Source organism: Methylobacterium sp. GXS13 (assembly GCF_001455965.1).
Taxonomy (GTDB): Bacteria; Pseudomonadota; Alphaproteobacteria; order Rhizobiales; family Beijerinckiaceae; genus Methylobacterium.
Window position 1 is genome coordinate 1 of record NZ_LKKO01000029.1, and the last position, 57365, is coordinate 57365.

At 70.3% G+C, this 57365-nt stretch carries 52 protein-coding genes and 1 pseudogene (1 of these 53 running past the window's edge); 19 read left to right on the forward strand and 34 right to left on the reverse strand.

All coding sequences use genetic code 11. The features are described 5' to 3' along the window. Window positions 1-454, forward strand: a pseudogene (locus tag AO398_RS27450) (hypothetical protein); the annotation flags it as partial. Between the two features lie 301 nt (window positions 455-755). On the opposite strand, the gene ada reads toward AO398_RS27450, so the two are convergent. Continuing rightward, window positions 756-1820 (reverse strand): bifunctional DNA-binding transcriptional regulator/O6-methylguanine-DNA methyltransferase Ada, encoded by a 1065-nt coding sequence (gene ada / locus AO398_RS10685; protein ID WP_058192103.1) that lies wholly within the window; start codon window positions 1818-1820, stop codon window positions 756-758. Between the two features lie 164 nt (window positions 1821-1984). Here ada and AO398_RS10690 point away from each other — a divergent pair, with 164 nt between their 5' ends. Then, window positions 1985-2974, forward strand: a complete 990-nt coding sequence (locus AO398_RS10690) for a hypothetical protein (RefSeq protein ID WP_058192039.1) — start codon at window positions 1985-1987, stop codon at window positions 2972-2974. Window positions 2975-2980: 6 nt separating this feature from the next. On the opposite strand, the gene AO398_RS10695 is transcribed toward AO398_RS10690, so the two are convergent. Then, complete coding sequence (locus tag AO398_RS10695; RefSeq protein ID WP_058192040.1) at window positions 2981-3727, reverse strand: YebC/PmpR family DNA-binding transcriptional regulator; 747 nt, start codon at window positions 3725-3727, stop codon at window positions 2981-2983. 199 nt (window positions 3728-3926) lie between these two features. Between AO398_RS10695 and AO398_RS10700 the strand changes: the two genes are divergently transcribed. Next, entirely contained in the window at window positions 3927-4997 is a 1071-nt protein-coding gene (locus tag AO398_RS10700) for an SDR family oxidoreductase (protein WP_058192041.1), read from the forward strand. Here AO398_RS10700 and AO398_RS10705 read toward each other — a convergent pair. From AO398_RS10705 to AO398_RS10730, 6 genes are all read right to left on the reverse strand, one after another. Next, window positions 4951-7002 (reverse strand): HAMP domain-containing methyl-accepting chemotaxis protein, encoded by a 2052-nt coding sequence (locus AO398_RS10705; protein WP_244498727.1) that lies wholly within the window; start codon window positions 7000-7002, stop codon window positions 4951-4953. The genes AO398_RS10700 and AO398_RS10705 overlap by 47 nt on opposite strands. Before the next feature lie 591 nt (window positions 7003-7593). Beyond that, window positions 7594-8343 carry an HAD-IA family hydrolase gene (locus AO398_RS10710; protein ID WP_058192043.1) on the reverse strand — a complete coding sequence of 250 codons (750 nt, stop codon included), beginning with the start codon at window positions 8341-8343 and terminating at the stop codon, window positions 7594-7596. Continuing rightward, window positions 8337-9023, reverse strand: coding sequence for a ribulose-phosphate 3-epimerase (gene rpe / locus AO398_RS10715; protein ID WP_058192044.1), 687 nt, complete (start codon window positions 9021-9023; stop codon window positions 8337-8339). The genes AO398_RS10710 and rpe overlap by 7 nt, the downstream gene beginning before the upstream one ends. A gap of 83 nt (window positions 9024-9106) precedes the next feature. Beyond that, window positions 9107-9514, reverse strand: coding sequence for an NUDIX domain-containing protein (locus tag AO398_RS10720; protein WP_058192045.1), 408 nt, complete (start codon window positions 9512-9514; stop codon window positions 9107-9109). Window positions 9515-9755: 241 nt separating this feature from the next. Further along, entirely contained in the window at window positions 9756-10616 is an 861-nt protein-coding gene (locus AO398_RS10725) for a phosphoribulokinase (protein WP_058192046.1), read from the reverse strand. 21 nt (window positions 10617-10637) lie between these two features. Further along, complete coding sequence (locus tag AO398_RS10730; RefSeq protein ID WP_058192047.1) at window positions 10638-11693, reverse strand: class 1 fructose-bisphosphatase; 1056 nt, start codon at window positions 11691-11693, stop codon at window positions 10638-10640. A 182-nt stretch (window positions 11694-11875) separates the two neighbouring features. On the opposite strand from AO398_RS10730, the gene AO398_RS10735 reads away from it, so the two are divergent. After that, window positions 11876-12817 carry a LysR family transcriptional regulator gene (locus AO398_RS10735; RefSeq protein WP_058192048.1) on the forward strand — a complete coding sequence of 314 codons (942 nt, stop codon included), beginning with the start codon at window positions 11876-11878 and terminating at the stop codon, window positions 12815-12817. Then, window positions 12814-14055 (forward strand): FAD-dependent oxidoreductase, encoded by a 1242-nt coding sequence (locus AO398_RS10740; protein WP_058192049.1) that lies wholly within the window; start codon window positions 12814-12816, stop codon window positions 14053-14055. Before AO398_RS10735 ends, AO398_RS10740 begins: the two co-directional genes overlap by 4 nt. A gap of 15 nt (window positions 14056-14070) precedes the next feature. On the opposite strand, the gene AO398_RS10745 is transcribed toward AO398_RS10740, so the two are convergent. From AO398_RS10745 to AO398_RS10755, 3 genes are all read right to left on the reverse strand, one after another. Further along, the gene (locus AO398_RS10745; RefSeq protein ID WP_201025743.1) at window positions 14071-15315 is read right to left on the reverse strand and encodes an MFS transporter; all 1245 of its coding nucleotides are present in this window, start codon (window positions 15313-15315) and stop codon (window positions 14071-14073) included. 77 nt (window positions 15316-15392) lie between these two features. Then, window positions 15393-16304 carry an amino acid ABC transporter substrate-binding protein gene (locus AO398_RS10750; protein ID WP_058192050.1) on the reverse strand — a complete coding sequence of 304 codons (912 nt, stop codon included), beginning with the start codon at window positions 16302-16304 and terminating at the stop codon, window positions 15393-15395. 162 nt (window positions 16305-16466) lie between these two features. Continuing rightward, entirely contained in the window at window positions 16467-17366 is a 900-nt protein-coding gene (locus AO398_RS10755; RefSeq protein WP_058192051.1) for a LysR family transcriptional regulator, read from the reverse strand. Window positions 17367-17463: 97 nt separating this feature from the next. Here AO398_RS10755 and AO398_RS10760 point away from each other — a divergent pair, with 97 nt between their 5' ends. Beyond that, the gene (locus AO398_RS10760; RefSeq protein WP_058192052.1) at window positions 17464-18090 is read left to right on the forward strand and encodes a glutathione S-transferase; all 627 of its coding nucleotides are present in this window, start codon (window positions 17464-17466) and stop codon (window positions 18088-18090) included. An 8-nt stretch (window positions 18091-18098) separates the two neighbouring features. Next, entirely contained in the window at window positions 18099-19022 is a 924-nt protein-coding gene (locus AO398_RS10765; protein WP_058192053.1) for a pyridoxamine 5'-phosphate oxidase family protein, read from the forward strand. A gap of 1 nt (window position 19023) precedes the next feature. On the opposite strand, the gene AO398_RS10770 is transcribed toward AO398_RS10765, so the two are convergent. Continuing rightward, window positions 19024-19674 carry a glutathione S-transferase family protein gene (locus AO398_RS10770; RefSeq protein WP_058192054.1) on the reverse strand — a complete coding sequence of 217 codons (651 nt, stop codon included), beginning with the start codon at window positions 19672-19674 and terminating at the stop codon, window positions 19024-19026. Window positions 19675-19914: 240 nt separating this feature from the next. On the opposite strand from AO398_RS10770, the gene AO398_RS10775 reads away from it, so the two are divergent. The 5 genes from AO398_RS10775 (at window position 19915) to AO398_RS10795 (ending at window position 25536) form a co-directional block, all read left to right on the forward strand. Then, window positions 19915-20295 (forward strand): response regulator, encoded by a 381-nt coding sequence (locus AO398_RS10775; RefSeq protein ID WP_058192055.1) that lies wholly within the window; start codon window positions 19915-19917, stop codon window positions 20293-20295. Between the two features lie 89 nt (window positions 20296-20384). Beyond that, a complete protein-coding gene (locus AO398_RS10780) occupies window positions 20385-22361 on the forward strand; it encodes an AI-2E family transporter (RefSeq protein WP_058192056.1) in 1977 nt (658 codons plus the stop codon). Window positions 22362-22503: 142 nt separating this feature from the next. Continuing rightward, complete coding sequence (locus tag AO398_RS10785; protein WP_058192057.1) at window positions 22504-24120, forward strand: hybrid sensor histidine kinase/response regulator; 1617 nt, start codon at window positions 22504-22506, stop codon at window positions 24118-24120. Window positions 24121-24137: 17 nt separating this feature from the next. Further along, window positions 24138-24437 carry a hypothetical protein gene (locus tag AO398_RS10790; protein ID WP_058192058.1) on the forward strand — a complete coding sequence of 100 codons (300 nt, stop codon included), beginning with the start codon at window positions 24138-24140 and terminating at the stop codon, window positions 24435-24437. Between the two features lie 133 nt (window positions 24438-24570). Beyond that, window positions 24571-25536 carry an alpha/beta hydrolase gene (locus AO398_RS10795; RefSeq protein ID WP_058192059.1) on the forward strand — a complete coding sequence of 322 codons (966 nt, stop codon included), beginning with the start codon at window positions 24571-24573 and terminating at the stop codon, window positions 25534-25536. A 74-nt stretch (window positions 25537-25610) separates the two neighbouring features. On the opposite strand, the gene AO398_RS10800 is transcribed toward AO398_RS10795, so the two are convergent. Next, a complete protein-coding gene (locus tag AO398_RS10800; protein ID WP_058192060.1) occupies window positions 25611-26507 on the reverse strand; it encodes a ketopantoate reductase family protein in 897 nt (298 codons plus the stop codon). Then, on the reverse strand, window positions 26504-29590 hold the full coding sequence (locus AO398_RS10805) for an FAD-binding and (Fe-S)-binding domain-containing protein (RefSeq protein ID WP_058192061.1): 3087 nt from the start codon (window positions 29588-29590) through the stop codon (window positions 26504-26506). Before AO398_RS10805 ends, AO398_RS10800 begins: the two co-directional genes overlap by 4 nt. Window positions 29591-29705: 115 nt before the next feature. Between AO398_RS10805 and AO398_RS10810 the strand changes: the two genes are divergently transcribed. The 6 genes from AO398_RS10810 to rpmG all read left to right on the forward strand — a co-directional run bounded on the left by AO398_RS10810 (window position 29706) and on the right by rpmG (window position 35158). Continuing rightward, window positions 29706-30044 carry a hypothetical protein gene (locus tag AO398_RS10810; protein ID WP_058192105.1) on the forward strand — a complete coding sequence of 113 codons (339 nt, stop codon included), beginning with the start codon at window positions 29706-29708 and terminating at the stop codon, window positions 30042-30044. Window positions 30045-30181: 137 nt separating this feature from the next. After that, the gene (gene rnr / locus AO398_RS10815; protein WP_058192062.1) at window positions 30182-32503 is read left to right on the forward strand and encodes a ribonuclease R; all 2322 of its coding nucleotides are present in this window, start codon (window positions 30182-30184) and stop codon (window positions 32501-32503) included. Window positions 32504-32526: 23 nt separating this feature from the next. Next, a complete protein-coding gene (locus AO398_RS10820) occupies window positions 32527-32997 on the forward strand; it encodes a DUF983 domain-containing protein (protein WP_058192063.1) in 471 nt (156 codons plus the stop codon). Beyond that, the gene (locus tag AO398_RS10825; RefSeq protein ID WP_201025744.1) at window positions 32948-33697 is read left to right on the forward strand and encodes an NUDIX domain-containing protein; all 750 of its coding nucleotides are present in this window, start codon (window positions 32948-32950) and stop codon (window positions 33695-33697) included. The genes AO398_RS10820 and AO398_RS10825 overlap by 50 nt, the downstream gene beginning before the upstream one ends. Next, on the forward strand, window positions 33694-34884 hold the full coding sequence (locus AO398_RS10830; protein WP_244498728.1) for an MFS transporter: 1191 nt from the start codon (window positions 33694-33696) through the stop codon (window positions 34882-34884). Before AO398_RS10825 ends, AO398_RS10830 begins: the two co-directional genes overlap by 4 nt. Window positions 34885-34990: 106 nt before the next feature. Next, window positions 34991-35158, forward strand: coding sequence for a 50S ribosomal protein L33 (gene rpmG / locus AO398_RS10835; RefSeq protein WP_058192064.1), 168 nt, complete (start codon window positions 34991-34993; stop codon window positions 35156-35158). A 366-nt stretch (window positions 35159-35524) separates the two neighbouring features. Here rpmG and AO398_RS10840 read toward each other — a convergent pair whose 3' ends face one another. The 19 genes from AO398_RS10840 to AO398_RS10940 form a co-directional block, all read right to left on the reverse strand. Next, the gene (locus AO398_RS10840; protein ID WP_058192065.1) at window positions 35525-36445 is read right to left on the reverse strand and encodes a LysR family transcriptional regulator; all 921 of its coding nucleotides are present in this window, start codon (window positions 36443-36445) and stop codon (window positions 35525-35527) included. Between the two features lie 91 nt (window positions 36446-36536). Then, a complete protein-coding gene (locus AO398_RS10845; RefSeq protein WP_058192066.1) occupies window positions 36537-38198 on the reverse strand; it encodes an OFA family MFS transporter in 1662 nt (553 codons plus the stop codon). 137 nt (window positions 38199-38335) lie between these two features. Further along, window positions 38336-38629 (reverse strand): formate dehydrogenase subunit delta, encoded by a 294-nt coding sequence (locus tag AO398_RS10850; RefSeq protein ID WP_058192067.1) that lies wholly within the window; start codon window positions 38627-38629, stop codon window positions 38336-38338. 4 nt (window positions 38630-38633) lie between these two features. Then, complete coding sequence (fdhF, locus tag AO398_RS10855; protein WP_058192068.1) at window positions 38634-41495, reverse strand: formate dehydrogenase subunit alpha; 2862 nt, start codon at window positions 41493-41495, stop codon at window positions 38634-38636. Between the two features lie 11 nt (window positions 41496-41506). Beyond that, a complete protein-coding gene (locus AO398_RS10860; RefSeq protein WP_058192069.1) occupies window positions 41507-43066 on the reverse strand; it encodes a formate dehydrogenase beta subunit in 1560 nt (519 codons plus the stop codon). Further along, window positions 43063-43548, reverse strand: coding sequence for a formate dehydrogenase subunit gamma (locus AO398_RS10865; RefSeq protein ID WP_058192070.1), 486 nt, complete (start codon window positions 43546-43548; stop codon window positions 43063-43065). Before AO398_RS10865 ends, AO398_RS10860 begins: the two co-directional genes overlap by 4 nt. Before the next feature lie 257 nt (window positions 43549-43805). After that, a complete protein-coding gene (locus AO398_RS10870) occupies window positions 43806-44462 on the reverse strand; it encodes a glutathione S-transferase family protein (protein WP_058192108.1) in 657 nt (218 codons plus the stop codon). A 97-nt stretch (window positions 44463-44559) separates the two neighbouring features. After that, the gene (locus tag AO398_RS10875) at window positions 44560-45018 is read right to left on the reverse strand and encodes a cytochrome c-type biogenesis protein (protein WP_058192071.1); all 459 of its coding nucleotides are present in this window, start codon (window positions 45016-45018) and stop codon (window positions 44560-44562) included. Window positions 45019-45227: 209 nt separating this feature from the next. Next, window positions 45228-47231, reverse strand: coding sequence for a heme lyase CcmF/NrfE family subunit (locus AO398_RS10880; protein ID WP_058192072.1), 2004 nt, complete (start codon window positions 47229-47231; stop codon window positions 45228-45230). A 10-nt stretch (window positions 47232-47241) separates the two neighbouring features. Further along, a complete protein-coding gene (ccmE, locus tag AO398_RS10885) occupies window positions 47242-47757 on the reverse strand; it encodes a cytochrome c maturation protein CcmE (RefSeq protein ID WP_058192073.1) in 516 nt (171 codons plus the stop codon). 148 nt (window positions 47758-47905) lie between these two features. After that, window positions 47906-49393 carry a c-type cytochrome biogenesis protein CcmI gene (ccmI, locus tag AO398_RS10890; protein ID WP_058192074.1) on the reverse strand — a complete coding sequence of 496 codons (1488 nt, stop codon included), beginning with the start codon at window positions 49391-49393 and terminating at the stop codon, window positions 47906-47908. Window positions 49394-49568: 175 nt separating this feature from the next. Next, on the reverse strand, window positions 49569-50987 hold the full coding sequence (locus tag AO398_RS10895) for a sensor histidine kinase (RefSeq protein WP_058192075.1): 1419 nt from the start codon (window positions 50985-50987) through the stop codon (window positions 49569-49571). 726 nt (window positions 50988-51713) lie between these two features. After that, window positions 51714-52877, reverse strand: coding sequence for a PrpF domain-containing protein (locus AO398_RS10910; protein ID WP_082643231.1), 1164 nt, complete (start codon window positions 52875-52877; stop codon window positions 51714-51716). After that, a complete protein-coding gene (locus tag AO398_RS10915) occupies window positions 52874-53551 on the reverse strand; it encodes a response regulator transcription factor (RefSeq protein ID WP_058192078.1) in 678 nt (225 codons plus the stop codon). The genes AO398_RS10910 and AO398_RS10915 overlap by 4 nt, the downstream gene beginning before the upstream one ends. 34 nt (window positions 53552-53585) lie before the next feature. Continuing rightward, window positions 53586-53957 carry a PepSY domain-containing protein gene (locus AO398_RS10920; protein WP_058192079.1) on the reverse strand — a complete coding sequence of 124 codons (372 nt, stop codon included), beginning with the start codon at window positions 53955-53957 and terminating at the stop codon, window positions 53586-53588. A gap of 208 nt (window positions 53958-54165) precedes the next feature. Then, the gene (locus AO398_RS10925; protein ID WP_058192080.1) at window positions 54166-54366 is read right to left on the reverse strand and encodes a hypothetical protein; all 201 of its coding nucleotides are present in this window, start codon (window positions 54364-54366) and stop codon (window positions 54166-54168) included. Continuing rightward, window positions 54363-54695 carry a hypothetical protein gene (locus AO398_RS10930; protein ID WP_058192081.1) on the reverse strand — a complete coding sequence of 111 codons (333 nt, stop codon included), beginning with the start codon at window positions 54693-54695 and terminating at the stop codon, window positions 54363-54365. Before AO398_RS10930 ends, AO398_RS10925 begins: the two co-directional genes overlap by 4 nt. A 366-nt stretch (window positions 54696-55061) precedes the next feature. Continuing rightward, window positions 55062-55565, reverse strand: coding sequence for a hypothetical protein (locus AO398_RS10935; protein WP_058192082.1), 504 nt, complete (start codon window positions 55563-55565; stop codon window positions 55062-55064). Between the two features lie 122 nt (window positions 55566-55687). After that, on the reverse strand, window positions 55688-56233 hold the full coding sequence (locus AO398_RS10940) for a phage tail tip lysozyme (protein WP_058192083.1): 546 nt from the start codon (window positions 56231-56233) through the stop codon (window positions 55688-55690). A 44-nt stretch (window positions 56234-56277) separates the two neighbouring features. Between AO398_RS10940 and AO398_RS10945 the strand changes: the two genes are divergently transcribed. Beyond that, entirely contained in the window at window positions 56278-56841 is a 564-nt protein-coding gene (locus tag AO398_RS10945) for a GDSL-type esterase/lipase family protein (protein WP_244498729.1), read from the forward strand. Window positions 56842-57159: 318 nt separating this feature from the next. Here AO398_RS10945 and AO398_RS10950 read toward each other — a convergent pair whose 3' ends face one another. Continuing rightward, a protein-coding gene (locus AO398_RS10950; RefSeq protein WP_058192084.1) for a DUF2793 domain-containing protein crosses the window boundary here: on the reverse strand, window positions 57160-57365 show its 3' portion. Its footprint extends 1051 nt past the window's final position; only the last 206 of its 1257 coding nucleotides appear in the window; its start codon lies off the right edge, out of view; its stop codon occupies window positions 57160-57162.

A 57365-nucleotide genomic window follows, 5' to 3' on the forward strand; every position in this document is an offset into this window, starting at 1 on the left:
CCCGGCCGCGCCCCCCCGGCCCGCGGGCCGGCCCTGGGGCCGCCTGCGGGCCTGGGCCCGGCCGCCCCGGGCCCGCCCCGGCCGGGCGCGCCCCCGTTCGGGGCCGGTGCGGGCCCGCCTCGCCCTGCAGAAGCTGCCCGACCTGCCGGACATGCCCGATCGCTCCGGCGCCGAGCCCGGCAACCGCCAGAGCCCCTTCGTCAGCCTCGGCGGCACCCACGGCCCGACGATCGACACCCGCCCCGGCGCGGGCGGCATTCCGGGTGCGGATGGCCCTGGCGGGTTCGGGGCCCCGCGCGGCGGTCCCTTCGGAGGCGCACCGGGCGCCCCCGGCCCCAGGCCCGGCGGCCCGGGCGGTGGTCTCGGAGGCTTGGGTGGCCCCGGGGGCTTCGGGGGGCCGGGCGACGGCCCGGGCGGTTTCGGGGGACCACCGGGCGGGGGCGGTCGGCGCTGAGAGCTTGCCGCCCGTGCGATCTCGCCCGGTTTCCCGGCTCAGAACCTCGCAATGACGGTACAGAACGCGCAGCCGTCGCCAGCAGATGACACAGGCCCCTGTCCCGGACGCCTGGAACGTCAGTGGAAGGTGATCCGGGACCCAGCACAGGAAGCGCCGCGCAGCGGCACGATCGTCAAACAACAATGCGGACGCTGCGCGTCATATCATGCTGGGTCCCGGGACGCATTCCGCTGGCGCTGCATGCACCCGGGAAAGGGACGGCGCGAAACCGGCGATGGGCCGCGACGGCACGTTCGATTCAGCCCCCCGCCTCCCGCGCCAGCAGATCCCGCTTGCGGGCGACACCCCAGCGGTAGCCCGACAGGGCGCCGTCCGACCGGACCACCCGGTGGCACGGGATCGCCACCGCCAGGTGGTTCGCCCCGCAGGCCTGGGCGACGGCCCGCATGGCGGTGGGCGCCCCGATCGGCCGGGCGATGTCCGCGTAGGTGGCGGTCGTGCCCACCGGGATCGCCCGGAGCGCCGCCCAGACACGCTGCTGGAACGCGGTCCCGCGGATGTCGAGGGGCAGGTCGAGGCCGATGCCCGGTGCCTCGACCAAGCCGATGACGCGGGCCATCCAGGCCTCGAAACCCGGATCGTCGCCCTCGATCTCCGCCCCTGGAAACCGGTCCTGCAGGTCGCGGACCAGGGGTTCGGGGTCGTCGCCGAGCAGGATTGCGCAGATCCCCGCCTCCGTGGCGGCCACCAGGATCGCGCCGAGTGAGCAGGCGCCGACGCCGAACCTCATGCGGATGCCGGTACCGCCCTTGCGGTAGGCGGCGGGCGCCATGCCGAGCCGTCCGGCGGCGTCCGCGTAGAACCGGCTCGCGGTCGAGTAGCCGGCCTCGTACAGCGCCTCCGTCACCGTGGCGGCCTTGGGCAGGCCGGCGGCGAGGGCCTCGGCCCGGCGAGCGGTCGCGTAGGCCTTCGGGGTGACCCCGGTGGCGGCTTTGAACACCCGGTGGAAATGGTAGGCGCTCAGGCCCGCGGCCTGGGCGAGGTCGGCCAGCGGCGGCATCGTCTCGGCCGATTCGATCAGCCGGCAGGCCCGGGCGACCGCCTCGGCCCGGCGCTCAGGCAGCCCGGGCTCGTTCGGCCGGCAGCGTCGGCAGGGGCGGAAACCTGCGGCTTCGGCCTCCGCGCAGGTCGCGTGGAAAGTGACGTTCTCGGGCCGGGCCGCCCGTGAGGGGCAGCTCGGGCGGCAATACACGCCGGTGGTGCGGACCGCGTAGACGAAACGGCCATCCGCCCGCCCGTCGCGGGCGGCGAGCGCCGCCCAGCGTTCGGTGTGTTCGGAGTTGGCGGTCGCGAGCGCGGTCATGGCCGCACTATGCGGCGCGGCCGGTGTGTTGAGGAGGGGCTTGGCGGAGACGGGCATGACGGGACCTGCCGGACGGGTATATCGAGCGTCCCTCTCCTGCCGGTCCGCGGCCGCGGCCGCATCCTGCCCCTTGCTGCCGAATTTCTATCGCCCCCGAGTACGTCATGGCGTCGAGCAACACCGATCACATTCATGTCGGGCGGGATGGTTGGCTGTTCCTGAAGACCGGGACCAACGACATCCTCGGGCAATTCGAGCGCCCGGAGGAGACCACCGACCTGATCTGGCGCTGGCGCAGCCTCGTGATGACCCGGGAGCGGCGGCTGCGGGCGCTGGGCATCCGCTACCGCCACGTGGTCGCGCCGGACAAGCTGTCGATCTACGACAATCACCTCGACGGTCTCGCCATCGCGCCGGAGGCCTCCCCGGCCTACCGGCTGCTCCACGCCGAGCCGCCGCTGGGCAACCCATGGCGGCGGGGCCTGACCGGCCTCTACGCGGATTGGCGGCGCCGGAAGCGCTGGCGGGAGACCTGCATCGACCTGATCACGCCGATGCGCGCCGCCCGGGACACGGCCGATCTTTATTGCCGGACCGACACCCATTGGAGTTTCGACGGCTGCTACCTGGCCTATGCCGAGATCTGCCGGGCCTTCGGGGCGGAGCCGCGGACGGACCTCCGCGACCGGCCCTTCACCCAGATCGACCATGACGGCGACCTCGGCAGCGCCTTCGACCCGCCCCGGCGGGCCCCGTCACGGGCCTATCGGATCCAGCGGGATGCGGTGCGGACCTATGCCAGCCCGATCGTCGAAGCGCGCGAGAAGGCGGGCCTGCTGCACACGCTCCATGTCGGCGCCAACGTCGTCTACGGCAACGCCGCAGCGAGCGACCCGCGCCGGCTGGCGCTATTCGGCGATTCGTTCTCGCACGTCATGCCGTACATGCTGACGATCCTGCTCGCGGAGACCTTCCGCGAGGTACATTTCATCTGGAACACGTCGCTCGACTGGTCCTACATCGACCGGGCGAAGCCGGACCTTGTCCTCACCGAGGTGGCCGAGCGGTTCATGGCCCAGCTGCCGGACGACGGGTTCTCGCTCGACGCCTACGTGCAGGAGCGGTTCGGCGCCGAGCTGGCAGCCCAGGCTTAGAGAGCGCTAGCCCTCCAGCTTGGCCATCAGCGCATCGGACAGGGCGAAGTTGACATAGACGTGCTGCACGTCGTCCTGGTCCTCGATCACCTCGACCAGGCGGATCAGCTTCTCGCCGGTCTCGTCGTCGACATCGATCGTGTTTTGCGCCTTCCAGACCAGGCCGGTGCGGGTCGGCTCGCCGAACCGGGCCTCCAGGGCCTTGGCGACCTCGCCGTAGGAATCCTGCGCGCAGACGACCTCGTGGCCCTCCTCGCTGGAGCTGACGTCGTCGGCCCCCGCCTCGATCGCCGCCTCCAGCATCGTGTCGGCATCGGCGACGCTCGCCGGGAAGCCGATCACGCCGACGCGGTCGAACATGAACGCCACGGCGCCGGTCTCGGCGAGGCTGCCGCCGGACTTGGTGAAGGCCGAGCGCACGTCGGAGGCGGTCCGGTTGCGGTTGTCGGTCTGCGCCTCGACGATCAGCGCGGCGCCGCCGGGGCCGTATCCCTCGTAGCGGATGTCCTCGTAGTTCTCGCCATCTGCCCCGGAGGCCTTCTTGATGGCGCGCTCGATATTGTCCTTGGGCATGTTCTCGGCGCGGGCCGCGATGATCGCCGCGCGCAGGCGCGGGTTCATGGCCGGGTCCGGCGTGCCGAGCTTGGCCGCCACGGTGATCTCGCGGGCGAGCTTGCCGAACACCTTCGAGCGGACCGCGTCCACCCGGCCCTTCCGGTGCATGATGTTCTTGAACTGCGAATGGCCTGCCATGGCGTGTGAGACTTTGTTCGTTGGCGAGGGCGGGAATCCGGGACCCCGCCGTCGCGGCTGTGAGGTCGCCGCGTTATAGGCCGCCGGCTTCCGACGAAGCAACGCGGGCCGGGGCGTCGCGCGGCCGTCGCATTCGCGTGAGGTGCGGAAAGATCTCCGGCGGCGAACGTTGGCCGGGACTGTTTCACGTGGAACCCCGATGTCGAACCGGACCGAACGCAGCAAGACAGTAATGGTGACGGGCGCCAGCGCGGCCGTCGGCCGGGCGGTGGCGCACGAATTCGCGCGGCACGGTTGGAACGTCGGGCTCATCGCCCGGGGTGAAGCCGGTCTTGCCGGCGCCATCCGCGACGTGGAGCAGGCCGGCGGCCGCGCCCGCGCCTTCGCGATCGATGTGGCCGACGCGAATGCCGTCTCGCGTGCCGCCGATTCGCTCGCGCGGGCCTTCGGCGGCATCGACGTCTGGGTGAACAACGCGATGGTGACGATCTACGCGCCCGTCCAGGAGACGAGCCCGGAGGAGTTCCGCCGCGCCACGGAGGTGACCTATCTCGGGCAGGTGCATGGGACGCTGGCGGCGCTCCGCCACATGGTGCCGCGCGACCGGGGCACGATCGTCCATATCGGCTCGGCGCTCGCCTACCGGTCGATCCCGCTCCAGGCGACCTATTGCGCGGCCAAGGCGGCGGTGCGCGGCTTCGTCGACTCTCTACGCAGCGAGTTGCGGCACGATGGCAGCCGGGTGCGGCTGACGATGGTTCAGCTCCCGGCGGTCAACACGCCGCAATTCGATTGGGCGCGCTCGCGGCTGCCCCGCAAGCTCGAGCCGGTGCCGCCGATCTACCAGCCCGAGGCCATCGCCCGGCACGTCTTTCGGGCCGCCCACGACGCGCCGCGGGAATTGTGGATCGGCGCTTCGGCCTGGAAGGCGATACTCGGGACGATGCTGATCCCGGGATGGATCGACGGCTACCTGGCCCGACACGGCTATCGCGGGGAGATGACCAGCGTGCAAGCTCAAAAAAATCGTCCGGACAACCTCTACGAGCCCGTCGATACCGATCCCGGTGCCCATGGGCGCTTCGACGCCCGGGCGACTGCGCACGTGGCCGCGGCCGACCCGCGCTGGCTCAAACTCGGGATCGCCGCGCTGCTCGGCGTGGCTGCCGGCTCGATGCTGTTCGCCACCGAGGCGCAGGGCCGGCGCATCGGGCGCTCCCGCCTCAGGCCGCCCGCACGGTCGCCAGGAAGCGCCCGACCTCGGCCGTGAGCTGTTCGGACTGGCGCGACAGGGCGGAGGCCGAGTCCAAGAGCTCACCCGCGGCGGCGCCGGTCTTCTCAGCGGCCCCGGCCACGCCCGTGATCGTGCGGGTCACCTCGCTGGTGCCGGAAGCCGCCTGCCCGACATTGCGGACGATCTCCTGAGTCGCGGCATCCTGCTCCTCGACGGCCGCCGCGATCGAGGCGGACACGGTGCTGATCTCCCGGATGCGACCGGCGATGGCCTCGATGGCCGATACGGCCTCGCCGGTCACGCTCTGAATCTGACCGATCTGCTGGCCGATCTCGCCCGTGGCCTTGGCGGTCTGGTCGGCGAGCACCTTGACCTCCGCGGCCACCACCGCGAAACCCTTGCCGGCCTCGCCGGCCCGGGCCGCCTCGATGGTGGCATTGAGGGCCAGCAGATTGGTCTGCGCCGCGATGCCGGAGATCATCCCGACCACCTCGCCGATCTTGGACACGCTGGTCTTCAGGGCCGTGACGAGGGCGGCGGTCTGGTCCGCCTGGCCCACAGCGGCCCGCGCCAGATCGGCCGAGCCCGAAACCTGCCGGCCGATCTCCTGCACCGAGGCGCCCAGCTCCTCGGCGGCAGCCGCCACGGTGCCGACATTGGACGCGGCCTGCTCGGAGGCGGCCGCGACCGTGATCGATCGCTCGGCACTGTCGGCTGCCGTCGTCGCCAGGGTCTGCGCCGTTGCCTGCAACGCGCCGGCCGAGGCCGAAACCGTGCCGACGATCCCACTCGTCGCCTGCTCGAACGCATCGGCCATCTGATGCATCGACGCCAGACGCTGTTCCTCGGCGAGCAGCCGGGACTCGCTGGCCTCCTGCTCCAGGGCCTTCGTCAGGATCAGGTTGTCCTTGAACACCTGCACAGCCGCAGCCATGTCGCCAATCTCGTCGTCGCGCTGGGTGCCGGGCACGAGCGTTTCGAGCTGCCCCTCGGCGAGCCGTCGCATCGCGCCGCCCAGGTGAAAGAGCCGCCGGACGACGTGGAACTGGACGATCAGCACCGCCACCACGGCAAGGCTGGCGGCGAACAGGATGGTCGCAACGGCGAGCAGGAAGTCCCCGTGGGCGTCGGCGGCTGCCGCACTCGCGCGAGCCTGGGCGGCCTCGAGGACCGCGATCGCGGCGTCGGCGAGCGTCTGCTGGCCGATGATCGCCTCATCCCAAGCCGCAATGGGGATCGAGATCTTGCGCCCCGCCGAGACGTCGGCAGCGACGGTGTTGCGCAGGTCGGCCAGCTTGCCGCTGAAGTAAGTGGCGTTCGCCCTGTCGTAAGCCGCTTTCACGGAGGGATCGAATCCAGCGGTGGCGATCACGCGCTGGGCAATCTGCCACGCGGTGAGGGCCCCGGTTTCCGCCCTGTTCAGCTGCGTCCAGTCGGCGGGCGTAGCGACGCGACCGGTGGTCATGAGTTCGCTCACCTGGGACGCGACCCTGCTGGTCGTCGTTCGGGTCAGCCACGTCGCCGCCCTCGCATCCAGGAAGCTGCCGAAACCGGGCTCGAGGGCCTGAATCTCGGCCTCCGCCGCGTCCGAGGCGGCCTCGAGCACGGTGAGGATCCGGACGCCTAAGTCGGCGAGCGTCTTGCGCACCGATGGATCGCGTGCCGCGATGGGCTGTTTGAAGGCGGCATCCACGGCGGGGCGCTGGCGTCTCCACTCGTCCACCAAGGATTGCAGTTCAACGCCCCGCGCTTTGAGGGCGGCATCGTGCAGACGCCGCAATTCAGCCAAGGCACCGTCGATCGCCGTGTCGAAGGCCTCACGGCCCTTCAGGGCGATCTGCCGGTGCAGGCGGCCGGAATCGTCATCGGCATTATCGGCGAGCGCGATCATGGACCAGCCGCGCTCGACCCGAAACTGGTTCAAGCTCCCGAAGAGGTTGCGGTCGATCGCCATGTATTCGGCGACTTGCGTGGTGATGTTGGATCGCGTCCTGCTTCGTGCGACTTCCAGCGCGGCGATACCGATCGCCGCAATGCTCACCAGAGCCACCATCGCAATGAGGACCAAACGAATCGAGATTCTCAGCACGATCACCCACCCGGACAGACGACCACAGCAAGATTGCTCCAAGATGCCTATCGGTATGGGGGATTTCAAGTTTTGATTTTATATAAGTACTTTCAAATATGATACTTTATCGATCTTACTCTACAGCATTATTCAATTTTTATTATATCTATAAGTCGAAATATTGAAAGCAACTTGTTGTAAGGCACCCTGCGAATCCGAAACAATACAGTTGGGTATGTGAGCCGGCACGGGCCATGGGGTCGATCGCCCGGTGGGCCACCTGCACGAACCGCAAGGCCACCGACCGCGCAGGCGCAGCCCCAAATCCCGTCGCGCGGACGAACACCTCGGCCTCGGAGCGCGGATCGTCATCGGTCGAAAACCGGAAGCCCATCTTTAGGGTGATCGACCCGGTCTCGGGCGATCGCCGTCGGACGGCCCAACGAGCGCCTGCATGCGCCGTGGGCGGCTCGGACGCCGCGAAGCGAACGGTAAGGGCCCGACTCGGCGGAGGGGGACGGCAGCCGTTCGTTCGGTCGCGCTCCGCGGTGCGGCCTCCGTCTACCGCAAACCCGCGTGCCAATCCCGCAGCGCGGCCAGCGTCACCACGCGGCCCGGCCATTCCAGGCCGGCGAGGTGCCGATGCGGATGGCCGGGCTCGCCGAGGTCCGAGACCGCCGAGAAAGCGCCGTCGAGACGGTGGCGGTCGGTGTAGCGGCTGCGTGTCGCCAGGACCGGCAGGCCGGCGGTACGGGCCGAGGCGATGCCGGCGGCGGAGTCCTCGAAGGCCACCGCCTCCGAGGCCGGCACCCCGAGCCGCTCCAGCGCCAGCAGGAAGACATCCGGAGCGGGCTTCTTGCGATCCGCTTCGTCGCCGGCCGCGATCACCGCGAAGGGCGCGTCGGAGGCCGGAAAATTGGCCGCCAGCAGCCGGTCGACATTGGGCCGGCTGGTGGTGGTGGCGATGGCCAAAAGGAGCCCGGCGCTCCGGGCCTCGGCGACGAGCCGGGCGATCCCCGGGCGCAGCGGCAGCCCATTCTGAGCGATAAGCTCGCCATAAGCGATCGTCTTGCGGGCGTGGATCTCGGGCGCCTGCGCGTGGAAGGAGGCGGCCGCGCCCGGGTGGGTTGTGTCGATGTAATGGGTCAGCCGCTCCTTGCCGCCCATCACGGTGAGCAGGTCGGCGTAGAGCGCGGGGTCCCAGCGCCAGGGCAGGCCCAGCGCCGCAAAGGCGCGGTTGAACGCCTGCCGGTGCAGGTCCTCGGTCTCGGCCAGCGTGCCGTCGACGTCGAAGATCAGCGCCCTCAGCACGAGAGATCGCGGCCGGAGGCGCCCTCCGCGCCGGCCCGGATCGCCGCGATGCGCTCCGCATAGGCGTCGGGACCGCCGCTGAACACCGCGTTGCCGGCCACGAACGTGTCGGCGCCGGCGCGGCTCGCCGCCTTCACGGTCTCGGCATCGATGCCGCCATCGACCTGGATGCGGATGTCGAGGCCGGCGGCCATGGCCCGGACCCGCGCCACGCTCTCCATGGTGCTCTTGAGAAATTTCTGGCCGCCGAAACCGGGATTGACGGTCATCACCAGCACGAGGTCGACCATGTCGAGCACCGGCTCGACCAGGGCGGCGGGGGTCCCGGGGTTGATCGCCACGCCGGCCCGCTTGCCGAGGTCGCGGATGGTCTGGAGCGAGCGGTGGATATGCGGCCCGGCCTCGGCATGGACCGTGATCCCGTCGGCGCCGGCCTCCGCGAAGGCCGCGAGATACGGGTCGGCCGGCGCGATCATCAGATGCACGTCGAAGAACGTGTCGGCGTAGGGGCGCAGCGCCTTCACCACCGGGGGGCCGAAAGTGATGTTGGGCACGAAATGCCCGTCCATCACGTCGAGATGGATCCAGTCGGCCCCGGCCTCGGCCACCGCGCGGGTCTCCTCTGCGAGGCGGGCGAAATCGGCGGACAGGATCGACGGGGCGATGACGGGAGGCAGCATGCGATATCCGGAATCGGGCGGGCCGGGGCGAGCGCTGAAGGCCGAAGAGGGTCGATCCATTTACGTCGGCTCGCCGGCTCTTCCTACCCCTGCGTGTCGACCTGTCGGATGAGCCCGATGGCGGTCTTCGCCGCGAGGGTCAGGGGCTGCGGCGGTGCCTCCAGATCGAACCAGTCCAGACCGTCGTGCTTGTCCGGCTCGACCAGCCTCGGCGTCCCAGCATAGGCTTCGACCCGGTAGACCGGCGCGACCCAGTGGATGCCTGCATTCCGATCGATGTGATCGATCACGCAGAGGAGTGTGACCGGCTCGATGCCGATGCCGAGTTCCTCGGCGACCTCGCGCTTCACGGCATCGGCCACGGGCTCGAACAGGTCGACCTTCCCGCCTGCCAACCCCCAATGCCCGGCCTCCGGTTCGGTCCTCCGGCGCAACAGCAGGATGCGGCCATCGCCGACGATGGCGGCCCCGCATCCAACCCGTGGCTCCATCTGCACGATCCGACATCCCTTGTTTGGGAATTTGCTGGTGCCACGGTGAGGGCCGAGTCGCCAGTGTCGGCGACCCGGATCGTCATTGCGAGCGCAGCGAAGCAACCCAGCGTAGCGCGCGCTCTCAAAGCGTAGCGGATCACTGGGTCGCTTCGCTGCGCTCGCGATGACGGCGGGGCAGGATCGGCCGAGCGATCGCTGCTCCGCGCGCTACAATCAGGAAGGCCCGATCCCCAAAAGATCACGCCAGCCGGCGGCGGCGCTCCACGAGTTGCATGATCATCGGCGTCAGGATCAGCTGCATGGCGAGGTCGAGCTTGCCACCCGGGATCACGATGGAATTGGCTCGGCTCATGAAGCTGTCGTGGATCATCGAGACGAGATACGAGAAATCGATCCCCTTCGGGTCCTTGAACCGGATGACCACCAGCGACTCGTCGGCGGTGGGAATCCAGCGGGCGATGAACGGGTTCGAGGTGTCGACGGTCGGCACCCGCTGGAAGTTGATGTCCGTGAACGAGAATTGCGGGCAGATGGTCTGCACGTAGTCGGGCATCCGCCGCAGGATCACGTCGGTGACGGCATCCGTGGAATAGCCGCGGAACGAGCGGTCCCGGTGCAGCTTCTGGATCCATTCGAGGTTGATCACCGGCACGACACCGATCTTCAGGTCGGCGTAGCGGGCGATGTCGACATCCGGGTCGGCCACGCAGCCATGCAGGCCCTCGTAAAACAGCAGGTCGGAATCCGGCGGGAACGCCTCCCACTCGGAGAAGCTGCCCTCCGGGATGCCATAGGCCCGGGCGTCGTGCTGGTCGTGGGCGTAGTGACGGGTCCGGCCGGTGCCGTTCTCCGCGTAGCTGCGGAACACCGCCTCCAACTCCGGAAGCAGGTTCGCCCGGGGTGCGAAATGCGACAGCGTCGGCTCGCGCGCCATCATGGCCCGCATCGTATCCCGGTCGAAGGCGTGGAAGCCGTCGCCCTCGATAAACACCGCGCGCACGTCCTCCCGGCGGAAGATCTGCTCGAAGGTGTTGCGCACCGAGGTGGTGCCGGCCCCGGAGGAGCCGGTCACCGAGATGATGGGGTGACGCGCCGACATTCTGTGTTCTTGGCGTCCTGCCTATGAGCGCATCAGGCCGCGCTGGCCGAACAGCGGCGAGCGGCCGGCATCGGGCTTGCCGCCGGCGTAATAGGAGGCCACGCAATCGACCTCCTCGGTGGAGCCGCAGACCAGCGGCGCGCGCTCGTGGATCCCGGTGGCCACCAGGTCGAGGATGCGGGTCTGGCCGTCGGTCGCGGCGCCGCCGGCCTGCTCGATGAGCATCGCCACCGGGGCGACCTCGTAGAGCAGCCGCAGGCGGCCACGGGCGTAGTTCTTGCGGGCGTCGCCCGGATACAGGAACACGCCGCCCCGGGTCAGCACGCGCTGAATGTCGGCCACCAGGGAGGCGAGCCAGCGCATGTTGTAGTCCTTGTCGCGCGGCCCCTCGGTGCCGCGCTGGCAATCCTCGATATAGGCCTTCACCGGAGCATCCCAGTGCCGGACGTTGGAGGCGTTGATCGCGAATTCCTTGGCCGAGGCCGGAACGGACATGCCTGCGCTGGTCAGGCGGAACACGCCGTCGGTGCGATCGAGCACGTAGGATTGCGTGCCGTCGCCGAGCGTCAGGATCAGCGCGGTGGCCGGACCGTAGGTCACGAAGCCGGCGGCGATCTGGGCGGTGCCCGGGGTGGTGAACGAGGCCAGCGGGTTGGCCGGATCCTTGATCGACGGGCGGATGCCGAAGATCATCCCCACCGCCATGTTGACGCCGATGTTGGACGAGCCGTCCAGCGGGTCGATGGCGACCGCAAGCGGCGCGTCCGGGTTCAGCCGCATCACCTCCTCGGCCTCCTCGGAGGCGACCTCGGCCACCGGAGCGCCCTGCAGGGCGGCGGTGACGCTCTCGTGGGCGATCACGTCGAGCGCCTTCTGCACGTCGCCGTCGCTGTTATGCTCGCCCGCTGCCGCAAGGTCGCCGCCGAGCGCGCCGCGCCCGATCAGCGCGCTGATCTCCACCGCCGAGCGCGCGATCGCACCGATCACCGCGGCGGCATCCTTCAACGCCGGGTTGGTTTCGACCGCCTGCGCCAGGCAGGTCTCGAGAGGCGTCCCGATCGCTGCTGAAATTGCCATCGGCCTATCTCTCCTGCTGGAATCCCGCCTGCCGGGATCGCGCGTTCCGCGTCGGGTCTGTACCGGCCCCTCTACCACCAAGATAGCGGGTCGCGCGCCTGGATCGACAGGAACCGGGGACGCCACGCTCAAGATTTCTGAGGGATCTTGTGTCATAGGACAAAAAAAACGACATCTCCGCCATGCGCAATCTCTCCCTCAAGCAGCTCCAGGCGGTGGCGGCGGTGGCCCGCCTGGGGACCATGACCCGGGCCGCGCAGGAGCTGAACGTCACCTCGGCCGCGCTCTACGCGCGCATCCGCCAGCTGGAGGAAGAGGCTGGGCTGCTGCTGTTCGACCGGACGCCGGGCGGCCTCAAGCCCACCGATGCCGGGCGCGAGATGCTCTGGGCGATCGACAGCATCAACACCGTCCTGGAGACCTGCACCGACCGGCTGCGGACCCTGCGCGGCGCGGAGGGCGGGCGCGTCGCGCTGGGCGTCGTCTCGACCGCGAAGTATTTCGCGCCCCAGGTGATCGCGGGCTTCGTCAAGAAGCACCCCGGCGTCGAGATCAGCCTGTCGGTGCGCAACCGCGGCCAGACCGTCGAGGCGCTGCGCGGCTACGAGATCGACTTCGCCGTAATGGGCCGCCCGCCCCGGGACTTCCCGATCGAGGCCGCGACCTTCGGGCCACACCCGCTGGTGCTGGTCGCGGCCCCGAGCCATCCGCTCGCCGGCCGGACCGGCCTGTCCCGCGAAGATCTGGCCGATCAGCCCTTCTTTTTCCGCGAAGAGGGCTCCGGCACGCGCACGGTCTTCGAAGAGTTCATGAGCGGCATCCTGGTCAAGCGGGCGCTCCTCGACATCGACACCGGCTCCAACGAGACCATCAAGCAATCGGTGATGGCCGGGCTCGGCATCGCGCTGCTGTCGGTCCATTCCGTCGCGGCCGAGGTCGAGAGCGGCCGCCTCGCCCTTCTCGACGTCAAGGGCCTGCCGATCCGGCGCGACTGGTACGCGGTGCGCCGGGCCGACAAGGTGCTGGGGCCGGCGGCCTCCGCGGTCTGGTCCTACCTGATGAGCGACGGCGCGCGGATGCTGCCGGGCGTCACGCTCCCCGAAGTCACCGGGGCCAAGGCGTGAGCACCCCCGGCATCGTCGTCGCCGGGGCCGGCCAAGCGGGCTTCCAGCTGGCCGCCTCCCTGCGCGAGGGCGGCTTCCGGGCCCCGATCACCCTGGTGGGCGACGAGACCGCCCTGCCCTATCAGCGCCCGCCCCTGTCGAAGGCCTATCTGGCCGGCAAGACCGACGCCGAGGGGCTGTTCCTGCGCCAGCCCGGCTTCTTCGCCGAACACGCGATCACTCATCGGCCGGGGATCCGCGCCCTGGCGATCGACCGCGCGGCGCGCCGCCTGCAGCTCTCGGACGGCCAAAGCCTCGCCTACGATCACCTCGTTCTGGCCACCGGCGCCCGCAACCGGCCGCTGCCGGTGCCGGGGGCCGATTTGCCGAACGTGCGCCAATTGCGCGGCCTCGCCGATGCCGACGCGCTCCGGACGGCGCTTGGCGAGGCCAAGGCAATCGTGGTGATCGGCGCCGGCTTCATCGGGCTGGAATTCGCCGCCGTGGCCGCGGCACGGGGCCTGTCGGTGACCGTGGTGGAGGCGGCCGACCGGCCGATGGCCCGGGCGGTCTCACGGGAGATCGGGCAGTTCTTTCAGGCAGCCCACGAGGCGATGGGCGTGCGCTTCGCCTTCGGGGGGGGCGTGACCGCGATCGTCGGCCGGGCGGGCCGTGCCACGGGCATCGTCCTGGCGGACGGACGGGAGCTTCCCGCGGACTTCATCCTGATCGGCATTGGCGTGCTGCCGAACCGGGAACTCGCCGCAGACGCCGGTCTCCCGGCCGAGGACGGGGTGCGGGTCGACGCCTTCCTGGCGACGCCCGATCCGGCGATCTCGGCGATCGGCGATTGCGTCCGCTTCCCGAGCCCGTTCGCCCACGGGCTCACCCCGGACGGCACGGTGCGGATCGAGTCGGTGCAGAACGCCATCGACCAGGGCCGCTGCCTCGCCGCGCGGCTCAACGGCAAGCCGGCGGCCTACGGGGCGCTGCCGTGGTTCTGGAGCGACCAGGGTCCGCACAAGCTGCAGATCGCCGGCCTGTCCGGGCCTGGCGATACCAGCGTGGTCCGGGGCTCGGGCCCGGCGTTCTCGGTGTTCCGCTTCCGGGACGGTGCCTTGAGGGCCGTGGAGTCGGTCGACCGGGCGGGCGACCATATGATCGCCCGGCGCCTGCTGGCGGCGGGCACGCCGCTCACCCCGGAGCAGGCAGCCGATCCCGGCTTCGATCTCAAGGCCCTGGCGATGAAGCGGCCCTGACCAGGGCCAGACCGGTCAATCCGAGAAGGCGATCTTCGGGCCCGGCCGCTGCAGGGCCACGGCGGTGGCAATTCCCAGACCCAGGATCGTGACCGCGCAGGCTGCCAGCGCCCCGAACTGCCCGAGTTGCAGCAGGGCCTGACCCAGCACCGCGACCCCGAGCGCCTGGCCGCAGAAGAACGAGAAGGCGTGCAGCGCCACCGCGGAGGCGCGGGCGGTCGGCGCGACCTCGGTCACCTGGGTCTGGAAGGTGTTGTGCAGCATGTAGAAGCCGAGCCCCATGGCGGTGAGCGCCGCGCAATCGACCTGCCAGCTTCCGGCCAGCCCGACCACGGTCAGCGAGGCGCCGCAGATCAGGCCGCCGCCGATCAGCATCCGGGGCATGCCGAGTAGCCGCACCAGCAGCCCGACCAGGGCCGAGTAGAGCAGGCCGCCGATGGCGAAGCCGGCCAGCACCAGGCCGGCCTCCCGCGGGCCGCCCTCGCCGCGGGCCTCGATCAGCGGGGCGAGATGCGGGAACACCCCGAAGATCGCGATCGCCTCCACGAACACCGCGGAGAAGAGAATCCGGGCGCGCGGATTGGCCAGGATCGTCCGGTAGCGCCCCACCGCCTGCCCGAAGGCGGGACGGCGCGCGGGCGCGCGGCCGGTGCGATCGAAGCCGAACACCGTCGCGGCACAGGCGATGGCAGCGACGAGCGCTGTGATCGCGAACACGCCGCGCCAGCCAATCGCTGCCTCGATCAGCCCCGCGAAGGTCGATCCTGTGAGCTGCCCGAGAATGACCGCGACGAGGAAGCGCCCGATCGCGACCTGCCGCCGGTCCATCGGCACCCGGTCGCCCAGCAGCGCGAGCGACAGCGGGATGCAGCCGCCCGCCGCCGCCCCCGCCAGCATGCGCAGACCGAACAGGCTGGAGAGATCGGGGGCGAGGCTGCACAGGACGAGGGCGCCGGCCAGCACCGCCAGGCAGACGCTCATCACCCGCTCCTTGCCGAGCGCGTCACCCACCGGACCGAGCACCGGCTGGATGAAGGCGTAGGGCAGCGCGAAGGCGGTCGAAAGCAGCGCCACCGTGTGGGCGTCGCTGCCGAGGTCCCGGGCGAGCACGCCGACCAAGGGCTCGACCGAGCGCAGGGCGAAGGTGCTGCCGAATCCCGCGCAGGCCAGGACGACGATCAGGCGCGGGATCGAGGCGGCGGCCGGCTCCGACCCGTGGGTCGCGGACGGCGTGAGCGCCGGCTCTTGTCTGTCGAGCATGGTGAGGATTCGCGCCGCGGGCGGGACTCAAGACCCGCGGCATCGCATCTCCGCGGCCGGAGCGAAACCCATCCGGATCAGTGCGCGTAGAAGGCCGGATCCGAATTGTCGCTCGGGTTCTCGAACGCCCACTGGAGCGCCGAGGACAGGGGGATGTTGTAGGTCAGCCCCCGCGGCGGCACCGGCTTAAGGAACCAGGTCTCGTAGATCGTCCTGATCTCGGGACTGCGATAGAGATCGGCGGTGGCCTTATCGACCACCGCCTTGAAGGCCGGATCGTCCCGGCGCAGCATGATCCCGTAGGGTTCCGGGTTGGACAGGGTCTCCTGGCTGATCACGTAGGCGGCGGGGTCCTTCGACTGGGCTGCCACGACGCTGAGCTGCACGTCGTCCATGACGAAGGCCGCCGCCCGACCGGTCTCGACTAGCAGAAAGCCTTCCGGCACGTCCTTTGCCGAGATCACCGTGATGCCGAGCTTGCGCTCGTTGTTGGCCTTGATCAGCATCAGGATGTTGGTCGAGCCGGCCACCGACGACACCGCCTTGCCGCGCAGGTCCTCCAGGCTGCCGATCTTCTGGTCCTTGCGGGAGACGAACCGGGTCGCCGTGAGGAAGTGGGTGTTGGTGAAAGCGACCTGCTTCTTGCGCTCCGCATTGTTGGTCGTGGTGCCGCATTCGAGATCGGTCGTGCCGTTGGTCATCAGCGGGATGCGGGACGAGGAATTCACGAACTCCATCGCGACCTCGAGCCCCGGCATCTTCAATTCACGCTTCACGGCATCGGCGATCTTCAGGCAGATATCGACCGCGAAGCCGACCACCTTCTGGTTCTGGTCCAGGTAGCTGAACGGCGGCGCGGTATCGCGCACGCCGAGCACGAGCCGGTTGTTGTCCTGGATCTTCTTGAGGGTGCCGGTCAGCGGCTCGGCCCGAGCCGCAGGGGGGAGCACAGCGAGCAGCACGGCGAGGATCGGGGTGAGCAGGCGCATGGGCTGGCGGGCTCCGGGGGCGTGCAACGAGGCGCCGACCGCGAGGGGCGGCGGGAAGCGGGATCAGGCTTCCACCCACCGCTCAGCAAGAGTCCGGCCGCTTTGATGCGGGATGGCGGAACCAAGACCGGTTCCCGACCGAACCGAACGCTGGAATATTGATCATTTCTCCGGCTGCGCGGCGTGCAGGACCGGCAACGCGCGTAACGCGTCGGTGGCGTAATCGAGGAAGGCGTTCACCCGGGCGGACCGGAGCCCCTGGCTCGGGGTGACGATCTGCACCGGCACCGGTGGCGGCTCATGCGAAGCGAGCAGGCGCACGAGACGGCCCGCCGCAATGTCCTCGGCCGCCTGATAGGACAGCACTCGGGCGATGCCACGCCCGGCCCGGGCCGCGATCAGCGCCGCCTCGACCTCGTTGACGATCAGGCGCGGCGCGAGGCGGACGCGGTGCGCGCCGAAGCGCCATTCGCGGACATTGGAGCGGACCATGCCCAGGATGGTGTCGTGGACGCTCAAGTCGGCGGGGGTCCGGGGCGTGCCCCGGGCCGCGAGGTAGACCGGACTCGCCACGAGCACTTGGCGTACCTGTCCGACCCGGCGCGCGACCAAGCGGGATTCCGCGAGGTGCCCGATCCGGACTGCAACGTCGATGCCCTCCTCCACGAGGTCGAGGTTGCGATCGGCAAGCACCAGTTCGACCTGCGCCTCCGCGTAGGCATCAAGAAAGCCCGACACGATCGGCGCGACGTGCTTGCGCCCGAACAGAACCGGGGCCGTGATCCGCACAAGCCCGCGCACCGCATCGCCCGCCGCCCCCGAGACGGTGGCCTCGTAGCCAGCGAGCAGGCCGCGCGCCCGCTCGGCCAGTTCGAGCCCCCCCGGGGTCGGCGCCAGGCGTCGGGTGGTGCGCTCCACCAAGCGGGTGCCGGCCCGCGCCTCCAGGCTCGCCAGCGCCCGGGTCGCGGCAGCGGCCGAGCGGTGCGACCGGCGCGCAGCCCCGGCCAGGCTGCCGGCGTCGATGATCGCGACGAAGAGAGCGAGTTCGTCCAGCCGGTCCATGGATCATTTCAGTTTATGAAATTCTGAATGCCGTGAATTCCGGATTATCCCCGCGCTGTGCAAGAGTCATGTTCGGGCCTCGCTGGAGACCCCGACCATGTCCGACCCCGACCTGACCCTCTACGGCCTGCGCCTCTCGGGCCATTCGCACCGCGCGGAACTGTTCCTGTCGCTGCTGGGGCTGCCCTACCGCTTCGTCGAGGTGGCCAGCACGAAGCAGCGCGCCGCCGCCGACTTCCGGCACCTCAACCCGCTCGGCCAGATCCCGGTCCTGACCGACGGCACGGCCGTGATCGCCGACAGCAATGCGATCCTCGTCTACCTCGCCGCACGCTACGCATCGAAGAGCGGATGGATGCCGGCCGATCCCATCGACGCCGGCGAGGTTCAGCGCTGGCTCTCGATCGCCGCCGGCGAGGTCCGGACCGGGCCGGCCCTCGCCCGGCTGATGGTGGTCTTCGGCGCGCGCGCCGACCGGGCGACGGTGCACGCGACCGCGGCCCGGATCCTCACCTTTATGGATGAGCATCTGGCCGATCGCCGCTACCTTGCGACCGAGCGGGCGACGCTGGCCGACATCGCCTGCTACACCTACGTCGCCCACGCCCCCGAGGGCGGCGTCTCGCTCGCCCCCTACCCGGCCGTGCAGGCCTGGATCGCCCGGGTGCAGGCCCTGCCGGGCTTCATCCCGATGCCAGCCTCCCCCATCCCCGAACAGGCGTGAGGTGCGCCATGGCCGATTTCCATGCAGACGAGCTGATCGCGCAGGCCCATGCCGGCCACGTCCTCGGCGGCACGCCGGCGGTCCGGCCGTTCATGCCGGAGCAGCACCGCCTCTTCTTCGCGAGCCTGCCCTATCTTCTGATCGGGGCCGCGGACGCGGCCGGCGCGCCGGTCGCGACCCTGCTGACCGGCGCGCCCGGCTTCGTGCAGAGCCCGGACGCGACGCATCTTGCCATCGCCGCGGCCCTCGACCCCACCGACCCGGCGGTTGGATCCCTCGTGCCGGGCGCCGAGGCCGGGATTCTCGGCATCGACCTGGCGACGCGGCGGCGCAACCGCGCCAACGGCCGCATCGTGGATGGCGATCGGGATGGCCTGGCCGTGGCGGTCGATCAGAGCTTCGGTAACTGCCCGCAATACATTCAGCGGCGCGCGGTCGAGCCGGTGCCGCGCCGGCCGGGCTCGACCGAGATCCTGTCGGCCCTGGATACGGAGGCCGAGGCGCTGATCGACGCCGCCGACACGCTGTTCGTCGCCACCCGATCGCGGGACGGGCTCCGGGAAGGCGGCGCCGACATCTCGCACCGGGGCGGGTGCCCGGGCTTCGTCCGCCGCCGCGGCGACGTGCTGACGGTGCCGGATTTCTCCGGCAACCGCTACTTCAACACGCTGGGCAATCTGATCGGCGAGCCGCGCGCGGCCGTACTGTTCCTCGATTTCGCCAGCGGCGACCAGCTGGTCCTGCAGGGCCGCACCGAAATCGACTGGACGGGCGCCGCGGGCCTCCTCGGCGCGCAACGATCCTGGTCCGTTACGATCACGGGCGGTTGGCGGCGCCGGGCGGTTGTTCCCCTGCGCTGGAGCGATCCCGAGCCCGCGCCGCAACTGGCGCGCACGGGCATCTGGGCCGAGGCTGAGGGGGTCCGATCGTGAGTCAGGACGCGCCGCCTGCCGCAGCCTCGTGCTCCCGGGCGAGACGTGCCTCTGCGGCGGCCACGGTCTGGAAGGCCGGCCGGGCACGAACGCGCTCGACATAGGCCGACAGGACCGGGTCGGGCGCACCCAGGCCGAAGCCCATCGTCCAGCCGAGCGCGCTGCCCCACAGGATGTCCGCGGCGCTGAAACGGTCGCCGAGCAGGTACGGCCCCGGACTCAGCGCCTCGGTGATGCGCGCGATCACGCTGTCGTAGTCGGCATAGGCCGACATGGCCCGCGGCCCGGGCTCGCGCTTGAGATGGCGGTCGATCACCGCAGGCTCGAAGCAGGAGCCGTAGAACACCATCCAGCGCAGATACGTCCCCCGGGCGGGGTCGGTGAGGGCGGGCGCGAGGCCGGCCTCCGGGAACAGGTCGGCGAGATACAGGTAGACCGCCGCCTGCTCGGTGACGAGCGCCTCGCCATGGCGGATCGCCGGCACCTTCGCCATCGGGTTGATCGCGCGATAAGCGTCTCCGAGATGCTCGCCGGCCCGCATGTTGAGCACGTGCAGGCGATGCGGGGCGCCGAGTTCCTCCAGGAGCACGCGTACGCCCGACGACCGGGTATTCGGCGCATGGTAGAACGCGATCTCCGGCGTATTCGTCATGCCGCACCTTCTCAAATGATGTGATTTGCGCGGCTTACGCTTCGTCCGACCGGGGAACCGGGTCAATCGGGCCGCGCACCCCGCCGGCCGAATAGGTCCCGCCTGTTCCAACCGTCGCCGTTCTGTACGCGTCGCTCTCTTCCGCAGGGACCGGAATCGCGGCAGGGACGTTGGGCGATTGTGCGTTGCCGCGCGTTGGGGTGCCTACCGGCTCAGCGCGACCCGGGGATTCGAGTTCTGATGGCGAAGATACTGTTGGTCGAGGACCATGAAGAGATCTGGGACTTCCTGTCCCGACGCCTCAAGCGCCGCGGCTACGAGGTGATTTTGGCGCATGACGGCGAGGCCGGCGTTCAGCAGGCCCGCTCGGGCCAGCCCGACGTGATCCTGCTCGACATGAACCTGCCGGTGCTGGACGGCTGGTCCGCCGCGCGCGCGCTGAAATCCGGGTCCGACACGCGGGCGATCCCGATCATCGCGCTCACCGCCCATGCCATGTCCGGCGACCGGGACAAGGCGATCCAGGCGGGCTGCGACGACTACCATCCCAAGCCGGTCGATTTCTCCAAGCTGCTCAGCCAGATCAGCGCCGCCCTGGGCGAGACCGCGCAAGCGGGCTGACGCCGGCCGACACGGCAGGCTTCCCGAACCGCACCGCCGTCGCGGTGCGGCAGCGTCCCCCGAGTTCGACACGTTAGTGGAGCGTACCCGTGAGCGAGGATCCCGTCACCGCCCAGCGCCTCAAGCAGGGCCTGCCGGTCATCGTCGCGCTGGCCTCCACCCTCCTCGTCGTGTCGATCATGGCGGCGCTGTATCTCGGGCGCGAGATCCTGGTGCCGGTCACGCTGGCGATCCTCCTGAGCTTCGTCCTGGTGCCGGCGGTCCGGATCCTGCGTCGGGTCCGCGTGCCGCGGGCGGCGGCGGTCCTCCTGGTGGTGGTGATCGTCTTCGGCGGCCTGTTTGGGATCGGCAGCCTGATCGCCAGCGAGGCGTCGCAGCTCGCCGCCGACCTGCCGCGCTACACCCAGGTGATGAGCACCAAGATCAAGGACCTGCGCGGCGCCACCGCCGGGACCGGGACCCTGTCCCGGATGGTCGACATGGTCCAGGATCTCAGCGCCACGCTGCAGCCGCCCGCCGCCATCGAGGTCAAGGGCCAGCCGGGAACCCGCACGCATCCGCTCACGGTGGAGATCAGCCCCGCCCGGGCGAGCGTCGTCGAGACGTTCCAGACCTTCGCGGGTCCGATCCTGCACCCGCTGGCCACCACCGGCCTGATCCTGATCTTCACGATCTTCATCCTGCTCCAGCGTGAGGACCTGCGGAACCGGGCGATCCGGCTGGCGGGCGGATCCGGGGATCTGCGCCGGGTCACGGCGGCGATCGACGACGCCACCAGCCGGCTCAGCCGGTTCTTCCTGGCTCAGCTCGCCCTCAACATCGCCTTCGGGGTGGTGATCGGCGTGGGCCTATGGCTCATCGGCGTTCCGAGCCCGACGCTGTTCGGCGTGCTCGCGGCGATCCTGCGCTTCGTCCCCTATATCGGCGCCGCGATCAGCGCGCTCCTGCCGCTGATCCTCGCCGCCGCGGTCGATCCCGGCTGGACCATGGTGATCGCGACCGCAGCCTTGTTCCTGGTGGTGGAGCCGATCTGCGGCCACGTGATCGAGCCGCTGCTCTACGGGCACTCCACGGGCCTGTCGCCGATCGCCGTGATCCTGGCGGCCACGATCTGGACCTTCCTGTGGGGGCCGATCGGCTTGGTGCTCGCCACGCCGCTCACCGTCTGCCTGGTCGTGCTCGGCCGGCACGTGGAGCGGCTCTGGTATCTCGACGTGCTGCTCGGCGACCGTCCGGCCCTGGCGCCGCCGGAGATCTTCTACCAGCGCATGCTGGCGGGCGACCCGGCCGAGGCGATCGACCAGGGCTGGCAGTTCCTCAAGGAGCGGGCGCTCGTCACCTATTACGACGAGGTCGCCCTCGCAGGCCTGCTGCTCGCGCAGGAGGATCTCTCGCGCGGTACCCTGGACCGCGCCCGCCAGGACGAGGTCGGCGCCGCGATCCGCACCGTGGTGGCGCGGCTCGGGACCGCTCCGGTGGCCCGGCGGACCTGGCGGGGATCGACGCGCTCCTCCCCGGATACCGAGACCGCGGCGGCGCTCGCGGCCGTGGGGCCGGACCGGCAGGTCGCCGGCATCGTGCTGGCCCGCGAGGAACTCGCCCCGGCCTGGCGGAGCGAGACGCCGGTGCTGTGCGTGTCGAGCCGCGGCCCGTTCGACGAGGCGGCGACCCTGATGCTGAGCCAGATCCTGGCCCGGCACGGGCTCGCCTCGCAGACCCTGTCGATGGCCGCGATCCGGGCCGGCGAGCGGCCCGAGAACCCGGAGGGCCTCGCGCTGATCTGCTTCTCCTACCTCGAGCCGGTCAGCCTGTCGCAGATCCGCTTCACCGTGCGGCAGGCCCGCGCCGCGGTGCCGGGCGTGCGCATCCTGGTCGGCTTCTGGCGCGAGCGCGACCCGGCGACCCTGGACCGCCTGCGCCGGGCGACCTCGGCGGATTTCCTGGTCACGTCGCTGAACGAGGCGCTCTCGGCAGTGCTCACCGCCTGCCGTAACCCGGCGCCGCCGCGGGTCGCTCCGGCGCCCATGAAGGCCCTGCCCAATGAGGCCCGGACGGCGGCGGCATAGCAGGCCACCCTCACGGGGCGCGCGCCGAGCGCGACCTTGGTGCCATCGACAACCGCGATCGCCCCCCTAATGTCGCAACGGGATACCGGTCTCGGGCCGGTCCCCGCTCCATTCAAGACCGAAAGCATCAAGACCGCGCGGCATGTCCGACTCTCCCGAAAAACCCCCCATCGGACCGGCCGCCGTGGTCAGGGACGGCGCGGCCAGTGATGTCGCCGACCGCAAGAGCGACATCTTCTTTGCCGCGGTGGAAACCACCCGGATGCCGATGATCGTCACCGATCCGCGCCAGCCGGATAACCCGATCATCTTCGCAAACCGCGCCTTCTTGGCGATGACCGGCTATACGCCGGAGGAACTCGTGGGGCGCAATTGCCGGTTCCTGCAGGGCCCGGAGACCGATCGCGAGACCGTCGATCAGGTCCGCTCGGCGATCGCGGACCGGCGCGAATTCGCCACCGAGATCCTGAACTATCGCAAGAACGGGTCGACCTTCTGGAACGCCTTGTTCGTTTCGCCGGTGTACAATGCGGCGGGCGAACTGGTGTATTTCTTCGGCTCGCAGCTCGACGTCTCGCGCCGCCGCGACGTCGAGGAGGCCCTGGGCCAGGCGCAGAAGATGGAAGCGCTCGGCCAGCTCACCGGCGGCATCGCGCACGACTTCAACAACCGGCTGCAGGTGATCGTCGGCTACGTCGACATCCTGGCCTCCGGACTGGAGAAGCCGGATGCCGACCGCGCCCGGCTCGGACGTGCCACCGACAATATCCGGCAGGCGGCCGAGCGTGCGACGACGCTGACGCAGCAGCTCCTGGCCTTTGCCCGCAAGCAGCGGCTCGACGGGCGCGCCGTCAACCTCAACACGCTGATCGAGGGGATGCGCGAGATGGTCGCCCGCTCGGTGGGCGAGGTGGTGACGATCGAGCTGGATCTCGCCCGGGACCTCTGGAACTGCCGGGTCGATCCGACCCAGGCCGAGGTCGCGATCCTCAATGTGCTGATCAACGCCCGCGACGCGATGCCGGAGGGCGGCACCGTGCGGATCACCACCGAGAACACCGAGATCGTCTCGGGCGGCGAGATCGGCCCGCTCCGCCCCGGCCGCTACGTCAGCATCGCCATCCGGGATACCGGCACCGGCATCCCGCCCGCGGTGCTCGCCCGGGTGATGGACCCGTTCTTCACCACCAAGGAAGAGGGCAAGGGCACCGGGCTCGGCCTGTCGATGGTCTACGGCTTCGCCAAGCAGTCGGGCGGCGCCGCCCAGATTGAATCGGCGGTCGGCGCCGGCACGACGGTGCGCCTGTCCTTCCCGGCCACCGATAGCGACGCGCACGCCCCATCCAAGGTCTCGCACCGGGCGGTGGACCGGCGAGGCACCGAGACCATCCTGATCGTCGACGACCGCGAGGACGTGGCCGAGCTCGCCCGCACCATCCTGCGGGATTTCGGCTACACGACGCTGATGGCCGGCAATGCCCGCGAGGCCCTGGAGATCCTCGATTCCAGCGAGCGCATCGACCTGCTGTTCACCGATCTGATCATGCCGGGGGGCATGAACGGCGTGTTGCTCGCCCGGGAGGCGCGCCGCCGCCAGCCCAAGCTCAAGGTCCTGCTCGCCACGGGCTACGCGGAGGCGAGCCTGGAGCGAACCGATATCGGCGGTTCGGAGTTTGACCTGCTCAACAAGCCTTACCGGCGCACGGAGCTGGTCCGCCGCGTGCGGGCGATCCTCGACGGGCCGACCGGCGTAGGCTGAGCGTGAGGAACGGCGCCATGGCGCAGGGCGACAAGGCGAAATACACCGACAAGCAGAAACGCAAGGCCGAGCACATCGCCGAGTCCTACGAGGCGCGCGGGGTGCCGGAGCAGGAGGCCGAGGCGCGGGCCTGGGCCACAGTCAACAAGGATGACGGCGGCGGCAAGAAGCCGGGCGGCTCCGGCCGCGGCAAGGCCACCGGCCATCCGGCGGCCCACAAGGGCGGCGAGGCTTCTGCGAGCCGGACGCCGGAACAGCGCTCGGCCTCGGCCAAGAAGGCTGCGGCGACGCGCAAGGCGAATGCCGCAAGCGCGTGATCGGACAACGTGGGATCGGACTGGCCCCAGTCATTCTTACTTCTGGAAGTGGGGTGGAAAGCAGTCCTTGCGGCGCTTCGACCACTGATCGTCCAGGCGAAACGCTTTTTCTCGCGCGCGAAGGAACTGGGCCATGCCGACACAGACCGCTCTCGCCGCCGCCGCGCTGGCACTTGCACACGGTTCGCCGCAGCCGCTTCCCTCCGTCTCGGCCACGACGAGCTACCACAGGGCCGAAATCAACGGCGTGGGTGTCTTCTATCGCGAGGCTGGCCCGCGTGACGCACCCACGATCCTCCTGCTGCATGGCTATCCATCGTCGTCGCGGCAGTGGGACCCGCTACTGCCGCTGCTCGCCGACCGCTACCACCTGATCGCGCCAGACTATCCCGGCTTCGGCCACAGCGATGCGCCATCGCCCGAACAGTACTCTTATACCTTCGACAACATTGCCGCGACGATCGAGGGCTTGATCGCGCATCTTGGCATCGAACGATACACGCTCTTCATGCAGGATTACGGCGGCCCGGTCGGGTTCCGCATCGCTCTCGCCCACCCCGAACGGGTGCGTGCGTTGATCGTCCAGAACGCCAACGCCTACGCGGAGGGGCTCGGGCCGAAGTGGCAGGGCATCGCCAAGTTCTGGGCCGACCCCGCAACTCACCCTGAGCAGGTCGACGCCTTCACATCCCTTGAAGGAGCCAAGCAGCGCCATCTCGGCACCAGCCCGAACCCCGAACGGTACAACCCGGACACCTGGGCGGACGAGTATGCCATCCTGTCCCGGCCGGGTGAGCGGGTCATCCAGGCTGCCCTTCTCTACGACTACCGCACGAACGTGGCGTCTTACCCGGTCTGGCAGGCATGGATGCGTGGTCATCCGTTGCCGACCCTTGTGCTGTGGGGCCGCTACGACCCGTCCTTCCTCGTGCCCGGGGCGGAAGCCTATCGACGCGACATGCAGACGGCGGAGTTACATATCCTGGACGCCGGACACTTCGCGCTGGACGAGGCGACGGATGAGGTCGCGCGGCTAACGCGCGACTTTCTTGCTCGGCATATCGAGACTGAGAAAGCTCCCGCGTCCGCGCCTCAATAGAATATAGAGCGCCCGATCGAACATCAGAGACGGTTCAATAACTGACTCCATCATCCGCCCCATCCCCCCGCACCTCACGCCCGATCCCGCCGCTCCGCGAGCTTGACCAGCGTATGCAGCATCCGGTTCGCCGGCGTCGGCACGCCCAGCGCCGTGCCTCTCCGCATCACGTATCCATTGAGGTGGTCAATCTCGCTGGGCCGGCCCCGGGCGAGATCCTGGGCGGTGGAGGAGCGCTGGTCGGCCATGCTGGTGCTGAGCGCGAGCACCGTGTCGAGGATGTCGTCGGGCACCGACACGCCCGCAGCGTTCGCCACCGCGACGCATTCCTGCACCACGTCGGTCATCGCCGCGACCACGCCCTCGCCCTGGACCAGGCGGCCGTAGGGCAGCTGGGTCAGGGCCGAGAGGGCGTTGTAGGCGCAGTTGAGGATCAGCTTGCCCCAGAGCGCGTCCAGGGCGCGCGCTGACACAGTGGTCGGAATCCCGGCCGCATCGAACGCGGCGGCAATCGTCGGGCTCGTTCCCGACGCGCCAAGGATCAGGTCGCCCCGGCCGTTGTGGCGGACGTGGCGCGCCCCGACCATCTCGGTGGCGACATAGACCGCCACCGGCACCACGGACCGCCCCAGCACAGCGGCGAGGCGCTCGGCATTGTCGACGCCGTTCTGGAGGCTGAGGATCATGGCCGAGGGGCTGAGATGCGGGGCGATCGTCGCGCCCGCCGCTTCCGTGTCGCCCGACTTGACGCAGACCAGCACCAGGTCGGCTCCGGCGACGCCGTCGCCCGACGCGGTCGCCTGGACGGCGACGGTGTCGCGCCCGGCCGCACTCTCCAGCACCAGGCCATCGGACCGGACCGCCTCGACCAGGGCCGGTCGGCCGATCAGCGTCACCGCATGGCCGGCTCGGGCCAGCAGGAAGCCGTAATAGCAGCCGACCGCGCCGGCCCCGAAAACCGCGATCTTCATCGGGCCGAAGCCGCGGCGCGTTCGGGATGGAACGGCGCGGCGCCCACCGCGCTTGTGCGGACATGGTCGAGCAGGGCCTGGACCGGGTGGCGCAGCCGGACGCCGTCGACGAGCTTGACCTGGGACCGGCAGGAATAGCCGTCCGCCAGCAGGGTGCCGGCGGGGGCATCGGCCACGTGACGCGCCCAGCTCAGGCCGTAGATCGCCTCGGAGGTGGCGCGGTTGCGCGTCTCGTGGCCGTAGGTCCCGGCCATGCCGCAGCAGCCCGCGGCCGGCACGTCGAGCCGCAGCCCGAGATGGGTGAACACCGCCTGCCAGTCGCGCACCGCGCCGGGGGCGTTGGTGCGCTCGGTGCAATGGGGCAGCAGCCGCAGGGTTGCGTTGCCCTGCCGGGGGGCGATCCGGTCGAGTTGGGTGGCGAGCCATTCCTGCAGGATCCGGACCTTGGGCAGGTCGTCGTTGCCGAGCGCCTGGGCGTATTCGGACCGGTAGGTCAGCGTCATCGAAGGGTCGAGGCCGACGAGCGGCACGCCCGAGCGGGCGAGCGCCCGCAGCATCGCGGCGTTGGTGCGCGCAACCGCGGCGAACCGGGCCAGGAAGCCGTGGACATGCAGCGGCTTGCCGTTCGGCCGATAGGGCACCAGCCAGGGCTGGAAGCCCAGCGCGATCAGGAGCGCGCAGGCATCCGCCACCAGGCCCGCCTCGAAATGGCTGGTGAAGGCGTCCTGGACCAGCAGAACCGCACGCGCCCGCTCGGCCGGGGCGAGCCGGGCCAAGGCCTCCGGGGTCGCGGTGGCGACGCCGAGATCCGCGAGCCGCGCCTTCAGGTCGACGGGCGACAGGGCCGGGATCCCGACCAGGCCGGCCTTGGCCAGCAGCATCCGGGCGAGCGGGTTGGCCAGGGCCGCGTTGCTCAGGCGCGGCATCCGGGCCGCGAGCGGCAGCAGGGGTTCGAGCGCCGCGACCAGATGGTCCTTCAGGGGCCGGGCGTAGCGGGCATGGTAGAGCGCCAGGAACTTCGCCCGGAAGGTCGGCACATCGACTTTGATCGGGCAGGAGCCCGTGCAGGATTTGCAGGCGAGGCAGCCGTCCATCGCCTCCTTCACGGCGTGCGAGAAGTCGCCGTCGTCGGGCGCGCGCCGGACAGCGCTCCGCAAAGTCGCAAAAAGATCGGGCAGCCAGCCGGCGCGCTGGCGCTTCAGCTCGGCGGCGGGGTCGATCCCCGCCTGCGCGGCGAGGCGCAGCCACTCGCGCATCAGCGAGGCGCGGCCCTTGGGCGAATGCCGGCGCTCCCGGGTCGCCTTCCAGGACGGGCACATCGCGTCGTCCGGGTCGTAGGTGAAGCAGGCGCCGTTGCCGTTGCAGTGCAGGGCTTCGTCGAAATCCTGCCGGACCGGCGGCGGGATCGTGCGGTCCTGCTCGCCCCGGCGGGGCACGCCGTCGATCCGAGTGAGCGCGCCACCGCGGGCCGAGGCGATCTTGCCCGGGTTCATCCGGTCGCCCGGGTCGAAAGCGCGCTTGACCGCCTCCAGCGCCGGCATCAGCGGGCCGAAGGTCGCGGGCACGAATTCGGAGCGGAAGCCCTTGCCGTGCTCGCCCCAGAGCAGGCCGCCATACTTGGCGGTGAGGGCGACCACGCCCTCGGTGACCTCGCGGATCAGGGCGTTCTGGTCGGGGTCTTTCAGGTCGATCGCCGGGCGGACATGCAGCACGCCGGCATCGACATGGCCGAACATGCCGTAGCGCAGGCCCTTGGCATCGAGCAGCGCCCGGAACTCCGCGATGAAGTCGGCGAGCCGCTCCGGCGGCACCGCGGTATCCTCGACGAACGGGATCGGGCGCGCGTCACCCTTGGCAGCGCCGAGCAGGCCGACCGCCTTCTTGCGCATCGTCCAGAGTTTTTCGATGGCGTCGCCGCGAGCAATGGTGAAGCCGAGGCGTTTGGTGTCGGTGCCGCGCGCGTCCGCCAGCGTCGCGGTGAGCCGTGCCAGGGCGGCATCCACGGCCTGCGCATCGTCGCCGACGAATTCTACGAGGTTGATGCCGTGGACCGGACGGCCGGCAGGATCGTCCGGGAAGAAGGCCTGCACCTCGGCCCAGATCGGATCCTGGCGGGCAAGCCCCAGCACGGTGGAGTCGATGGTCTCCACGGAGGCCGCGCCGAAGGGCAGCAGCGCCTGGGCGTCCCGCAAGGCCGCGTCGAAATCGACGTAGGAGAGCGCCACCAGCACCGAGGCCTTCGGGATCGGCAGCACGTTGAGCCGCGCCTCGGCGATCAGCGCCAGCGTGCCCTCGGAGCCGCAGATCACGCTTTTGAGGTCGAAGCGCCCTGACGCGTCGCGCAGATGGGCGAGGTCGTAGCCGGTGAGGCAGCGGTTGAGCTTGGGAAAGCGCTCGGCGATCAGCGCCGCGTTCTCGGTGACGATCGTATCGACGGTGCGGTGGATTTCGCCGACGCGATCGTTGCGCGCCTTGGCGGCCGCGAGCCCGGCCTCGTCCAGCGGCTCGGCGTCCCAGACCGTGCCGTCGGCGAGCACGCAGGTCAGGGCCAGGACGTGGTCGCGGGTCTTGCCGTAGAGGCAGGAGCCCTGCCCGCAGGCGTCGGTGGAGATCATGCCGCCGATGGTGGCGCGGTTCGAGGTCGAGAGCTCGGGGGCGAAGAACAGGCCGTGCGCGGCGAGCGCCCGGTTGAGTTGGTCCTTCACCACCCCGGGCTCGACCCGGACGATACGGCGCGCGACGTCGATCTCCAGGATGCGGTTCATGTGCCGCGAGGTGTCGACCACGAGGCCGTGGCCGAGCGACTGGCCGTTGGTGCCGGTGGCGCCACCCCGGGGGCGGATCACGATCTCGGTGAAGCGCGGGTCGTCGAGCAGCTTGGCGATCCGCACGAGGTCGTCGCGCGAGCGCGGGAAGGCCACGCCCCCCGGCTCGACCTGATAGATCGAGTTGTCGGTGGAGAAGACCGTCCGGTCGGCGGCCGATACCGTCAGGTCGCCCTCGAAGCCGCGCAGGCGCAGTTCGGCGACAACCGCCTCATAGAGCGGCACGGCCTCGGTTTGGCGGGTCAGGACCGGGATCATGCAGGCGTTCTACACCCGGCGGATCGCGAAGGAAGACCGGCGCTTATGTCACGCCGACCCGATGGGGGCTGGCACCCTGTTTGCCACAGGGAGCGACGTTACGGAGCGGATGCACATGAACGCGAGCGTCGAACGGGTCCGGGATGCCCTGGCCGAGCTGATCAAGGCCGCCCTCATCTCCGACGACGGCAAGAGCCTCGCCTGCCGCGAGGCCGGGCGGGAGAAACTGGCCGGGCTAAGGGCAGACCCGCCGGAGGCCGGGAGCCTGCGCATGGACGGCGCCTGGATGCTGGCGATCCAGCAGGCGGAAACGCCGGAGCTGGCGGCCGAGGAGGGCCAGGTGAACCTGACCCTGCCCCGCGCCTGCCCGTTCAGCCTGGACGAGATCCTCGCCCCCGGCTTCGATGTGGATCACGCGGTCGAGGGCATCCGCAAGTCCGCCTCCACGGGCTGAACGCGCCTGTTGAGGACGCGACGGCCGCCGTTGCCGCGGACCAGCCGGAACCCCATCTTCCGGTGACTGGACCGAATCAGCGGTCCGGCGTCCCATCGCGGGCGCATCGCTTTCCGAGAACTGTCCGGCACCACCTTTTGGCACCACGCATCAGCGCAGAGGCGGCCGAGCCCGCCGCTCCCCCGCCCTTCCCCACCCGCGAGCAGATCCTCGCCTTCGTGGCGGAGGCGACCGAACCTGTCGGCAAGCGGGAGATCGCCAAGGCATTCGGCATCAAGGGTGCGGCCAAGATCGACCTGAAGCGGATCCTCAAGGAGATCGAGGAGGACGGCGCTATCGATCGTGGGCGCGGCGGCCTCGCGGCCCCGGGCCGCCTGCCACCGGTGGTGCTGACCGACATCCGCTCGCGCGACCGGCACGGCGACTTCCTGGCGATCCCGGTGGAGTGGGCCGGCACCGGCAAGCCGCCGTCCATCGTGCTTACCCAGCCGCGCGGGCCGCGCAAGGGCAACCGGCCGGCCGCCGGGATCGGCGATCGCGCCCTGGTCCGGGTCGAGCGCGACGCCGAGGGCGGCTATACCGGCCGGGTCATCAAGGTCATCGGAAAGAACAAGGCCGAGATCATCGGCGTCTACCGGGCCGGCGCGCAGGGCGGCCGAATCGTGCCGGTGGAGAAGCGCTCGCAGGGGCGCGAGATCCTGATCCCGCCCGGCGAGGAAGGCCAGGCCCGGGACGGCGACCTCGTTAGCGTGTCGCTGGAGCGCGAGACGCGCTTCGGCCTGCCGCGAGGCCGAGTCCGGGAGCGGCTCGGCTCGCTCGGCTCCGAGAAGGCCGTGAGCCTGATCGCGCTCCACCTGCACAACATCCCGCACGTCTTCTCCGACGCGACCCTGGCCGAGACCGATGCCGCCGCGCCCGCCTCGCTGAAAGGCCGCGAGGATTGGCGCGACCGCCCGCTGCTGACCATCGACCCGCCGGACGCTAAGGACCACGATGACGCCGTGATGGCCGAGGCCGATCCCGACCCGGCCAATCCCGGTGGCTTCATCGTCACCGTCGCCATTGCTGATGTCGCGGCTTACGTCCGCCCCGGCTCCAGCCTGGACCGCGAGGCTTTGGAGCGCGGCAACTCGGTCTATTTCCCCGACCGCGTCGTGCCGATGCTGCCAGAGCGGATCTCGAACGACCTCTGCTCCCTGCGCGAGGGCGAGGACCGCCCGGCCATCGCGGTCAGGATGGTGATCGCCGCCGACGGCGAGAAGCGCCGCCACACGTTCCACCGGGTGATGATGCGCTCGCGCGCCAAGCTCGCCTACGCGCAGGCGCAAGCCGCCATCGACGGCCAGCCGGATGCCGCCACCGAGTCGCTGCTGGAAACGGTCCTGCGGCCGCTCTGGACGGCCTACGCCGCCCTGCGCGCGGCGCGCGACCGCCGCGGCCCGCTCGCCCTCGATCTGCCCGAGCGCAAGGTGCTGCTGTCGCCCGAAGGCGCGGTCGACCGGGTGATCGTGCCGGAGCGCCTGGACGCGCACCGGCTCATCGAAGAATTCATGATCCAGGCCAACGTCGCCGCGGCGCAGACCCTGGAGGCGGCCAAGCAGGTGCTGATCTACCGGGTGCACGACGAGCCGGCGCAGGAGAAGATGCAGGCTCTGGGCGAGGTCCTGGCCTCGGTCGGGATCAAGCTGCCTAAGGAAGGCGCGCTGCGCCCCGCTTTGTTCAACCGCATCCTCGGCTCGGTGGCGGGCAGCGAGCACGCGACCTTCATCAACGAGGTGGTGCTGCGCTCCCAGGCGCAAGCGGTCTATGCCGCGGAGAATCTCGGCCATTTCGGGCTGAACCTGCGCCGCTACGCGCATTTCACCTCACCCATCCGGCGCTACGCCGACCTGATCGTCCACCGGGCGCTGATCACCGCCTGCCGCCTCGGCTCCGATGGCCTGTCGCCGGAGGTGGCCCTGGGCGAACTGGCGCAGATCGGCGAGCAGATCTCGGCGGCCGAGCGCCGCGCCATGGCGGCCGAGCGCGAGACCATCGACCGGCTGATCGCCCACCATCTCGTCGACCGGATCGGCGCGACCTTCGCGGGTCAGATCGCGGGCGTCACCCGGTCCGGCCTGTTCATCAAGCTCGACGAGACCGGGGCGGACGGGTTCGTGCCGATCTCGCAGCTCGGCGCCGACTATTTCCGCCACGAGGAGGCGCGCCACGCCCTGGTGGGCGAGCGCAGCGGCGAGACGTTCCGATTGGGCGACCGGGTCGAGGTCCGGCTGGTGGAGGCCGCGCCCGTGGCCGGCGCGCTGCGCTTCGAGCTGCTCAGCGAGGGCAAGACCCGCGCCGGGGCCGGCAAGGATGGCGGCGGCCGGAAGCCCGGCGGCCGCCCGTTCAAGGCGGCGCCGTCGGGGCGTCCGCCTGGCATCCGCAACTCCGGTACGCGCCACCGCCCGCCGGGCCGGTGACCCGGCCGGTGTAGACCCTAGACATGGCCACCGACGCGATTCCCGTGCGCACCCGCCTGATCCCCGCGATGGCGCGCGGCTTCATCGGCCGCTGCCCGCATTGCGGCCAGGGCCGGATCTTCGGGCGCTTTCTCAAGGTGCGCCCGGAATGCGACGTCTGCGGCCTGGAGCTGCATCATCACCGGGCCGACGACCTGCCGCCCTACGTCGTGATCTTCATCGTCGCCCACGTGGTCGGCTACCTGATCCTGGAGACCGAGAGCGCCTACGACGTCCCCCTCTGGGTCGAGATGGGCGTCTGGCCGGTCTTCACCCTCCTGTTCGCCCTCGTCCTGCTCCAGCCGGTCAAGGGGGCCGTCGTCGGGTTGCAATACGCCCTTGGCATGCACGGCTTTGCCACGTTACCGCGGGGCCGCCCCGTTTCGGGGTTGAAGGAGACGCGCCTTGCCGCAGCCGGAGCCGCAGCAGGAATCCGAGATCCCGACCAGCCCTGAGCCGAAGCCGTCGCCGGCGCGCCTGCGCCCGCGCGACGCTGCGACCCTGATCGTGCTCGACCGGCGCGGCAAGGGCGGCCCGAAGGTCCTGATGGGCCGGCGCAACCCGAAACTCGCCTTCATGCCGGGGCAGTTCGTGTTCCCGGGCGGCCGGATCGAGCTCGGCGACCGCCACATGCCGGTGGCCGGCGCCCTGCCCGACTATGCCGAGGCTGCGCTGACCCGCCAGGTTTCCCGGCCACCGCACCATCTCGGCCGGGCATTGGCGCTCGCCGCCATCCGCGAGACCTACGAGGAGACCGGCCTGCTGCTGGGGACGACCGAACACGGCGCCCCCGAGACCGCGCCGGAGGGCTGGGAGCCCTTCGCCCGGCACGGCATCCTGCCAGATCTCGAGGCGCTGCACCTCGTGGCCCGGGCGATCACCCCGCCCAAGCGCGTACGCCGGTTCGACACGCGCTTCTTCGCCGTGGACCGCCGCATGGTCGCGGCCGAGGAGCCGGGCCGGGTGAGCGCGGACTCCGAGTTCACCGAACTCGCCTGGGTCCGCCTGGACGCGGCGCGCAAGCTCGACCTGCCGTTCATCACCCGAGCAATCCTCGACGATCTCGAGGCGCAGATCGCCGTCGATTTCGCGCCCTACCGGATGATCCCCTTCCACTACGAGCGCTACGGGCGCCGGGAACGAGTCGCTCTGTGAATGTTTCGGAAAGGCCGGACCGGATCGCCGCGCCAAGCGGGATCGGGCCGGACACCGTGGCGGCGATCACCGCCGCCATCGCCTGCGTCACGGTGGTCGGGATCGGGCTGAGCCTGTCGATCCCGCTCCTGTCGATCGAGCTGGAGCGGCGCGGCGCGTCGAGCAGCTTGATCGGGCTCAACACCGCGATCGCCGGCGTGGCCAGCATCTGCACGGTGCCGTTCGTGCCGCGGCTCGCCTCGCGGATCGGCGTCGCACCCCTGCTCTGCCTCGCACTGATCGTCGGTGCGGTCAGCCTCGCGGCATTCCCGATGGTTCCGGGCATCGCCCTCTGGTTCCCGCTGCGCTTCGTGTTCTCGGCGACGCTGGGCGCTCTGTTCGTCCTCTCCGAGTACTGGATCAACGCGGCAGCCCCGCCGGAGCGCCGCGGCCTCGTCATGGGCATCTACGCGACCGTGCTGGCGGCGGGCTTCGCGGTCGGCCCGGCCCTGCTGGCGCTGGTCGGCACCGAGGGCTTGCCGCCCTACCTGACGGGGGCCGCCCTGATGCTGGCCGGCGGCCTGCCGATCGTCCTCGCCCGCGGGCTGTCGCCGACCATCGCGCACGGATCCGGCCGCAGCATCGTGGCGTATCTGCGCCTCGCCCCCGGAGCACTGCTCGCCGCCCTCGCCTACGGGGCGGTGGAGACCGGGATCTTCGCGATCCTGCCGCTCTACGGGCTGCGGCTCGGCTACGACGCGAAAGGCGCGGCCGGCCTCGTGAGCCTGATCGCGCTGGGCAACATGCTGTTTCAGATTCCGTTCGGCTGGCTGGCCGACCGCTTCCACCGGCGCGCCGTGCTGCTCGGGGCGAGCCTCGGCGGGGCCGCGGGCTCGGCCCTGATACCGCTGGCCTCCGGATCACCGGTTGCGCTCGGCCTCATCCTGTTCCTGTGGGGCGGCATCGCTGGCACCCTCTACACGGTGGGCCTGACCACGTTGGGCGACCGGGTGCCTGCCAGCGATCTTGCGGGCGCCAACGCGGCGTTCGTGGTTCTGTACAATGTCGGCTTGATGCTGGGGCCGCCCCTGATCGGCGGCGGCCTCGACCTCGTTCCGCCGCACGGCTTCGCGTGGGCCCTGCTGGCCCTGTTCCTGGCCTTCTCGGTGAGCCTCGCCACGATGGAGCAATCCGCTTCCCGGTCTTGACCTGCGGGGTGCGATCGGGCATTGACCCGGCCGTATTCGGCCGGGCTCTCCCGGCCATTTGCGTTTCGCTCACGCGGAATGCCGCACCCTGCAGGAGCGCCGCGCCATGGCCAAGGCCGTCACCGTCAAGATCAAGCTCATCTCCACCGCCGACACCGGCTACTTCTACGTCACCAAGAAGAACTCCCGCACGCAGACCGAGAAGCTGACGATGCGCAAGTACGATCCGGTGGCGCGCAAGCACGTCGACTTCAAGGAAACCAAGATCAAGTAAGGCACGATCGCGCAAGGCTTGGGGTTTTCCCCAGGCCGCGGCCGATCCGACGAGCCGCTCCGGGGACGGGGCGGCTTTTTCCATGCGCGGCTTCTTCCGTCCTCGGGTGGTCGGTCGGCCTCAGCCCAGCGCCGCCTCTTCGTGTCGCCGCGATGCGGGCGCTGCCGGGCGGCGTTCAGGGATTCGCATCCCTTCGCATTGGCCGGTCCGGTCATGGGAGCGCGCACACGATGACGAGAATGCTGCTGCCGACCGCCCTCGTCCTGGCGGTTCTTGCGGCCCCCATCGTCCTTTAGGTGCCGCTTGTCCCGTACCGCGCCGTTCGCGTCCTCTGGCGGGGCGTGTTCGCGCCGGTCTAAGCGCGCCTCACGCACCCGGCACGGATCCGGACAACGCGGGATCGAGCGTCCGAGCCAGGGTCCGGGCGATGGCGACGAGCGCCGTCACCATCGGGGTCGAGGGTTCCCGCCGCGGTGCCACGAGGCCGATCGTGTGCTCCAGATCCGGCGCTGTGATCGGGATCGCCCGCACACCCGACATCGGCCCGAGGGCGTCGACCAGGATCTCCGGCATGATCGAGGCCCAGCGCAGGCTGCGCACATGGGTCATCAGCACGATCATCGAGTTCGATTCGAGGGTCGCCACGGGGTCCGCGCCCGATTCGCGGATCTGCTGGTCGATGATCCGCCGGTTCTGCATGTTCGGGGTCAGCAGGCAGAGCGGCAGGCGGCCGGTCTCCGCCCAGGTGACGCTGCTGCGGCCGTCGAACGGACCGCCATCGGCCGTCACCAGGCGGTAGCGCTCCCGGTAGAGCGGCACCGAGACGACCCGGCCCAGCGGCTCGTTGTCGAGATACGTCAGCCCGGCATCGGCCTCCAGGTTCTCGATCAGCGAGAAGATGTCGGCCGAGGCGGCAGATTCGACCGTGAGCCGCACGTCGGGGTGGCGCTCGCCATACGGGGTGGTCAGGCTCACGATCATCGGCAGGGCCGTGGGGATCGCCGCGATGCGCAGATGCCCGGTCAGGCCGCGGCGCAGGCCCGTGACCTCCTCGTGCATCGCCCTGGCATCGGCCACGATGCGGCGCGCCCATTCGAGGACTCGCTCGCCTTCGGGGGTAAAACCCTGGAAGCGCGAGCCCCGCAGCACGAGTTGCACGCCGAAGCGATTCTCCAGCTGCTTCACGCCCGCCGAGAGGGTTTGCTGCGTCACCCCGCAGGTCTCGGCCGCATGGCCGAAATGCTGCTCGCGGGCGAGCGCCAGCAGGAAGTCGAGCTTGTCGATCACGGAGGCATTCCGAGCGGTGCGGGCCCCGCAGGATGGGATGCCGAAACCTAATGGGCCGCCGGTCCGGCCACAACCGGCGGGGCGCGTCCGCTCAGCGGAACAGGATGAACGCCTTCGACACGGTGATGCCGATGCCCCAGAGGATCGGGATGCCGACCACCGCCCAGGCCAGGGCGGCCCCGGCGCTGAACCCGCCGCGGCCGATGCCGAACGAGCCTGAGGACCGGACGGCAGCGGCACCGGCCTTGGCGTCGAGGGTGGCGCGCTCGGCATCCGACATGAACCAGCGCCCCGCAAGCGGCCGGATCAGCAGGTTGCAGACGAACCCGGCGGCCAGGAACGCGGCCAGCACGTACATGGTCCGCCCGTAGAGATCCGCACCCTGTACCCCGGCGGCGGCCTGGGCCTCGCGGATCTTGGTGACCACGAACGGCCCGACGATGCCGGCCGTCGACCAGGCGGTGAGCAGGCGCCCATGGATCGCGCCCACGAACTGCGTCCCGAACACGTCCGCGAGGTAGGCGGGGATCGTCGCGAAGCCGCCGCCATACATCGACAGGATCACGCAGAAGAAGGCGACGAACAGCGCCTGCGAGCCGATCCCGGCAGCCCAGGGCGCGGCGGCGTAGAGAACACCGCCGAGCGCGAAGAAGATGGCGTAGGTCACCTTGCGGCCGATCCGGTCCGACATCGAAGCCCAGAAGAACCGGCCCAGGATGTTGAACAGCGATAAGAGGCCGACGAAGCCGGCCGCGATCGCGGCAATCTGTGCCTTCTGGCCCGGATCGAGGGCGGCGAAACCGGTACCGGGCAGCCCGATCAAGGCGCCTCCGAAGATCTCTTGGAGCATCGGCGAGGCCAGCGCCAGCACGCCGATCCCGGCCGAGACGTTGAGGCAGAGCACCAGCCAGATCATCCAGAACTGGACGGTCTTGTGCGCGTCCCGGAGATGGACGTGGCCCGAGGCGATCATGGCATTCTTGGACGCCGGCGGCGTCCACCCGTCCGGGCGCCAGCCCGCCGGCGGGACCCGGTAGCCGAAGGCGCCACCCAGCATGAACACGCTATAGCCGACCCCCATGATCGCGAGCGTCTGCCACACGCCGACCGAGTCGGCGCTCCGGAAGGTCTTGATCAGCCCGTCGGCCAAGGGCGAGCCGATCATGGCGCCGCCGCCGAAGCCCATGATCGCCATGCCGGTGGCCATGCCGCGCCGGTCGGGGAACCACTTGATCAGCGTCGAGACCGGGGAGATGTAGCCGAGCCCCAGCCCGATGCCGCCGATCAGCCCCATGCCGAGCCAGACCAGCCAGAGTTGGTGGAGGTAGACGCCGAGCGCGCCGATCAGGAAGCCGCCACCCCAGCACAGGGCGGCCGCGATGCCGGCCTTGCGCGGCCCGGCCCGCTCCAGCCAGCCGCCGAACACGGCGGCCGAGAGGCCGAGCATCACGATCCCGATGGAGAAGACGATGACGAGGTCGCTGACGCGCCAGTCGCAGGTGGTGGTGAACAGAGCCGTCATCACGCCCATGTCGGGGCAGGCGGCGGGCGCGGGCTGGCCGACGGACAGTGCCCGGCTCAGCGGCAGCCAGAACACCGACAGGCCGTAGGACATGCCGATGCAGAGATGGATCGCCAGGGCCGCGGGCGGGACCAGCCAGCGGTTGAAGCCCGGTTTGGCGATGATGCGCTCACGGGACAGCCAGCCGTGATCGCCCCCGGGCGCGACCGCGCTCGCCAGTTCTGAACGCATCGAGACTTCCTCCGGGCGCGACTTCTTTCGCCGAGTCGCGTCGTTTGGGAAGCCTAGCGGTTATGGATACCGGTTGCCAGCACACGCCACGGCCGAACCCGGGATCTAATCCCCGGCTCGGCCGCGCGGAGTGCGGATCAGCCAGCGTCGCTGGCGCCTTCTCCGAGCTTCTGCGGATCGCGGGTCGCCGGGCGCACCGGGCTCTCGGCCTGGGGCTCGGCACCGCGGAGCGCCTGCTGAACCAGGCTGTCGGCCCGGTCGCCCATCTCCGGCAGGGCGGCCTCCAGCTTCGAGACCATCTTGGGCGTCCAGAACGCCGTGATGTGCTTGTGCACCCCGGCCACCGCTTCGTCCTCCGGGTAGGACCGGAAGAACGTGGCGATCTGGTTCGCCATCCGGAGGAGCTTGTCCTCCTGGGTCTGCGCGCTCATCGGCTCACTCCGCCGCGTCGAGCGTTTGGGCAATGCGCGTCAGCGAGAAATCCTCCTCGTAGAACTTCGCCTGCCAGTCGGACGGCCGGTTGGTCCGCCGGACCTGCACCGCCGTCACCTTGTATTCGGGGCAGTTGGTCGCCCAGTCCGAATAGTCGGTGGTGATGACGTTGGCGCCGGTCTTCGCGTGGTGGAACGTGGTGTAGACCACGCCCGGCTGCATCCGCTCCGAGACCTTGGCCTTCAGGGCGATGTCGCCGGAGCGGCTCTCCAGAGAGACCAAGTCGCCGTCGACGATGCCGCGCAGTTCCGCGTCGAACGGGTGGATTTCCAGCACGTCCTCCTCGTGCCAGCGCGAGTTCTCGGTGCGCCGGGTCTGCGCGCCGACATTGTACTGGGACAGGATCCGGCCTGTGGTCAGGATCAGCGGGAACTTGGACCCCGTGCGCTCCTCGGTGGCCACGAACTCGGTGATCATGAACCGGCCCTTGCCGCGGACGAAGCGATCCACGTGCATCATCGGGGTGCCGAGCGGCGCCTTCTCGTTGCAGGGCCACTGGACCGAGCCCAGCTCGTCGAGCTTGGCGTAGGACACGCCGGTGAAGCTCGGGGTCAGGCCGGCGATCTCGTCCATGATCTGCGACGGGTGGCTGTACTCCATCTTGTAGCCCAGGGCGTTGGAGAGCAGCACCGTGCCCTCCCAGTCGCCGTAGCCGCCCATCGGGGGCATCACCTTGCGAACGCGGGAGATGCGGCGCTCGGCGTTGGTGAAGGTGCCGTCCTTCTCCAGGAACGAGGCGCCCGGCAGGAAGACGTGGGCGTATTTCGCGGTCTCGTTCAGGAACAGATCCTGGATGACGATGCATTCCATCGCCTTGAGGCCGGCCGTGACATGGTGCGTGTCGGGATCCGACTGCGCGATGTCCTCGCCCTGGATGTACATCCCCTTGAACGCGCCATCGACGGCCTCATCCAGCATGTTGGTGATGCGCAGGCCCGGCGCGCCGTCGAGCTTGGCGCCCCACAGGGCCTCGAAGCTCTCGCGGGTGGCGTCGTCCGAGACGTGCCGATAGCCGGTGAACTCGTGCGGGAACGAGCCCATGTCGCAGGAGCCCTGGACGTTGTTCTGGCCGCGCAGCGGGTTCACGCCGGCACCGAGCTTGCCGATGTTGCCGGTGGCCATGGCGATGTTGGCCATGCCCATCACCATGGTCGAGCCCTGACTGTGCTCGGTGACGCCCAGCCCGTAATAGATGCCGGCCGCGCCGCCCGTGGCGTAGAGCCGGGCAGCCGCACGGACCTCGGCCGGATCGAGGCCGGTGAACGACTGCTGGTTCTCGGGCGAATGCCGCTCCTCGGCGATGAACCGGGCCCAGGTCTCGAACTCGGCAAGATCGCAGCGCTCGCGGACATAGGCCTCGTCGATCAGCCCCTCGGTGACGATGACGTGCGCCAGCGAGTTGATGAAGGCGACGTTGGAGCCGGGCTTCAGCGGCAGGTGGTAGTCGGCCTTGATGTGGGGCGACTTCACGAGGTCGATCTTGCGCGGATCGGCGACGATCAGCTTGGCGCCCTGGCGCAGGCGCTTCTTCATCCGTGAGCCGAAGACTGGGTGGCCGTCGGTCGGGTTGGCGCCGATCACCAGGATGACGTCGGAGTTCTCGACCGACTTGAAGTCCTGGGTGCCGGCCGAGGTGCCGAGCGTCGACATCAGGCCGTAGCCGGTGGGCGAGTGGCAGACGCGGGCGCAGGTATCGACGTTGTTGTTGCCGAAGGCGGCGCGCACGAGCTTCTGGACGAGGTAGGCCTCCTCGTTGGTGCAGCGCGACGAGGTGATGCCGCCGACCGAGTCCTTGCCGTAGGTCGCCTGGATCCGCTTGAACTCGGAGGCCGCGTGGCTGATCGCCTCCTCCCAGGACACTTCGCGCCACGGATCCGTGATCTTGGCGCGGATCATCGGCTTGGTGATGCGGTCCTTGTGGGTGGCGTAGCCGTAGGCGAAGCGGCCCTTGACGCAGCTATGGCCCTCGTTGGCCTTGCCGCCCTTGTAGGGCACCATGCGTACGACGCGGGTGCCCTGCATCTCGGCCTTGAACGAGCAGCCGACGCCGCAATAGGCGCAGGTCGTCACCTCGGCGTGCTCGGGCTGGCCGAATTCGTGGATCGACTTCTCCTGAAGGGTCGCGGTCGGGCAGGCCTGCACGCAGGCGCCGCAGGAGACGCACTCCGACTCCATGAAGTTGGTCGGGCCGGCTGCCACGCGGCTGTCGAAGCCGCGGCCCGCGATGGTCAGCGCGAAGGTGCCCTGCACCTCCTCGCAGGCGCGGACGCAACGGTTGCAGACGATGCATTTCGACGGGTCGTAGGTGAAGTACGGGTTCGACTCGTCCTTGGGCAGATACTTCTCGGCGCTCGGCACGACGTGGTTGTCGCCCTCGTAGCCGTAGCGGACGTCGCGCAGGCCGACCACGCCGGCCATGTCCTGCAATTCGCAATCGCCGTTGGCGGCGCAGGTCAGGCAGGTCAGCGGGTGATCGGAGATGTAGAGCTCCATCACGCCCTTGCGGAGCTTGGCCAGCTTGTCGGTCTGCGTGCGCACAACCATGCCGTTCTCGGCCGGCGTGGTGCAGGAGGCCGGCGTGCCCCGCCGACCTTCGATCTCCACGAGGCAAAGCCGACAAGAGCCGAACGGCTCCAGGCTGTCGGTGGCGCAGAGCTTCGGGATCTGGGTGCCGGCGTGCATCGCCGCCGCCATCACCGAGGTGCCGGCCGGCACGGTCACGTCCATGCCGTCGATCGTCAGGGTGACGGTCTGCTCCGCGACGCGGATCGGCGTGCCGTAGTCGATCTCCTTGATCAGGCCCATCGACGTCTCCTTCACTCGGCCGCGACCGGCAGATCGCCGGCGCGCCTGAAATCTTCAGGGAAGTGGGTGATCGCGCTCATCACGGGCATCGGCGTCAGCCCGCCCATGGCGCAGAGCGACCCATCGGTCATGACCTCGCAGAGGTCCTCGATCAGCTTGAGGTTGGTCTCCGGCCGGATGCCGGCGATCACCTTGTCCATCGTCTCGACGCCACGGGTCGCGCCGATGCGGCAGGGGGTGCACTTGCCGCAGGATTCGGTGGCGCAGAACTCGAAGGCGAAGCGCGCCTGGCTCGCCATGTCGACGGTGTCGTCGAACACCACGATGCCGCCATGGCCGACGAGGCCCTTCTGGGCCGCCATCGCTTCGTAATCGAGGGGCGTGTCGAGCAGGTGGTCCGGGAAGTAGGCGCCCAGCGGCCCGCCGACCTGTACGGCCCGCACCGGCCGGCCCGAGCGGGTGCCGCCGCCGTAATCCTCGATCACCTCGCGCAGGGTCACCCCGAAGGCGAGTTCGATCAGGCCGCCATGCTTGATGTTGCCGGCGAGCTGGATCGGCAGGGTGCCGAGCGAGCGGCCCATGCCGTAATCGGCGTAGGCCCCGGCGCCGTTCACGAGGATCCACGGCACGGCCGTGAAGGTCATAACGTTGTTGACCAGCGTCGGCTTGCCGAGGAAGCCCTTGAGCGCCGGAATCGGGGGCTTCGCCCGGACGATGCCGCGCTTGCCCTCCAAGCTCTCCAGCAGCGAGGTCTCCTCGCCGCAGATATAGGCGCCCGCCCCGAGCCGGACCTCGAGGTGGAAGGTCTTGCCGGATCCCAGGATGTCGGCGCCGAGCACGCCGGCCTCGATGCCGTTGGCGATCGCCTCCTTCAGGGTCGCGAAGGCCTGCGGGTATTCGGAGCGCAGGTAGATGTAGCCCCGGGTCGCGCCGGTGGCGATCGCCGCGATGGTCATGCCCTCGATGAGGTTGAAGGGGTCGCCCTCCATCATCATCCGGTCGGCGAAGGTGCCGGAATCGCCCTCGTCGGCGTTGCAGACGACGTATTTCTGCTCGCTCTTGGCGAGCATCACGGTGTTCCACTTGATGCCGGCCGGGAAGCCGGCGCCGCCTCGGCCGCGCAGGCCGGAATCCCGTACGGCGGCAACGATGCCCTCGGCATCGAGCTTCAGCGCCGCCTCGAGCCCACGATAGCCGCCATGGGCGCGGTAATCGGCGACCGAGACCGGGTCGATGACCCCGCAGCGGTTGAAGGTCAGGCGCTGCTGCCGGGCGAGGAACGGGATCTTTTCGGGGTCGCCGAGGCGCAGGGCGTGCTCGCCGCCGGTGGTGAGACCGGCATCGAGCAAGGCGTCGACATCCGTGACCTTGACCGGCCCGTAGGCGATCCGGCCCTCAGGCGTGGCGACCTCGACCATCGGCTCCAGCCAGAACAGGCCGCGCGAGCCGGTGCGCACGATGGTCACGTCGAGACCGCGGCGCTCGGCGCCCGCGAACAGGGCCCGGGCGACCTTGTTGGCACCGAGGCCGAGCGCCACGGCGTCCCGGGGGACGTAAAGGGTGACGCTCACTGGCGGGTCTCCCGCTTGGTTTCGGCCAGGGCCTCGTCGAGGCCGTCGGCGGTCAGGTGGGCCACCGGCTCGGCGTCGATGAGGGCCGCGGGTCCGTTGGCGCAGAGGCCGAGGCAATAGACCGGCTCGACCGTGGCGCTGCCGTCGGCGGTGGTCTCGTGCCAGCCGCAGCCGAGGCGGCCGAGGATCTCGCGGTGGATCTTGTCCGAGCCCATGGCCTGGCAGGCCTCGGCCCGGCACAGCTTTACCTCGTGACGGCCGGCGGGGTGTGCCCGGAAGTCATGGTAGAAGGTGATGCAGCCATGCACCTCGGCGCGCGACAGGTTCAGCGCGTCGGCGATGAGCGGCACGGCGCCGCCATCGACGTATCCGAAGGTCTCCTGCAACGCGTGCAGGATCGGCAGCGTCGCGCCTTCGAGATGGGTATGCTCTGCAATGATCCCGGTGGCGCGTTCCGCGCTCCAGGGCTCGTGACGCGCCATGGTTTCCAGCCCAGTCTGTTCCTTTTCTAAAGCGAAGTGGAACAGAAATGCCGAACACCATCAATCGCGCAGTCCGGTCGCCTGACAAAGGATCCCTGTCGAACTGTCACCCATCCAAAGACGCAGGTCGCCCTGCGTGGTAAGCCTTTCTTAGAAATCCGTTTTCCGACGCTCAAGAGCGAGCGGGGCGTCTTGGGTGCAGTGCAACAGCATCTTGTGCCATGCAAGAAATTGCATTTGCCGTGCCGCGCGGGAGTTCAGAACTCCATGTCGAGCTCTTCGATCTCGTCCGGCTCGTCGGCGGCGGCCTCGGCCCAGTCGATCATCAGGGGCCAATGCAGGATCGTGTCGCGATAGGCCGCGGCCCGGGGTGGCAGCGTCACGTCGTAGGTACGGAAGCGCGTGCAGACCGGCGCGTACAGGGCGTCGGCGAGGGTCGGACGTTCCCCGAACAGGAACGGCCCGTCATAGCGATCCAGGCAATCGTCGAAGATCGTGATGATGCGCTCAATATCGGCCCGGGCGCCGTTGAACACCCGGAAGCCCGGGTGGAACGCGCGCAGGTTCATCGGCAGGGCCGAGCGGAGGTTCACGAAGCCCGAATGCATCTCGCCCGCGATGGAGCGACAATGGGCACGCTCGGCCACGGCCCGCCGGGGCAGGCCGGCCTCCGGGAAGGTCTCGCCGAGATACTCGGCGATGGCGAGGGTATCCCAGACCACCACGTCGCCGTGCCGCAGGCGCGGCACCAGGAAGGACGGGGACAGGTGCAGCAGCTCCGCCCGGCTGGTCGCATCCGTGCCCGACAGAACCTCGGTGTCGAAGGCGAGCCCCGCCATCCGGCAGATCAGCCAGCCCCGCAGGGACCAGGACGAGTAGTTGCGGCTGGAGATGGTGAGCGTGGCGGCGGTCATCGTCTCTACCCCGGGCGCGTCGCCGATCATGCGATCTGCGCTACCGGATCCAAGACTCGTGCCGATTCGATCCGGGCGAATCGCGATGCGCCGAAGTCTACTCCCGTCGGAGCAGCGCGGCGACCTCCGCCTCCTCGGCCGCCGACAGGGTCCGGACCGGCGCGGCCGGCCGGCGGCGGGAGAGGCGCCAGATTCCGAAGGCGCCGAGCAGGACCGCCAGGATCGGGGTCAGCCAGAGCAGCAGCGTGTGCAGGGCGAAGACCGGCCGCAGCAGCACGAACTCGCCGTAGCGGTCCACGACGTAGCGCAGCACGGCCGGGTCGGTGTCGCCCTTCTGCAGGCGCTCGCGCACGATCACGCGCAGATCCTTGGCCAGCGGCGCGTCGGAATCATCGATCGACTGGTTCTGGCAGACCAGGCAACGCAGCTCGGACGAGATCTCCCGGGCCCGATGCTCCAGCACCGGATCCTTCAGAACCTCGTCGGGCTGCACGGCGTGAGCCGGGGCGGCGAGCGCGAGGACAGCCAGGAATGCGTAGGCGAGGCAGCCACGCACGCGCCCTCTCCCCTCTGCGGGGGAGGGTGACCCCTGCGTCAGCAGGAGTCGGGAGAGGGGAGCGACGCTGCAGGGCAGATCGCGCCAGGAGCCGAAACCCGCTCCATCGCGCTGCCCCTCTCCCCCCCTGCTGCGCAGGGTACCCTCCCCCGCAGAGGGGGGAGGGAATATCCACCGGGACCTTGCGCGCAATCCCATATCCCGACCCATCACTCGGCCGGCACGGCGCGGTTCGGCATCGCCCGCGCCCGGGCCTTGGCCGGGACGCCGACGCGCATCCGGCGGTCGGTGAGCGACAGCCCGCCGCCCAGCGCCATGACCACGGCGCCGAGCCAGATCATCAGCACCAGCGGCTTGTAGTAGAGGCGCACGCCGACCCCGCCGTCCTGGCCGATCTCGCCGAGGCTGGCATAGACCTGGCTCGCCCCGATGGTCAGCAGGCCCGATTCCGTCACCGACATCTTGCGGCTCGGGTAGAAGCGCTTGCCGGTCTCGACCCGGCCGGCCTCGTCGCCGGCGCGGGTCCGGATCGTCAGGAAGGCCGCGGCCTCCTCGTAGTTCGGGCCGGCCCGGGGGGCGACGCGGTCGAGGGTCGCCGTGTATGGGCCGGTGGAGAGGGTCTGGCCGGGCTTGAGCGTCGCCAGCCCCTCGGTGGCCCACCCTTGCGCGGCGATGCCGATCACCACCACGCCGACGCCGGCATGGGCGAGCGCGGTGCCCCAGGCCGAGCGCGGCAGGCCGATGGCCCGGCGGCCGATCTGGTCGAGGTTGCGCGTTCGGCTGGCTCCGTAGCCCCGGGCCCGGGAGACGATCTCCAGCGCGGAGCCGATCAGCAGGTAGGCGCCGAGACCGATCCCGACCGGCGCCATCACGGGGCCGCCCCAGGTCAGGGCCAGAACCGCGAAGCCGACCACCAGGGCGACGGCGAGCGCCGCGAACAGGCGCTGCGAGGCGGCGAGCACGTCCCCGCGCTTCCAGGCGAGCGCCTGTCCGAACGGGACGATCAGCAGGAGCGGGATCGCAAGGGGGATGAAGGTGGCGTTGAAGAAGGGCGGCCCGACCGTGATTTTTTCCCCGGTCAGCATCTCCAGCAGCAGCGGATACAGGGTGCCGACCAGCACCGTGGCGCAGGCGGCCACGAGGAACAGGTTGTTGAGGACGAGGGAGCCCTCCCGGGAGATCGGCGCGAACAGGCCGCCCTGGCGCAGCAGCGGCGCCCGCCAGGCGAATAGCGTCAGCGAGCCGCCGATGAACAGGATCAGGATCGCCAGGATGAAGACGCCGCGGGTCGGGTCGGTGGCGAAGGAATGCACCGAGGTGATCACCCCGGAGCGGACCAGGAAGGTGCCGATCAGCGACAGCGAGAAGGTCAGGATGGCGAGCAGCACCGTCCAGACCTTCAGGGCGTCGCGCTTCTCCATCACGACGGTGGAGTGCAGCAAGGCCGTTCCGGCGATCCAGGGCATCAGGGAGGCGTTCTCGACCGGATCCCAGAACCACCAGCCGCCCCAGCCGAGCTCGTAATAGGCCCAGTACGAGCCCATCGCGATGCCGAGCGTCAGGAACGACCAGGCGGCGAGCGTCCAGGGCCGCACCGCGCGGGCCCAGACCGCGTCGATCCGCCCGTCGATCAGGGCGGCGACCGCGAAGGCGAAGCTGATCGAGAAGCCGACATAGCCGATGTAGAGGAGCGGCGGATGGATCGCGAGGCCGACATCCTGGAGCAGCGGGTTGAGGTCGTTGCCCTCGAGCGGCGCCGGCACCACGCGGCTGAACGGGTTCGAGGTCGTGATGATGAACAGCACGAACACGAAGGTGATCAGGCCCTGCACGCCGAGCGTGTTGGCGCGCAGCCGCGGCGGCACGGAATTCTTGGCCGCCGCCACGCAGGCGCCGAACAGGGTCAGGATCAGGACCCAGAGGAGCATCGAGCCCTCGTGGTTCCCCCAGACGCCGGAGAACTTGTAGATCAGCGGCTTCTGCGTGTGCGAGTTCTCGACCACGTTCTGGACCGAGAAGTCCGAGGTCACGTGCGCCCAGGTGAGGGCCGCGAAGGCGAAGAGCACGCACGCGAAGGCGCCAAGCGCGGCCTGCGAGGCGACCTGGCGCAGGGCCGGGTCGCCGGAGCGGGCGGCCCAGACCGGCATCACCATCTGGACGAGGGAGATCGCCAGCGCGAGCGCGAGCGCGAAATGGCCGGTCTCGACGATCATGCCGGTTTCCTTACCGCTCGCTGCGGGGGCCGAGGGTCCCGCCGTTCGAGGCGGTGACGGGCTTCGGGCCGGCCTTGGGGCCGCCCTTGTCGCCCCCCTCCTGCCAGCGGCCCTGCGCCTTCAGGGCGTCGGCGACCTCGCGGGGCATGTACGATTCGTCGTGCTTGGCGAGCACGGTGTCGGCGCGGAAGCGACCGCCCGGCTCGAGCATGCCCTCGGCCACGACGCCCTGCCCCTCGCGGAACAGGTCGGGCAACAGGCCCTTGTACTGGACCTCGACGGTGGCGTTGGTATCGGTCACCATGAAATCCACCGTCTGGTCGGGCCCGCGCCGGAGCGAGCCGTCCTTGACCAGCCCGCCGAGCCGCAGGCGGGTGCCGGGGGCGATGCCCTGCTGGGCGATAGCGGTGGGCGAGCGGAAGAACACGATCGAGCCGCTCATGGCGAACAGGATCAGCCCAACGGCAAGCGCCAGGACGCTGCCGCAGGCGGCGATCAGGATCAGGCGGCGGCTCTTGCGCGTCACGTGTCTTCCACCCCGGGATCCGGCGGGCTTATGCCCGACCAGACCTGAACCGTTCTCATTCTAGCCTTGCAGGGTGTCGGCCCGGTAGCCGCGCCGGTCAAGGGCGCAGGCCGGGACCGATTGTCGTACGAACAGCCGCGCGCCGCCGTCAGGGATCGGATTTGGCGGGCAGATCGAGCTCCCGGGCGAGCCCGTCGAGCCGGCTCACCGCCTCGGCATTGGCGGCGAGCGCCATCCGGGCGCGGTCGAGGGCCTTGATCGCCTGATCGTGCTCGCCCAGCGCGCTGTAGGAGCGCACGAGGCGCAGCCATTCGTCCGGCGTGCCGCCCCGAGCCGCGAGGCGCCGGTCGAGGCCGTCGACCATGCCGCGGATCGCGGCGTCGCGCTCCGCCGGACCCGTCGCCTGCATGGCGGCGGCCGCCGATTCGGTGTCGGAGCGGGGTGCGGGCGCGACCATGGGACCGGGCGGCGCCGGCGGGGTCTCGCTGCCCGGATCGAGGCCCAGGATGCGGGCGCCCGCCTCGACCTGGGCGAGCCCCTGCGGATCGCCGGCCAGCGCCACCCGGGCCCGCGCCAGGGCGGCGATCGCCTGATCGCGCTCGCCGAGCACCGCGCGCGACCGGGTAAGCCGCAGCCACTCGTCGGGGGTCCCGCCGCCGGTCTTGAGCCGGGCATCGAGCCCGTCGACCATGCCGCGGATCGCGGCCTGCTGCTCGGCCGGAATTTTCGGGGGCGCCGGGGGCGCGGCGGGCGGCGCAGGCTCGCCCTTGAGCCGGGCGAGGTTCTGCCGGACCAGCCCAAGCCAGGGCGCGTCGGCGGGGCTCGCCTCCTGCAGAGCGGTGAGCTGGCGGATCGCCTCGCCGGGATCGCCGGCCTGCTCGGCGGCCCGGGCGAGATAGAAGCGGGGTTTGGGCGCGTTCGCTTCCTTGGCCTGGGCCTTCTCGAACAGCGCCTTGGCCTCGGGCGAGACGGTGCCCTCGCCCGCCGCCGTCAGGGCCTCGCCCCAATCGGCCAGGGTGTCGGCAGTCTCGCCCTTCAGCCGGGCGATGTTGGCGAAGGCGCGGGCCGCGTCGTCGAACCGGCCGGTGCGCATGTAGACCGGAGCGAGCACGGCCCAACCGCGGGCATCGTTCGGGTCGCGGGCCAGCGGCGCCTCGATCTGGCCGACAGCCTTCATCAGGTCTTCGGTGCCGCCGCGGGCGGCCTGCCGGTCGGCATCGCTCTGCGCCGGCAGTTCCGGCGAGCCGTAGAGACCGTAGGCGATCAGCGCGACCAGCGGGATCGTGGACAGCGCGAAGGCGGAGGCCGCCCGGCGCCGGCGCAGCCGCGGCTCGGCCGGGCGCGCGGCCTCATCGGCGTCGGCATCCTCGGCATCGCGCCGGACGTCGCGGCTCGCCCGGAGCAACCGGCGGGCCGCCTCGGCGCGTGCGGTCTCGGCCTCGTCGGGCGCGATCAGGCCGCGCTCCTGGTCGCGGGCGATCTCGGCGACCTGATCCTCGTAGAACGCAGTCTCGGTATCGACGCTGGAGCCGCCGCCCTCGCCGACCGGAACGGCGGTGCGCCGTGACATCGGCCAGAGCAGGCCCAGCACGCAAGCTGCGGTCATGCCCGCCAAGATGAACCAGATCGCCGTCATCGAACCTTCGCCAGCGAGCCCGACTGACCCGCGCCTCCCCACGCCCTGTGGATCCGGCGGCTGGACGCCACGACGGCCTCCGGCGGCGGGACGGTGTCACGCAACTTCAGCACGATGACAAGGGGCAGGCGCGAGCCATGAGGCCGCGTCCCACGGCGGAAAAACCCGCGTCGGATCAATGGCTGGCCGCACCCACCGGCGCGTCGCCCGGCACTTCCAGGACCGCCCGCAAGCCGCCGAGACTCGCCTGCTCCAGGGTGAAGCGTCCCCGGTACAGGGCGGCGAGGTCCGCCACGATGGAGAGGCCGAGGCCCGAGCCGGGCTTGGATTCGTCGAGGCGCCGGCCGGGGCCGAGCACGGCCTGACGGGCCTCCGGGGGCAGGCCCGGGCCGTCATCCTCGATGGCCACGACGAGGTGGGGATAATCGTGCTTGGCCACCGCCTCGGCCCGGATCGCCACCCGGCCGTGGGCCCATTTCGAGGCGTTGTCGACGAGATTGCCGACCATCTCCTCGAAATCCTGGCGCTCGCCCCGGAAGCGCAGGCCCGGGGGAACGTGGACGTCGTAGGCGATGTCCTTGTCCCGGTAGATCTTTCCGAAGGTCCGGACGAGGCCGGCCATGGCCGGCTCGACCTCCGTGGAGGTGCCCAGCGTGCCGGCCAAAGCGGCGGCGCGGGCGCGGTCGAGATGGTAGTTCACCTGGTCGCGCATCACCGCGGCCTGCTCGCGGATCTTCTGGGACAGTTCCTCGGGGGCATCCGACGCGCCGACCTCGTTGACGATGATCGAGAGCGGCGTCTTGAGCGCGTGCGCGAGGTTGCCGACCTGGGTCCGGGCGCGCTCCAGGATCTCCCGGTTTGTCTCGATCAGGAGGTTCACCTCGCCGGTGAGCGGGGCGATGTCGCGCGGATAGGTGCCGGTGATCCGGTCGGCCTCGCCCCGGCGCACGGCCCCGAGTGCGGCGCGCATCTTCTTCAGGGGCGCCAGGCCGAACCGGATCTGCAGCAGGGTGGTGATCGCCAGCGACAGGCCGAGCAGCCCGAAGGTGATGGTCAGCGAATTGCGGAACCGGTCGACGTCGTTGACGATCTCGTCGGCGGGCCCCGCGACCCGCACGGTGTAGCGGCCCTCCTCGCCGAGATCGACGTCGCGCTCCATGATGCGCAGCAGGCGTCCGTCCTGGGCCTTGCCGTAGCCCTGGCGGATCTGCCCGACGCCGACCTTGCCGTCGGCATCGGTGGCGGGCCCCAGCGGTACGCCAACCAGCGAGCGGGAGGTGCGCAGGTCCCGGGGCTTCGCATCGGGCTTGCCGACCTGCCAGTACCAGCCGGACAGGGGCAGGTCGAAGCGCGGATCGCCGAGCGAGAACGTTCGGCTCTCGGGATCGTTGGGCGAGACGAGATCGGTGGCGAGGTTGTTGGTGAAGACCAGGAGCCGGCTGTCGAAGGCGCGCTCGGTGTTCTCCCGGTACAGGGTCGTCAGGATCCAGGCCGCGATCAGCAGGATCGCCGAGCTCGACAGGAACGCCGACACGGCCAGCCGCACCGCGATCGAGCGGCGGCGCAGGGAGAAGAGACCGATCAGGGTTTTCATCGGCCGCCTGGGGACTGGGGATACGATTTCGCCTTAGCCGCGACGCGCTGATAGAGAAATGCTCCGACCACGGAAGCGATCGTGCCGCCCCCAATCGTTCCTGCGACCCAGGGCTGGCCTAGCCAGAGCGCAAAGGCGGCAACCGACAGAGCAGCGAGCGCAAAGAGGAGCGCACTGATCTGGCCGCGCACGTCCTGCCGAATGGCAGCCTCCAGAGCTTGCCGCTCGTAGGTCCGACGGTGATCGGCCTCCAACTCCCATTGCCGAAAGATGCGCTCGGGTGACTCAGGGACCACCCGAGCAAATCCTTCAAGCACGGCAGGCGGCGGCAAGGGTCCCTGCCAGAAACTGCTGCGTCCGACCTCGACCGGCGCCTCACCCCGATTCGTAAGTGTCCCCTGGTCTGTGGGAGCTGGCTGGCGCGCGGGTGCCCTAGTCCTGCTTGATCGGCTCACACGCCGCCTCGCGCTCGATCACGCCACGCAGATCATCGCCGATGCGGCGAAAATCACCCCGCAGAGCCTCAGTCTCGTCCCGGTGCGGATACCGGATCGGTTCCGATGCGACGGGCCAGAACGAAGCGAGGGCATCCAGGCCGACCCTGTAGCGGGACCAGCGTGTCCGCGGCGCCGGACCGGGTCTTTCGGCGGAAGTCATGGCGGTGGCAAATCCGTGGCGCGAAGCCCTGTGCGATGTAACTCTTCGGCGATACCGGGACAACCGCACTTACCCCGGTGTCACCGCATCATAATACACCGCGCCCCGCATCAACGGCCGCGCGGTGCGGAAGAAGGAACCGCGCTCCGCCCGCCATCCGGCGCCGTCCCGCGCCACGGCGGCGTCGGCGGTGAGGATCCCCGAGGGCATGCCGACCCGCAGGGCCGCATCACCGGTCGGATGCGCAGCCTCGTGGACCAGGCTGCCCTCGATCCGGGCGGCCACCGCGAGGCACAGGGTGGCGGTGAGCGGGAGCGCCTGGTGCGGCAAACCGTTCGAGATCACTCGGGCGGTCAGGTCGACGTCCGCGGCGCGGATCGCCGTACCGGACAGGCTGGCGGAATCCTGCGGCGGCGCGACCAAGCCGACGAAGGGCACGTGGACGATCCGCGCGGCGGCGTCGCGATCGGGGGCGATGCCCATCGCCACGGAGGCGGCCAGGCGGATCTGCGCCAGCCGGTTCAAAAGGCCCGGCACCGCCTCCAGGGCGGCGGGCAGTTCGGTGCCGGTGAGGCCGAGATCGGCGGCGCGGACGAACACGCAGGCATTGGCCGCATCCACCAGCGAGGCCTCGACCGGGCCGAGGCCCGGCACGTCGAGAATCTGCCGGACGGCGCCGGTGGGCAGAAGGCGGCCGGTGGTGGCGCCACCCGGATCGACGAAGTCGAGGCGGATCGGCGCGCCCGTGCCGGTGACGCCGGGGATCGCCAGGTCTCCGCGATAGACGGCACGGCCGCCCCGGACCTCGAAGGAGGCCTCGATCCGCTTAGCGGTGTTGGTGTTGTAGATCCGTAGGCGCACCGGCCCGTCCGGGGCCTGCACCAGCCCCTCGTCCACCGCGAAGGGGCCCACCGCCGAAAGCATGTTGCCGCAATTGCCGGACAGGTCGATCCGCCCCTCGCGGACCACCACCTGCACAAAGGTGTAGTCGATATCGGCATCCGGTCGGGTCGAGGGCTCGACGATGCAGATCTTCGACACCGAGGACACGCCCCCGCCCATGCCGTTGAGCTGGCGCCCGAACGGGTCGGGGCTGTCCATGGCGGAGAGGAAGGCGGGCTCCCAGGCGGCGATGTCCCCGGGCACGTCCTGCCAACGCAGCATCAGCGCTTTGCTGGTGCCGCCGCGCATGAACACGGCCGGCAGCACGCCGGACGCCGGCACCGCGGTCACACCCGCGCCGGCGGCTGGTTCGGATCCACCAGGTAGCCCAGCCCGCGTACGGTCTGGATCAGGTCGACGGCGAGCTTCTTGCGCAGGCGGCCGACGAACACCTCGATGGTATTCGAATCCCGGTCGAAATCCTGGTCGTAGAGGTGCTCGGTCAGCTCGGCCCGGGAGACCACCCGGCCGGTATGATGCATCAGGTAGGAGAGCAGCCGGTATTCGTGGCTGGTGAGCTTCACCTGGGCGCCGTCGACGAAGACCTTGCCGGAGCGGGTGTCGAGGGTGACCGGCCCGCAGGCGATCTGGCTGGAGGCGTGGCCCGCCGCCCGGCGCGGCGGCGCCCGGACCCGGGCCATCAGCTCCTCCATGTGGAACGGCTTGGTCACGTAATCGTCGGCGCCGGCATCGAAGCCGTCGACCTTGTCGGACCAGCGGTCCCGGGCGGTGAGGATGATCACCGGCGTCTTCACCCCGGCCCGGCGCCACTTCTGCAGCACCGAGACGCCGTCGGCCTTGGGCAGGCCCATGTCGAGGATGATCGCGTCGTAGGGCTCGCTCTCCCCGAGATAGCCGCCCTCCTCGCCGTCATAGGCCTTGTCGGCGACGTAGCCGGCCTCCTCCAGCGCCGCGACCACCTGCCGGTTGATGTCCCGGTCATCCTCCACGACGAGCAGTCGCACGGCTCACTCCATTCCGCTGCGGGTGCGAAGCCCGTCAGTATTGGCCCGCGACCTTGCCGGTGCGGGCGTCCACGATCACGTGCACGAAATGCCCGTCCCGGCGCAAGGCGGTCAGCATGTAGACGAGCCCGTCCTCGTGACGGCACAGGCTCGCGCGCTGGATCTCGGCCCGGGGGATCACCGTGCGGGCCGCCCGAATCGCCGCCACCGGGGCGATCACGCGCCGCTCGCCGACCTCCTCGCGCATGTCGGCCGGCGACAGGCAGCTCTCGATCCGCAGGGGCGTCGGATCCGCCACCTGGGCCGTCTGCGGGGCCGGCCCGTCATCGGCCATGGAGCCGAGCCGGGCGGCGGCGAGGGCCGCGGCGGTCAGGCTGATAGCGACGAGGGCGATGGCGTAGCGCATTGCCAGAAGATTAGCGCCGAGGGCACTGAATGCCCCCTGAATATGGAGCTGTAGGCCCGACGACGCGCGATCGGCGGGCTGTCGACTCCGGGGACATGAGAACTGTTTGATCGCGGACGGCATAGACCGGCATTACGGCCGACGGGCTTTTCGGGTTCCACCGCTCCGTCGGTGCCGCACAGGCGATTGTTGCGGCCGGCCCGAGGGCCTAGCGATCGGCCCGGCATCCGGCCGGCGGGGCCGACCGGAACAGGGTCGCCGGCGCGGCTGCGTGCGCGGCCAGGACGGCGTCGATCGACCAGGGCCGCGCCCCGAATTGCGCACCGAGCTGGAGCATGATCGCGATCGAGGCCGCCCCGGACAGGGCCAGCCAGATCCGGTCGAGGATCCGATTCCATTGCCGGCTCATCGTGCGCCTCCCGTGATCAGGGCCCAGAACGCCCGCAGGGCGGGCATACGCTCGGTGAGCCACGCGATCTGGTCCGAGAACCAGTGCGCGGCCGCCGCCGCGGTGACGAAGGCGAACAGGGTCGCGTGCTTGAGGCGCCGCAGGTAGCGGCGCAGCACCCGCCGCTCGACATGCGCGTCCACGAGCTCGTCGAGGACGGCCAGGCGCGGCTCCGTCTGGCGCGCGACATAGGCGTGCCAGAACGGTGGAAACCGGATCGTCCGCGCCAGCCCGTCGGGGTCGAACGCGCGCTCGGGCGGGTGGCGTGGGGCCTGACGGATGGCGTTCATGGCTTCCTCCCCCGGCACAGACCATTCCCAGCCTCGCACCAGACTGCGTGCAAGGCTCGAAGCGCTCCCTCTCCCGTGCGGGCGACGACGTTCGCATATCGTCTTCGGTCAGGCCCGACGCACTCTCCTCCCCCTTGTGGGGAGGCGTTGGAGGTGGGGGTGGTTCAGAAGGCACCGCTGCGCCCCATCCTGCACCACCCCTGCCCCCTCCCCACAAGGGGGAGGGGAAACGCGTTGAGTTTCAGAGGCTTGCCAAAGAACGAAGCCGATATGCGAATCTGTTAGCCCATGCGGGTGCGGGACCCCGTCCCGCATCCGGCATCGTGTGAAGTCGGCCGCTTGCGGGCGGAGACGCGCCGACCGCCGTCAGGCCCGATGCGCCGCGTCCCGCTCGCGCAACGCGGCCAGCGCCGGCGTCAGGACGTTGCCGACGCTCGCCTGCGGGTCGAGGGGCAGGGCCCGGAAGATCCGGGCGGCGACGCCCTCGGCACCGCCCTGCTGCCGGACGACCCGGGCCGGGGCATGCGCCAGGACGTGCCGGGCGCCGGCCGCCACCACCGCGGAGCCGAGATCGACGCTCACGGTCCGGCCCCGGGCGGCGCCGGCCACGGCGTTCTGGCCATACTCGGCCCCGGCCCGGATCGCCGCCTCGACCCGCTCCCGGGTCAGCAGCGAGGTCGCCCAGGGCGCGACCCGGGCGATGCCGGCGGTGACCGCCGCGGCGGCGATGGGCACCAGCACGGCCGAGACCGGTTGCAGCAGACCGACCAGCCAGTCGCCCCAAGGAATCGCCACGCCGCCCGCTGGAGCACCGGCCAGCGCCGGGGAAACCAGGGCGACGAACGGGATCGCGGCGCCGGCCAGAGCCATTCCCGATCGCGCTGCGACCGGGAATGGCTCCAGGTCTTTGATGCAACGCGCTCGTTTACGCCGAACCGGTATCCACTTCGGCGACGAGCGCTCTGGCGCCAGCCCGGCACGGAAGAGCTGCGTCATGATCGATCTCCGGTGTTGCGCGCACGGCGGACCCGGCCGGCTCGGGATTCGGATGGCGGCGGCGCGGCCGCGCGCAGGGCGGCAAGCGCCCGGCGGGCGCAGGCCAGCCGGCTCGCCGACGCGATCACGCCCGGCCGCTCGAAGTGCCGGCATACGGTCTCGGTGGCGGCCTCGAGGGTCGGGGCCTGCCGCAGGGCGGCGAGCGCCGCCGCCTCGGTGGTGCGCAGCTCCACGCAGAGGTAGCGGTACTGCGCGTCCAGCGATGCCGGATCGAGGGCCTGTGCCCGGCACCAGGCCTCCATGGCCACGCGCCGGGGGCCGGTCCATTGCGCCAGCCCCCAGCCGCCCCGGGACCCGGGCACCACAGGGGCGACCTCCTGGCGCTGACGGAAGCCGCCGCTCTCCTGCCCGAGATTGCCCAGGAGGCCGGCGGCCTGGAGATCGGTGAGTTCGAGATCGCGCATCAGGCGCGGCCCGAGGCGCCGGCATCCGGCCGCGAAGGCGTCGCCCGGCCCCCGGGCCGGACCGGTGGTTGCGGGCATGGGACTTCTCCGGGCAGGGTCCGCGCGGCGCGGACGGAGGACACGTGGGACACGGACAGGGCCGGCCGCTGGTGTTCATCGGCGATTCGATCACCGCCGGCTGGGGCGTGGCCCGGGCCGAGACCTTCGCGCGGCACGGGTTCAACGCCCAGGGCGTGCCGGGCCAGACGAGCCGGCAGATCCGTGCCCGGTTCCTGCGGGACGCGGCGGGTGCCCGGGGAATCCACCTGCTGTGCGGGATCAACGACATCGCCGAGATCGGCGGCCCGGTCTCGGACGGGGCGATCCGGGACAACATCGCCGCCATGGCGCTGGCGGCCTTCGAGGCCGGGCTACCGCTCTGGATCGGCACCGTGATGCCGAGCGATTTCTGGGGGTGGCGCCCGGAACTGCGGCCGGTGGCGCGCATCCGCGCCCTGAACCGGTGGATCCACGCGCATTGCGCCGCCAGCGCCGCGGCGCGGATCGACTATCACGCGCCGCTCGCCACCCCGTCAGGCGCGCTCCGACCGGAGTTCACCGAAGACGGCATCCACCTCAACGCCGCCGGCTACGCCGCGATCGAGCCGACGCTGCTGGCGGCCCTGGTGCCGGGGGATGAACGGTGAAGCAGGGCTGACGGCTTCAACAGCCTATCGACACGGCAACGTTGGCGCCCCCTCGCCCCGCTTGCGGATTCGCACATTAGGGTTGTCTTGAAACAAGGCTCCGAAACGCAACGCGTTTCCCTCTCCCTTGCGGGGAGGGGTCAGGGGTGGGGGTGGTGCAGGATGGGGCGCAGCGGTGCCTCCTGAACCACCCCCACCTCCACCTCGTCCCCGCAAGGGGAGGAGGGAGCGTCGCGCCTTTCGCCGTGCGATGTGTGAACGTCGCAGGCAAGCGGGGCGAGGGGAACATGCCCGCACCGTGCTCTTCGGAATCCCCCTTCAACACCCCAGCGCCAGCCAGTGGGTCGGGACATTTCCAGCGCCCGTCACCGTGCCGCCGGTCGTGCGGCGGTTGCGGAGGGTGAAGCCGGTGGCGGTCACGTCGCTGATCTGGCTGGCGTAGAGCGTCCCGGCATCCCCGGCGACCGGTTGCGCCCAGGCACCCAGGCAGGCGCTGGGGAAGGCCGGCGCGAACGACACCGAGA

Coding starts and splice junctions, on each gene's coding strand:
- AO398_RS10720 (WP_058192045.1), bottom strand. CDS start 9,514: ATGGAGCCACGGGTTGGATGCGGGGCCGCCATCGTCGGCGATGGCCGC.
- AO398_RS10730 (WP_058192047.1), bottom strand. CDS start 11,693: ATGGCAATTTCAGCAGCGATCGGGACGCCTCTCGAGACCTGCCTGGCG.
- AO398_RS10795 (WP_058192059.1), top strand. CDS start 24,571: ATGCCGACACAGACCGCTCTCGCCGCCGCCGCGCTGGCACTTGCACAC.
- AO398_RS10775 (WP_058192055.1), top strand. CDS start 19,915: ATGGCGAAGATACTGTTGGTCGAGGACCATGAAGAGATCTGGGACTTC.
- AO398_RS10785 (WP_058192057.1), top strand. CDS start 22,504: ATGTCCGACTCTCCCGAAAAACCCCCCATCGGACCGGCCGCCGTGGTC.
- AO398_RS10805 (WP_058192061.1), bottom strand. CDS start 29,590: ATGATCCCGGTCCTGACCCGCCAAACCGAGGCCGTGCCGCTCTATGAG.
- rpe (WP_058192044.1), bottom strand. CDS start 9,023: ATGCTGCCTCCCGTCATCGCCCCGTCGATCCTGTCCGCCGATTTCGCC.
- AO398_RS10790 (WP_058192058.1), top strand. CDS start 24,138: ATGGCGCAGGGCGACAAGGCGAAATACACCGACAAGCAGAAACGCAAG.
- AO398_RS10760 (WP_058192052.1), top strand. CDS start 17,464: ATGTCCGACCCCGACCTGACCCTCTACGGCCTGCGCCTCTCGGGCCAT.
- AO398_RS10880 (WP_058192072.1), bottom strand. CDS start 47,231: ATGATCGTCGAGACCGGCCATTTCGCGCTCGCGCTCGCGCTGGCGATC.
- AO398_RS10845 (WP_058192066.1), bottom strand. CDS start 38,198: ATGCGTTCAGAACTGGCGAGCGCGGTCGCGCCCGGGGGCGATCACGGC.
- AO398_RS10700 (WP_058192041.1), top strand. CDS start 3,927: ATGTCGAACCGGACCGAACGCAGCAAGACAGTAATGGTGACGGGCGCC.
- AO398_RS10690 (WP_058192039.1), top strand. CDS start 1,985: ATGGCGTCGAGCAACACCGATCACATTCATGTCGGGCGGGATGGTTGG.
- AO398_RS10695 (WP_058192040.1), bottom strand. CDS start 3,727: ATGGCAGGCCATTCGCAGTTCAAGAACATCATGCACCGGAAGGGCCGG.
- fdhF (WP_058192068.1), bottom strand. CDS start 41,495: ATGGGCCTGATCAAGGAGATCGACTACGGCACGCCGATCCGCGTCGCG.
- ada (WP_058192103.1), bottom strand. CDS start 1,820: ATGACCGCGCTCGCGACCGCCAACTCCGAACACACCGAACGCTGGGCG.
- AO398_RS10765 (WP_058192053.1), top strand. CDS start 18,099: ATGGCCGATTTCCATGCAGACGAGCTGATCGCGCAGGCCCATGCCGGC.
- ccmI (WP_058192074.1), bottom strand. CDS start 49,393: ATGACGGCGATCTGGTTCATCTTGGCGGGCATGACCGCAGCTTGCGTG.
- AO398_RS10920 (WP_058192079.1), bottom strand. CDS start 53,957: ATGCGCTACGCCATCGCCCTCGTCGCTATCAGCCTGACCGCCGCGGCC.
- AO398_RS10865 (WP_058192070.1), bottom strand. CDS start 43,548: ATGGCGCGTCACGAGCCCTGGAGCGCGGAACGCGCCACCGGGATCATT.
- AO398_RS10940 (WP_058192083.1), bottom strand. CDS start 56,233: ATGCCCGCAACCACCGGTCCGGCCCGGGGGCCGGGCGACGCCTTCGCG.
- AO398_RS10820 (WP_058192063.1), top strand. CDS start 32,527: ATGGCCACCGACGCGATTCCCGTGCGCACCCGCCTGATCCCCGCGATG.
- AO398_RS10925 (WP_058192080.1), bottom strand. CDS start 54,366: ATGAGCCGGCAATGGAATCGGATCCTCGACCGGATCTGGCTGGCCCTG.
- AO398_RS10800 (WP_058192060.1), bottom strand. CDS start 26,507: ATGAAGATCGCGGTTTTCGGGGCCGGCGCGGTCGGCTGCTATTACGGC.
- AO398_RS10755 (WP_058192051.1), bottom strand. CDS start 17,366: ATGGACCGGCTGGACGAACTCGCTCTCTTCGTCGCGATCATCGACGCC.
- AO398_RS10935 (WP_058192082.1), bottom strand. CDS start 55,565: ATGGCTCTGGCCGGCGCCGCGATCCCGTTCGTCGCCCTGGTTTCCCCG.
- AO398_RS10735 (WP_058192048.1), top strand. CDS start 11,876: ATGCGCAATCTCTCCCTCAAGCAGCTCCAGGCGGTGGCGGCGGTGGCC.
- AO398_RS10810 (WP_058192105.1), top strand. CDS start 29,706: ATGAACGCGAGCGTCGAACGGGTCCGGGATGCCCTGGCCGAGCTGATC.
- AO398_RS10895 (WP_058192075.1), bottom strand. CDS start 50,987: ATGAAAACCCTGATCGGTCTCTTCTCCCTGCGCCGCCGCTCGATCGCG.
- AO398_RS10750 (WP_058192050.1), bottom strand. CDS start 16,304: ATGCGCCTGCTCACCCCGATCCTCGCCGTGCTGCTCGCTGTGCTCCCC.
- AO398_RS10870 (WP_058192108.1), bottom strand. CDS start 44,462: ATGACCGCCGCCACGCTCACCATCTCCAGCCGCAACTACTCGTCCTGG.
- AO398_RS10725 (WP_058192046.1), bottom strand. CDS start 10,616: ATGTCGGCGCGTCACCCCATCATCTCGGTGACCGGCTCCTCCGGGGCC.
- rpmG (WP_058192064.1), top strand. CDS start 34,991: ATGGCCAAGGCCGTCACCGTCAAGATCAAGCTCATCTCCACCGCCGAC.
- AO398_RS10930 (WP_058192081.1), bottom strand. CDS start 54,695: ATGAACGCCATCCGTCAGGCCCCACGCCACCCGCCCGAGCGCGCGTTC.
- AO398_RS10745 (WP_201025743.1), bottom strand. CDS start 15,315: ATGCTCGACAGACAAGAGCCGGCGCTCACGCCGTCCGCGACCCACGGG.
- AO398_RS10770 (WP_058192054.1), bottom strand. CDS start 19,674: ATGACGAATACGCCGGAGATCGCGTTCTACCATGCGCCGAATACCCGG.
- AO398_RS10850 (WP_058192067.1), bottom strand. CDS start 38,629: ATGAGCGCGCAGACCCAGGAGGACAAGCTCCTCCGGATGGCGAACCAG.